Source organism: Streptomyces sp. NPDC058955 (assembly GCF_042741435.1).
Classification (GTDB): Bacteria; Actinomycetota; Actinomycetes; order Streptomycetales; family Streptomycetaceae; genus Streptomyces.
Map to the genome: position 1 here is coordinate 5914 of NZ_JBHYKM010000004.1, position 55683 is coordinate 61596.

A 55683-nucleotide genomic window follows, 5' to 3' on the forward strand; every position below is an offset into this window, starting at 1 on the left:
CCGACAGCGGCCCCCGGCCGGCGAGCACGCCGTCGAGGAACGGGCCGAGCGGCCCCTAAAAAACCTCGGGGGCGTCGCCCCCCCCCCCCCCATTTCGCGTAGCCGCCGCGGCGGCTACGGCGCGAGCAGCAGCACCTTGCCGACGTGCGCCCCGGACTCCAGGACGCGGTGGGCCTCGGCGGCCTCCGGCATCGGCAGCGTCCGGTCGACGACCGGGCGGATCGTGCCGCCCTCGACCAGCGGCCAGACGTGCTCGCGGACGGCCGCGACGATCGCCGCCTTCTCCTGGAGCGGGCGGGCGCGCAGGGTCGTCGCCATCACGGCGGCCCGCTTGGCGAGCAGCGCCCCGAGGTTCAGCTCGCCCTTGACGCCGCCCTGGAGGCCGATGACGACGAGCCGGCCGTTGACCGCGAGGGCCTGGACGTTCCGGTCCAGGTACTTGGCGCCCATGATGTCCAGGATCACGTCCGCGCCCGCGCCGTCCGTGGCCGCGCGGAGCTCCTCGACGAAGTCCTGGGTGCGGTAGTCGATCAGCACGTCCGCGCCGAGTTCGGCGCAGCGGGCCAGCTTCTCCGGGCTGCCGGCGGTGACCGCGACCTTCGCGCCGACCGCCTTGGCCAGCTGGATCGCCATCGTGCCGATGCCGCTGGCCCCGCCGTGCACGAGCAGCGTCTCGCCGGGCCGCAGGTGGGCGATCATGAAGATGTTGGACCAGACCGTGCAGGCCACCTCGGGGAGCGCGGCGGCCGTGGCCAGGTCGACGCCCTTCGGGACCGGCAGCAGCTGCCCGGCCGGGACGGCCACCCGCTGGGCGTAGCCGCCGCCGACGAGCAGCGCGCAGACCTCGTCGCCGGCCGACCAGCCGGAGACGCCGGGGCCGAGGGCGGTGATCCGCCCGGCGCACTCCAGGCCGGGAAGGGGCGAGGTGCCGGGCGGCGGGTCGTAGAAGCCCTGCCGCTGGAGGACGTCGGCGCGGTTGACGGCGCTCGCCACCACCTCGACGAGGACCTCGCCCTCGCCGGGCACGGGATCGGGCACCTCGGCCCAGACGAGGGCGTCGGGACCACCGGGTTCCGGAATCGTGATCGCATGCATGGCGGCGAGGCTACTCCGGGGCCGGTGGGGGTGCTCAGTCCTCCGGGGGTGTGGTGAGCGGGGTGACCGGGGCGGCCCGGACGATGGTGATGACCCGGTCGGTGAGCTGGAGCGGGCTGGCCTGCGGGTCGTCGTAGCCGAGCAGCCGGTGGCCGCGCAGCACGCTCACCACCAGGTCCTCGGTCTCGCGGACGCTCCGGCCCGCCTCGGCCTTGGTCACCGGGCGCTCGACGAGGTCGAGGCCGGAGCCCTGCTGGATGAGGTCCTCCATGACGGTGCCCGCGCTGGGGCTGAGCACGGAGAGGCCGAGCAGCCGGCCGGCGGCGGAGGCGCTGGTGATGACCGCGTCGGCGCCGGACTGGCGGAGCAGCGGCGCGTTCTCCTCCTCGCGGACGGCGGCGACGATCTTCGCGCCCCGGTTGAGCTGGCGGGCGGTCAGGGTCACCAGGACGGCGGTGTCGTCGCGCTGGGTGGCGATGACGACCTGGCGGGCCTTCTGCACCTCGGCCCGGAGCAGCACGTCGCTGCGGGTGCCGTCGCCGACGACGCCGACGAAGCCGTCGAGGTTGGCCGCCTCGATGACCTTGCCGGAGGGGTCGACGATGACGATCTGGTCCTTGCGGAGACCGGTGGCGCAGAGGGTCTGGATCGCGGATCGTCCCTTGGTGCCGAAGCCGACGATCACGGTGTGGTCGCGCAAGTGGGACCTCCACTTCTTGAGGCGGAACTCCTCCCGGGTCCGTTCCGTGAGGACCTCGAGAGTGGTGCCGACCAGGATGATCAGGAAGAGCACGCGCAGCGGCGTGATCACCAGGATGTTGACGAGCCGCGCGGAGTCGCTGAACGGGACGATGTCGCCGTATCCGGTGGTGGAGAGGGTGACGGTCGCGTAGTAGGCGGCGTCGAGGAAGTCGACGGACCCGTTGGCGTTGTCGTGGTAGCCGTCGCGGTCGGCGTAGACGATGAGGACGGTCAGGAAGAGGACGCCGAGGGCCATCAGGAGGCGCCGGCCGACCTGGCGGAGCGGGTCGACGGACCGGCGGGGCAGATGGATCCGCGCGCCGGTGACCTTCTCGTCGGCATGGCGGGCCATGACGTCACGGCTGGGAAGTTTCACGTGAAACATGCTCCTTGGGCGGACGGCGCCTCGGTCGGCCAGGGCAGGGCGAGCAGTTCGAGCCGGTGGCCGGGCTCGGCGCCGCCGGGCGGGACGACGGCCATGGCGTCGGCGGCGGCGATGCCGCGCAGCATGGCGGGCCCGTTGTAGCGCAGCGGTACGACGGTCCCGTCCCGGTGGAGGACGGGGACGAGCCGGGTGTCGTGCGGGTGGCCCTGGACGGCGTCGCGGACGGGGACGCGGGGCGCTTCGGTGGCCACTGCCTGCTCCTCCGTGCGTGCTGCCAGGAGGGGCGCGGCGAGCGTGAGGAGGCCGGAGACGGCGGCGAGCGGGTTGCCCGGCAGGCCGACGAGGTGGCGTCCGGCGTCCAGCCGGGCGAGCAGCATGGGGTGGCCGGGGCGGACCTTCACGCCGTCGACGAGGAGGGTGGCGCCGGCCTTGTCGAGGACCCCGTGGACGTGGTCCACGGGCCCGGCGGCGGTGCCGCCGGTGGTGACGACGAGGTCGGCGGCGGAGCCCGTGACGGCGTCGTACAGGGCCTCGGCGTCGTCGCCGATCCGGCGGGTGCCCAGGACCTCGGCGCCGAGCGCCGTCAGCCAGGGCCCGAGCATCGGGCCGAGGGCGTCCCGGATCAGGCCGTCGTGGGGGAGTCCGGACGTCAGCAGCTCGTCGCCGAGGACGAGGACCTCCACCCGGGGGCGGGGCAGCACGGCGGGCTCGTCGTATCCGGCGGCGGCCGCGAGGCCGAGCACGGCCGGTCCGACGACGGTGCCGGCGGGCAGCAGCTCGTCGCCGACGCGGCACTCCTGGCCCCGGGGGCGGATGTCCTGCCCGGTCACGACCTCGCGGAGGGGGTGCAGCAGAACCGTTCCGGCCGGGGTGTCGCGGGAGGCGGTGTCCTGGGTCCCGGTCTCCCCGGTCTCCGTGCGGGAGTGCTCGCTGCGGAGGACGGCGGTGGCGCCGGCGGGGACGCGGCCGCCGGTAGCGACGCGTACCGCCTCACCGGGGGCGAGGGCGGCGGCCCCGGCGTGGCCGGCGAGGACGGACTCCTCGCGCACGGTCCAGGGGCCCGGTCCGGCGACCGCCCAGCCGTCCATGGCGGAGCTGTCGAAGGAGGGCAGGTCGGTGAGGGCCCGCAGCGGTTCGGCGAGGGTCCGGCCGAGGGCCTGCCCGAGGGGTACGCGGACGGGCGGGCGGTCCGTGGCCGCCCGGGCCTCGGCTCCGGCGCGGGCGGCGCGGGCGCGCGCCTCGGGCCAGGGGGTGGCGCGGTGGTACCCCTGGGTCATCCGGCCTCGTCCTGTTCGGCCGCCCATCGCTGGGCGAGCGCGGCGGCCTTGCGGGCGGCCTCGGCGACCGCCTCGGCGGGGGCCGTCCCGTCCTCGGCGGCCTTCGCCGCGGCGTAGCCGACGAGGAAGGTCGTCAGCGGCGCGGCGGGGCGGGCGACGCCGTGGGCGGCGTCGCGGGCCAGGTCGAGCAGGACGCCGGTGTCGACGTCCAGGTCGAGGCCCAGTTCGGTCTTGACTGCGGTGATCCATTCGTCCAGCACGGCTCCATGGTCCCTGATGCGGGCCCGGGCCGTGGCGATGTCCTCCCAGGTGTCGCAGTCGAAGGAGGCCGCCGGTTCGTCGGGGCCGACCGGGACGCGGACGATCCGGAGCCCGCCGGTGAGGCCCCGGAGCGGGAGGTGGTCGAGGCCGCGGTGGGCGTGCCGCAGCGCGTCCAGCTCGCGGCGCAGGGGGCCGGTGCGGTAGACGGCGACGAGCGGCTGGTCGCGCCCGTCGGTGTCGGTGAGGAGCGCGGCCTCGGCGTCCGGCGCGGCGTCGAGCGCGGCGAGGAGCCGGCCGACGGTCGCCTCGCCGAGGAACGGCAGATCGGCGGAGAGGGCGAGCAGGACCTCGGGGGCGGGCTCCGTCGACCGGCCGTCGGCCAGGAGCTTTTCGGCCCCGGCGTCCAGGGCGGCCACGGGGCCGGTGCCGGTCCGCTGCTCGCGGGTCCAGCGGACGGGCCGGACCGTCGGGCGCGGGTCGCCGACGACCACGGTCCGGCGGGCCCCGGCGCAGGCGGCGAGCACCCGGTCGAGCAGGGCCCGGCCGCCGACCCGTACCCCGGGCTTGTCCACGCCGCCGAGGCGCCGCGCGGCGCCCCCGGCGAGCACGACGGCGTCGTATGCGGTGGTCACCCCAGCAGTATGGGCCGCCGAGGCCCGCCGCCGCCCGGCCGGTCTCCTGGTGAGACGGGCCGGGCGCCGGGCGGGCCCGCGGTCGTCGGCTCAGACGGTGCGCAGCAGCACCGCGGGCTGCTCGACGCAGTCCGCGACGTACCGCAGGAAGCCGCCGGCCGTGCCGCCGTCGCAGACCCGGTGGTCGAAGGTGAGCGAGAGCTGCACCACCTGACGGACGGCCAGTTCGCCCTGGTGGACCCAGGGCTTGGGGATGATCCGGCCGACGCCGAGCATCGCCGCCTCGGGGTGGTTGATGATCGGCGTGGAGCCGTCCACCCCGAACACCCCGTAGTTGTTGAGGGTGAAGGTGCCGCCGGTGAGGTCGGCCGGGGTGAGGGTGCCCTGCCGGGCCGACTCGGTGAGCCGGGCGAACTCCTCGGTCAGCGACTCGGCGGTCCGGTTCCCGGCGTCCCTGACCACGGGCACGACGAGCCCGCGCGGGGTCTGCGCGGCGAAGCCGAGGTGCACCCCGGGCAGCCGGACGATCTCGCGGGCGGCCGTGTCCACGGTGGAGTTCAGCTCGGGGAAGCGGGCCAGGGCGTGGGCGCAGATCCGGGCGAGGAGCGCGAGGAGCGAGATCTTCGGCCCGCCCGCCGCGTTCATCGCCGCCCGCGCGGCCATGAGTTCGGTGGCGTCGGCGTCCACCCAGCAGGTCGCGTCGGGGATCTCGGTGCGGCTGCGGGAGAGCTTGTCGGCGACGGCTCCGCGCACCCCGCGCAGCGGGATCCGCTCCCCGGCCGGGGCGGTGCCCGTGGCGGGGGCGGCGGCCGGAGCGAGCGCGGCGGCCGGGGCGGTCACGGCGGGCGTCTCGCGGGCGGTGAGGGCCCGCTCGACGTCGGCGCGCAGGATCAGCCCCTCGGGGCCCGAGCCGCGCACCTCCCGCAGGTCGAGGCCCCGGTCGCGGGCCAGCTTCCGCACGAGCGGGGAGATGACCGCGACGGGCCCCTCGGAGACCGCCGGCGCGGCGGGGGCGGCCGCGACGGTACCGGCCCCGGCGAGGGGGCCGGCCGTCGTGGGGGGACCGACCGTCGCGTTCGGCGTGGGGTGCGCGACGGCCGGGGTCTGGGGGCGGATCCGGCGGCGCCGGGCGGCGGGGCCCGCCGTGCCGTAGCCGACGAGGACGTTGCCCGAGTACTCCGAGGAGACGGCGGCCTCGGCCGGCTCCGCCTCGGGGGCGGGCACGGACGCGGCGGTCCCCGCGTCCGCGGAGGCGCCGACGGCGACCGTCAGGAGCGGTGCGCCGACGGGCAGTTCCGTGCCCTCCTCGCCGAAGCGGGCGGTGACCACGCCCCCGTACGGGCAGGGCACCTCGACCATCGCCTTGGCGGTCTCGACCTCGACGACCGGCTGGTCGATGGCGACGACGTCGCCGACGTCCACGAGCCAGCGGACGATCTCGGCCTCGGTGAGTCCCTCACCGAGGTCGGGGAGCTTGAACTCCAGGACCTGGGCCATCAGTTCCCCGCCTCCCACTGGAGCCGCGCGACCGCGTCCAGGACCCGGTCGACGCCCGGCAGGTGGTGCCGCTCCAGCATCGGCGGCGGGTAGGGGATGTCGAAGCCCGCGACCCGCAGCACCGGCGCCTCCAGGTGGTGGAAGCAGCGCTCGGTGATCCGGGCGGCGATCTCCGCGCCCGGGCCGGCGAAGCCGCCGGACTCGTGGACCACGACCGCGCGGCCGGTGCGGCGCACCGACGCGGCGACGGTCTCCTCGTCGAAGGGCACGAGCGAGCGAAGGTCCACGACCTCCAGGTCCCAGCCCTCCGCGGTGGCCGCCTCGGCCGCCTCCAGACAGACCGGCAGCGACGGGCCGTAGGTGATCAGGGTGGCGCTGGTGCCGGGACGGCGGACCACGGCCCTGCCGATGGGCTCCACGCGCGCGGGGGCCTCGGGCGACCAGTCGGACTTGGACCAGTAGAGCCGCTTGGGCTCCAGGAAGACGACCGGGTCGTCGGAGGCGATGGCCGCCCGCAGCAGCCCGTAGGCGTCCTCGACGGTCGCCGGGGTGACCACGTGCAGGCCGGGGGTGGCCATGTAATAGATCTCGGAGGAGTCGCTGTGGTGCTCGACGCCGCCGATCCCGCCGCCGTACGGCACGCGGATCACCATCGGCATCGGCATCGCGCCGCGCGTCCGGTTCCGCATCCGCGCCACGTGCGAGACGAGCTGCTCGAACGCCGGGTAGGCGAACGCGTCGAACTGCATCTCGACCACCGGCCGCAGCCCGTACATGGCCATGCCGACGGCGGTGCCGAGGATGCCCGCCTCGGCCAGCGGCGTGTCCGTGCAGCGGTCCTCGCCGAACTCCTTGGCCAGCCCGTCGGTGACCCGGAAGACCCCGCCGAGGGTGCCGACGTCCTCGCCCATCACGTGGACGGTCGGGTCCTCGGCCATCGCGTCGCGCATGGCGCGCTGGAGCGCCTGCGCCATCGTGGCCGGCTTGGTCCGGCCCGCCGCCTTGGCGGCCGCCGCGCCGGTCGTCGCCGTCGTCATCGGCTCTCGCCCTCCGCTTCGAGTTCGGCCCGCAGCTGCGCCGCCTGCTCGCGCAGCTGCGCGGTCTGCTCGGCGTAGACGTGGGTGAAGAGGTCCATCGGGTCGAGCACCGGGTCGGCGTTCATCCGCTCGCGCAGCTCCGCCGCCATGGTCTCCGCGGCCTCGGCCGCCGCCCGCCGGCCCTCCTCGTCGAGCAGGCCGCGCGCGGTCAGCTCCCGTTCGAGGAGGAGCACCGGGTCGTGCGCCCGCCAGGTCTCGACCTCGCCGTCCGCGCGGTAGCGGGTGGCGTCGTCGGCGTTGGTGTGGGCGTCGATCCGGTAGGTGATCGCCTCCACGAGGGTCGGTCCGCCGCCGCGCCGCGCGCGGGCCACGGCCTCGGTGAGGACCTGGTGCACCGCGACCGCGTCGTTGCCGTCCACCAGCCGGCCCGGCATGCCGTAGCCGACGGCCTTGTGGGCGAGCGACGGGGCGGCGGTCTGCTTGGCGAGCGGCACGGAGATCGCGAAGCCGTTGTTCTGCACGAGGAAGACCACCGGCGCCTGCCAGACGGCAGCGAAGTTCAGCGCCTCGTGGAAGTCGCCCTCGCTGGTGCCGCCGTCGCCGACCATGGCGAGCGCGACCACGTCGTCGCCCTTGAGCCGGGCCGCGTGGGCCAGGCCCACGGCGTGCGGCAGCTGGGTGGCGAGCGGGGTGCACAGCGGCGCGATGCGGTACTGGCGCGGGTCGTAGCCGGTGTGCCAGTCGCCGCGCAGCAGGGTCAGCGCCTGCACGGGGTCGAGGCCCCGGGCGACGGCCGCGAGGGTGTCCCGGTAGGACGGGAAGAGCCAGTCCCGCTCCTCCAGGGCGAGGGCGGCGGCGATCTCGCACGCCTCCTGGCCCGTGGTGGACGGGTAGACGGCGAGCCGGCCCTGCTTGGTCAGGGCGGTCGCCTGGGCGTTGTACCGGCGGCCGCGGACCAGCTCCGCGTAGAGCCGGCGCAGCAGCGCGGGGTCGGCGTCGGCCACCGCGTCCGTGCCGAGCACGCGCAGCGGCTCGGCGTCGGGCAGCAGCGGTGCGGGGTCGGTCCGCGGACGCCAGGCCGGCGGCGGGGTGGGCCGGTAGGCCGAGTCGGCGAGCGGCTCCTGGACTGTCGAACTGCGCTGTTGCAACGAGTCCACCTCCTCGTGGGAGCGGGCATAAGACCCGAAGGCGGGTGGCGCGAATGTGGCGCGCCTCACCTACCGATTGTTCGGTCGTGGAGGCATTTTGGCTACAGGCACCTCCAGCCTGTGGACAAACGGTTCTCCACAGCCTGGGATAGAGACAGGTCGTCCACCGGAGAGAGGCGGGGGGACATGGCGGATGAACAAATGGCCGTCGCCCGGGGCGGAGCCCCGGACGACGCGGCGGGCGACGCCGCGGGCGAGGTGCTGAGCGCTCCCCCGGACACGCCGGCGTACGCCGCCCCGGCACGCCCGCTGGACGCGATAGACCGGGACATCCTGCGACTGCTCCGGACGGACGGCCGCGCCTCGGTGCGCTCCGTCGCCGAGCGCGTGCACGTCTCCCGGGCCAACGCGTACGCCCGGATCAACCGGCTCATCGACGACGGCGTGATCCGCGGCTTCAGCGCCCGGATCAACCACGAGCGGGCCGGCCACGGCGCCTCCGCCTACATCACGCTCAAGATCGTCCAGAACTCCTGGCGCACGGTCCGCGAGCAGCTCGAAGCGCTCCCCGGCGCCGCGCACATCGCCCTGGTCAGCGGCGACTTCGACGTCCTGCTGCTGGTCCACACCCCGGACAACCGGACCCTGCGCGAACTGGTCCTCACCCGCCTCCAGGCGATCCCGGAGGTCCTCTCCACCCGCACCCTGCTCGTCTTCGACGAGATGGACCTGAACGCCGACCCGAGGCCCTGACGCCCCCGCGCACGCAAGGAGAGGGCCCCGGGACGTCCCGGGGCCCTCTCGTACGCCTTCCAGAGCCCTCAGCGGCCCTTCCAGAGCCCTCAGCGGGCCTTCCGCAGCCCGTCGAAGGCCAGGTGGGCGACGGTCTCGGCGAGCTGGTCGCGCTCCGCCTGGTCCGGATGCGGCCGGTACCACTCCACCAGCGAGTTGATCATGCCGAAGAGCAGCCGGGTCGCGAGCCGGATGTCCACGTCCGACCGCAGGTCGCCCTCGGCGGCGGCCGCCCCGAGCAGCTCGGCCACCCGGTGGTCGAACTCCCGGCGCCGCTCCATCGCCCACCGCTCGGTCGCGGTGTTGCCCCGCACCCGCAGCAGCAGCGTCACGTACGGCAGCTCCGCTATCAGCACCTCGACGGTCCGCCGGGTCACGTACTCGACCCGCTCCACCGCCCGGCCGCGCACCGCGCCCGGCTCGTCGAGGATCGCGAAGAGCCCGTCCAGCGCCCGGCTGACCGCCCGCCGCAGCAGCTCCTCCTTGCCCGCCACATGGTGATAGATCGAGGACTTGGAGATCCCGGCCGCCTTGGACAGGTGCTCCATGGACGTGCCGTCGTAACCGCGCTCGTTGAAGACCCGCACCGCGACGGAGAGCAGCGTCTCGGGGGTGTAGGTGTCGCGTCTGGCGGTGGTCATCGCAGCTCCTCCGCTTCCTCGGTGTAACCCCGGCGCACGAGACCGACGGCGGGGGCGTACCGGCCCGTCGGGTAGCGCTCGTGCAACTGCCTCAGCAGGGCGCAGACCCACCGGTGGTCCAGCTTCGCCGCCCACTCCAGCGGTCCGGCCGGGTAGTTCACGCCGAGCCGCATGGCCGTGTCGATGTCCTCCGCCGTGGCGACGCCCCGGTCGACGGCGTCGGCCGCGAGGTCGGCCAGCATGGCGACCGTCCGTCCCACGATCATGCCGGGCACGTCACCGATGACGGAGACCTGCTTGCCCAGCGCCTGGAAGAGCCCGACGGCCTCGGCGAGGGCGTCCGGGGCGATCCCCTCCCGGGCCGACAGGGCGATCCGGCTCGCCGCCGCGTAGTCCAGGGCGAGGTCGAAGTAGACGATCTCCTCCTGGTGGTACTCGAAGGAGGACTCGCCGTCCACCAGGGCGAGCTTCACGCCGCCCGGCAGCTCGACGAGGCCGTCGCCCCGCTTGCGCCGGACGGTGATCCCCGCCTCCTCGAACAGCCCCACCAGCGCCTCCGCCGGCCCGAGGTCGCCGCGGACGGTGATCCGCTCCGGCGCCTTCGCGGGCGCCTCGGTCCGCGGCGCGGGCCGCTCCGCGCCCTCCGCGTACGAGAACCAGCCGTGCCCCGACTTCCGGCCGAGCCGTCCCGACTCCACCAGCCGCCGCTGCGCCAGCGACGGCGTGAACTTCGGGTCCTGGAAGAAGGAGTCCCACACGGAGCGGGTCACGGCCTCGTTGACGTCCTGTCCGATCAGGTCGGTCAGCTCGAACGGGCCCATCCGGAAGCCGCCGCACTCGCGCAGCACGGCGTCGATGGTGGCCGGGTCGGCGCCGCCCTCCTCGTACACGCGGAAGGCCTCCGCGTAGAAGGGGCGGGCGATCCGGTTGACGATGAAGCCGGGGGTGTCGGCGCAGCGCACCGGCGTCTTGCCCCAGGCCAGGACCGTCTCGTACGCGCGCGTGGCGGCGGTCTCGTCGGTGGCGAAGCCGCGGACGACCTCGACGAGGGGGAGCAGCGGCGCCGGGTTGAAGAAGTGCAGGCCGACGAAGCGGCCGGGGAGCCGCAGGCGGCCGCCGATGGCGGTGACGGAGAGGGAGGAGGTGTTGGTGGCGAGGAGGGCGTCGTCGCCGACGGTCTTCTCCAGGTCGGCGAAGAGGCGCTGCTTGACCTCCAGGTCCTCGACGATCGCCTCGACGACGAGGGCCGCGTCGGCGAGCTCGGCCAGGTCCTCGGCGGCGTGCAGCCGGCCGGCGGCGGCCTCGCTCTCGGCGGCGGCCATCCGGCCCTTCTCGACGAGCCGGTCGAGGCGGGCGCCGATGGCGGCGACGGCCTCGGCGGCCCGGCCGGGGGCGCTGTCGTAGAGGCGTACGGGGTGGCCGGCGACCAGCGCCACCTGTGCGATCCCCTGGCCCATCGTGCCGGTGCCGACGACGGCGACCGTCCGGTCCCGCCCGATTGCCTCGTCCATGGTGGCGCTCCCCCTGACGGTCCCGTTGGCACGCACGTCCGCTTCGCTGCCCGCGCTCATAGGAGTGATCCTCCCCGATCGGTTTTCCACAGGATCGACGGACCCCCTTGCCCCGACCGATCGTTCGGTTACTCTAACTCCGTACGCGTCTCCCTGCCCAGCTCGACGAGGAGTTGGTCCATCCATGGCCACCGCCCAGCCGATCACCGACGTTCTGGCCGAGAAGCACCGGTCCACGCTCGATCAGGCCCTCGCCACCATCCGCAGCCGTGCCTACTGGTCGCCCTACCCGGAGCACCCGAAGGCGTACGGGGCGGACGGCTCGCTCGACGCCGCCGCCGGCCTCGCCGCCCACCAGGCGGTGCTGAACGGCCGCTTCGACCTCGACCAGCCGGGCACCGACGGCTGGACCGGCGGCGAGGTCTCGCCGTACGGCCCCGAGCTGGGCGTCGAGTACCCGCACGCGGACGTGGACGTGCTGCTGCCCGCGATGCGGGCCGGCCTGTCCGGCTGGCGCGACGCCGGTCCGGAGACGCGCGCCCTGGTCTGCCTGGAGATCCTGGCCAGGATCTCGGCCCGCACCCACGAGTTCGCCCACGCGGTCATGCACACCAGCGGCCAGGCGTTCATGATGGCGTTCCAGGCCGGCGGCCCGCACGCGCAGGACCGCGGCCTGGAGGCGGTGGCGTACGCGTACGAGGAGCAGACCCGCACCCCCGCCGGCCGGGCCGCCTGGTCCAAGCCGCAGGGCAAGCGGGACCCGCTGGAGCTGAGCAAGGAGTTCACCCCGGTCGGCCGCGGTGTCGCCCTGGTCATCGGCTGCAACACCTTCCCGACGTGGAACGGCTACCCGGGCCTGTTCGCCTCGCTCGCCACGGGCAACGCGGTCCTGGTGAAGCCCCACCCGCGCGCGGTCCTGCCGCTCGCGCTGACCGTGAAGGTCGCCCGGGAGGTCCTCGCCGAGTCCGGCTTCGACCCGAACCTGGTGGCGCTGGCCACCGAGCGCCCGGGCGAGGGCATCGCCAAGACCCTGGCGGTCCGCCCGGAGATCCGGATCATCGACTACACCGGCTCCACCGAGTTCGGCGACTGGCTGGAGGCCAACGCCCGGCAGGCCCAGGTCTACACGGAGAAGGCCGGCGTCAACACGGTGCTGATCGACTCCACCGACGACTACAAGGGGATGCTGTCCAACCTGGCGTTCTCGCTGTCCCTGTACAGCGGCCAGATGTGCACCACCCCGCAGAACCTGCTGATCCCCCGGGACGGCATCACCACCGACCAGGGCCCCAAGTCGTACGACGAGGTGGTGGCCGACCTGGCCGGCGCGGTCGGCGGCCTCCTCGGCGACGACGCCCGGGCGAACGCCCTGCTCGGCGCCCTGGTCAACCCGGACGTGAAGGCCCGCCTGGAGGCGGCCGCCGGTCTCGGGGAGGTGGCGCTCGCCTCCCGCGAGGTCGCCAACCCGGACTTCCCCGACGCGGTCGTCCGCACCCCGGTCATGGTGAAGCTGGACGGCTCGAAGCCGGACGCGGAGGCCGCGTACCTCTCGGAGTGCTTCGGCCCGGTCTCCTTCGCCGTCTCGGTGGACTCCACCGCCGACGGCCTGGAGCTGCTGCGGCGCACGATCCGCGACAAGGGCGCGATGACGGTCGGCGCCTACACGACCTCCGCCGACACCGAGCGGGCCGTGGAGGAGATCTGCCTGGAGGAGTCGGCGCAGCTCTCGCTCAACCTGACGGGCGGGGTGTACGTGAACCAGACGGCCGCGTTCTCCGACTTCCACGGCTCGGGCGGCAACCCGGCGGCGAACGCGGCGCTGTGCGACGGCGCCTTCGTCTCCAACCGCTTCCGCGTGGTCGAGGTGCGCCGCCAGGCGTGACCCGCGCTCAGCGGCCCGGCGTGCCGGTCTCCTGTGCGGGGGCCGGCACGTCGGCGTAGCGCTGGATCCAGGCGTGCATGGCGATCGCGGCGGCCGCCCCGGCGTTGATCGACCGGGTGGAGCCGAACTGGGCGATCGAGCAGACCGTCCGCACGTGGCGGCGGGCCTCCTCGGTCAGCCCGGGCCCCTCCTGCCCGAAGAGCAGCACACAGCGGCGGGGCAGCACGGTCCGCTCCAGCGGCACCGAGCCCGGCAGGTTGTCGATGCCGATGATCGGCAGGTCCTCGGCCGCCGCCCACGCGGTGAGCGCCTCGGTGTCGGGGTGGTGCCGCACGTGCTGGTAGCGGTCGGTGACCATGGCGCCGCGCCGGTTCCAGCGGCGCCGCCCCACGATGTGCACCTCCTTGGCCAGGAAGGCGTTGGCGGTCCGCACCACCGACCCGATGTTGAAGTCGTGGCCCCAGTTCTCCACGGCCACGTGGAAGTCGTGCCGGCGGGTGTCCAGGTCGGCGACGATCGCCTCCCGCGTCCAGTACCGGTAGGCGTCCACGACGTTGCGCCGGTCGCCCTCGGCCAGCAGCTCGCGGTCGTAGCGCGGGTCCTCGGGCCACGGCGCGGGGTGCGGGCCGACGCCGACCTCGGGGCCGTAGCCCTCGTCGTACTGCAGCGGCTCGGCGCCGGCCGGGACGGGGTTCTCTTCGGTGGTGCTCACCCGACGAGGGTACGGGGGGCGGCCTCGCCGCCCGCGTCCCCGCCGGACGGCCCCTCGGCGGGTGCCCCGGCGGGCCGCTGCGGGGGCAGCTCCGGCGCGGTGGCCTTCCGCCGCAGCAGCCGGTCCCGGCCGCGGGCCGCGCGCGCCCCGAGCCACACCAGGAAGACGGTGGGCAGGAAGACGGCGTCGGCGGCGATCATCGCCATCGAGAAGGCCGGCAGGCCGAGCAGCAGCGCGATCCCCGCGTGCTCCAGCATCATCGCGACGAGCAGGACGTTCTTCACCTTGCGCTTGAACAGCGTGAAGGGGAAGGCGACCTGCACGATCACGGTGCCGTAGCTGAGCAGCATGACCATGATCCCGCTGGAGGCGAGGAGCTCGGAGAGGGCCGGCCAGGGCGTGAAGTAGTCCAGGTGCAGCGGGTAGAAGAGCGCGGTGCCGTCCTGCCAGCGCGAGCCCTGGATCTTGTACCAGCCGGCGGTGGCGTAGATCAGGCAGACCTCGGCCATGAGGACCAGCAGCGTCGCGTTGTGGACGAGGTTCGCGAGGACGTCGAGGAGGACGCGCGGCTCGCCCGGCGCGTACTGCTCCACCAGCCACCACAGGCCCTGGCCGAGCCAGAGCACCCACAGCAGCACGTACATCCACCACTCGCCGGTGACCGGGCTGAACCAGGTCGCGGCGACCAGGAAGCCGCCGAGGACGACCCAGAGGGCCGGACCGGCGAGCTCCACCCGCCGGGGGGCCTCCTCGCCCCGGGCGGCCTTCCGGGCCGCCCGCCGGGCGTCCAGGGACCACACCTGGCCGCAGCGGATCAGCGTGAGGTAGAGCGAGACGAGGTGCACCACGTTGTCGCCGCCGTCGCCGAGGAAGACGGACCGGTTCTGCAGCGACAGCGCGCCGACCATGAAGACCACGGAGACGGCCCGGGTGTGCCAGCCGACGAGCAGCAGCGCGGCGGCCACCACCGCCAGCCCGTAGACCACCTCGAACCAGAGCCGCCCGTCGGACCACATCAGGACCGAGAAGGCCCGGTTGTCGGCGATCAGCCGGCGGGCGAGGTCGAACGACCAGGGGCCGTCGGGGCCGTACATCTCGTGCCGGTGCGGGAACTCCCGCAGCAGGAAGAAGAGCCAGGTCAGCGAGAAGCCGATGCGGACGATCGCGGTCTGGTACGGGCCCAGCGCGCGCGAGGTGACCGTCTGCACGGCCCGGGCCAGCCGGCGGTCGAAGGGCACGCGCGCCGGAGCCGCGGCCGGTGCGGGGCGGGGGGCGGTCATCGGCTCGTCTCCCTACGGCTGCGGTCGGCGTCGGTGATGTCCCACCAGGGCATGGTGCTGATGGAGGGGGTGGTGGAGCGCTTCTCGGTGCTCCAGTGCGGCGCCTGCACCGGGCGGACGACCCGGCGGAGTTGGATCCGCTCCACCGTCCCGCCGACGTCCGCGCGCGCCTGCGGACCCTCGATGCGCGGCAGCACGATGCGGCGCATGTACTGCTCCGACAGCCGGCCGCGCATCCCCTTCGGGCGGCCCTCGTCGTCGTGCGCGTTGCCGTACCAGTCGATCGCCCGGCGCAGCTGGTTCTGCTCGGTGTGGCTGGGGAAGACGTTGCCCCGGACGTCCTCGACGTCCTGCGCGGTGAGGTCGATCCAGCCGGTGGTCCGCCGGGTGCCCGACGCGTCGGCGACCTCGGCACGGACCTCGACGGAGACGTTCTGCTGGAGCGGATTGGGCGCGAAGAGCTTCCAGTTCTGCTCGAACTCGGGGTAGATCCAGTCGTCGACGGCCTGACCGTGCTGCTTGGTGACCGTGTTCGACGGGGCCACGTGCAGGAACACCATGGCCAGGTGCAGACAGGCGAGGACGGCCAGCGCGGCGAGCGCCACCGCGGCCACCACCTGGTACGGCATGGACAGCGCCAGGATCCCCGCGGCCGGCCGCCGCTCCTCGCTGCCGTCGATGTGCGCGCTCATCCCACCCCGTTCCCGGGCTTCCCGACCCGATCCCGTCCCACCCGGTGACCCGCTCGTCTGCGCCCCGAACGGAGCAGGCGGTTATCCACAGGGTTGACACCATACGGGCCGCCGACCCACCATTGAAGTCATTCAACCGAACGATCGGTCGGTAGGGGGTCCGATGACCGCAGGGACGGCAGGGACGGCAGTGACCGCGGAAGCGCCCGGCACGGATGCCGCGGACGCGGCGGCACAGGCCGCCCGCGAGGCGGTGTTCGACGCCGCGGTCGCCGCCGACGAGCGCATCGAGCCGCGCGACTGGATGCCGGAGGCGTACCGCGCCTCCCTCGTCCGCCAGATCGCGCAGCACGCCCACTCCGAGATCATCGGCATGCAGCCCGAGGCCAACTGGATCACCCGCGCGCCCTCGCTGCGCCGCAAGGCCATCCTCATGGCCAAGGTCCAGGACGAGGCCGGCCACGGCCTGTACCTCTACAGCGCCGCCGAGACCCTCGGCGTCAGCCGCGACGAGCTCCTCGACAAGCTCCACAGCGGCCGCCAGAAGTACTCGTCGATCTTCAACTACCCGACCCTCACCTGGGCCGACGTCGGCGCCATCGGCTGGCTCGTGGACGGCGCCGCCATCACCAACCAGGTCCCCCTCTGCCGCTGCTCCTACGGCCCGTACGCCCGGGCCATGGTCCGCGTCTGCAAGGAGGAGTCCTTCCACCAGCGCCAGGGGTACGAAGCCCTGCTCGCCCTCTCCCGCGGCACCGAGGCCCAGCACGCCATGGCCCAGGACGCGGTGGACCGCTGGTGGTGGCCGTCCCTCATGATGTTCGGCCCGCCCGACGACGTGTCGACCCACTCCACCCAGGCCATGGCCTGGAAGATCAAGCGCCACTCCAACGACGAACTGCGCCAGCGCTTCGTCGACATCGCCGCCCCGCAGGCGGAGGCCCTCGGCCTCACCCTCCCCGACCCCGACCTGAAGTGGAACGAGGAGCGCGGGCACTACGACTTCGGCCCCATCGACTGGGACGAGTTCTGGGACGTGCTCAAGGGCAACGGCCCCTGCAACGACCAGCGGATCACCAAGCGCCGCCAGGCCCACGAGGACGGCGCCTGGGTCAGAGAGGCCGCCGCGGCCTACGCGCGCAAGCACACCGGACAGCACGGGGAGGCACAGGCATGAGCAGCGACACTTGGCCCCTGTGGGAGGTGTTCGTGCGCTCCCGCCGAGGGCTCTCCCACACCCACGCCGGCAGCCTCCACGCCCCCGACGCGGAAATGGCCCTGCGCAACGCCCGGGACCTCTACACCCGCCGCATGGAGGGCGTCTCCCTCTGGGTCGTGCCCTCCGCCGCCATCACCGCCTCCTCCCCGGACGAGAAGGACCCCTTCTTCGAACCGGCCGCCGACAAGCCCTACCGGCACCCGACCTTCTACGAGATCCCGGAGGGGGTGAAGCACCTGTGACCACCACCGACACCACCGGCACCACCGGCACCCCGGGCACGCCCGCCGCACAGGCCGCCGACCCCGCCGTCACCGCCGCGGCCCTCGCCCTCGGCGACGACGCCCTCGTCCTCGCCCAGCGCCTGGGGGAGTGGGCGGGCAACGCCCCCGTCCTGGAGGAGGAGGTCGCCCTCGCCAACATCGCGCTCGACCTCCTCGGCCAGGCCCGCGTCCTGCTCTCCCTCGCCGGCGACGAGGACGAACTCGCCTTCCTCCGCGAGGAGCGCGCCTTCCGCAACGTCCAGCTGGTCGAACAGCCCAACGGCGACTTCGCCCACACCATCGCCCGCCAGCTGTACTTCTCCACCTACCAGCGCCTCCTCTACGCGGCCCTCGCCGACGGCGACACCCCGCTCGCCGGACTCGCCGCCAAGGCCGTCAAGGAAGTCGCCTACCACCAGGACCACGCCGAGCACTGGACCCTCCGCCTCGGCGACGGCACCGACGAGAGCCACCGCCGCATGCAGACGGCGTGCGACGCCCTCTGGCGGTACACCGGCGAGCTCTTCCAGCCCCTCGACGGCCTCGGCCTCGACACCACCGCCCTCGAAGCGACCTGGCTCGACTCCGTCACCGCCGTCCTCACCCGCGCCGGCCTCACCGTCCCCACCGGCCCCCGCACCGGCGCCTGGCGCGCCGGAGCCGGCCGCCAGGGCCTCCACACCGAACACTTCGGCCGGATGCTCGCCGAGATGCAGCACCTGCACCGCAGCCACCCGGGGGCGACATGGTGACCGCCACCGCCACCCCGCTCGAAGCGGAGCTGGCCCGGATCGCCGGCGCCGTCCCCGACCCCGAGCTGCCCGTCCTCACCCTCGCCGAACTCGGCGTGCTCCGCGGCGTCCACGTCACCGGCCCCGGCCGCGTCGAGGTCGCCCTCACCCCCACCTACACCGGCTGCCCCGCCGTCGAGACGATGTCCACCGACATCGAGCACGCCCTCCACGAGCACGGCATCCCCGACGTCACCGTCGTCACCGTCCTCGCCCCCGCCTGGTCCACCGACGACATCAGCGAGGAAGGCCGCCGCAAACTCACCGAGTTCGGCATCGCCCCGCCCCGCCCCCAGGGCCCGGCCGGCGGACCCGTCGCCCTCACCCTGGCCATCCGCTGCCCCCACTGCGGCTCCACCGACACCGAACTCCTCAGCCGCTTCTCCTCCACCGCCTGCAAGGCCCTGCGCCGCTGCGCCGCCTGCCGCGAACCCTTCGACCACTTCAAGGAGCTGTAGATGTTCCATCCGCTCCCGGTGAGCCGGGTCGAGCGGCTCACCGACGACTCCGTGGCCGTCACCTTCGCGGTCCCCGACGCCCTCCACGAGACCTTCCGGCACCGCCCCGGCCAGCACCTCGCCCTGCGCCGCACCGACGAGTCCGGCCAGGAGATCCGCCGCACCTACTCGATCTGCTCCCCCGCCGCCCCGGCCGGCGAGCGGCCCGAACTCCGCGTCGGCATCCGCCTCGTCGACGGCGGCGCCTTCTCCACCTGGGCCCTCAAGGAACTCACCCCCGGCCACACCGTCGACGTCATGGCCCCCACCGGCCGGTTCGTCCTCGACCCACGCCCCGGCCACTTCGCCGCCGTCGCCGGCGGCAGCGGCATCACCCCGGTGCTCTCCATGGCCGCCACCCTCCTCGACCGCGAACCAGAGGCCCGGTTCTGCCTGATCCGCAGCGACCGCACCGCCGCCTCCACCATGTTCCTCGACGAGGTCGCCGACCTGAAGGACCGTCACCCCGACCGGTTCCAGCTCGTCACCGTCCTCTCCCGCGAGGAGCAGCAGGCCGGACTCCCCTCCGGCCGCCTCGACGAGGACCGGCTCACCGCCCTCCTGCCCGCCCTCCTCCCGGTCGGCGCCATCGACGGCTGGTTCCTCTGCGGCCCCTACGGCCTCGTCCAGGGCGCCGAGCGGGCCCTGCGCGGACTCGGCGTCGACCGCACCCGCGTCCACCAGGAGATCTTCCACGTCGACGACGGCTCGGGCCCCGCGCCCGTCCCCACCGCCGACACCCCCGCCCACGCCACCCTCACGGCCACCCTGCACGGCCGCTCCGGCACCTGGCCCGTGGAGCGCGGCGAAAGCCTCCTCGACACGGTCCTGCGCGCCCGCTCCGACGCCCCCTACGCCTGCAAGGGCGGGGTCTGCGGCACCTGCCGCGCCTTCGTCGTCGGCGGCGAGGTCCGCATGGACCGCAACTTCGCCCTCGAACCGGAGGAGACCGACGCCGGCTACGTCCTGGCCTGCCAGTCCCACCCGGCCACCCCCGACGTGGAGCTGGACTTCGACCGCTGAGCCCATTCCCTTCCGCTAGAACCTGTTCTATCTTGACGGCCCGTCAGAAAAGTGCTGCCTGACGGGCCGCCGGAACAGCAACGGAAGGACAGGGTCATGGACTTCACGTTCACCGAGGAACAGCAGGCGGCCGCGGAGACGGCCCGTACCGTCTTCGCCGACGTCGCACCCGACGCCGTACCCAGCCCCGCCCTCACCCCCACCGCCGTCGCCGACGACCTCGACCGCCCCCTCTGGCAGCGCCTCGCCGCCACCGACCTCCTCGGGCTCCTCGTCGCCCCCGAACACGGCGGCACCGGCCTCGACCCCGTCGCCCTCTGCCTCGTCCTGCGCGAGTCCGCCCGCGTCCTGGCCCGCGTCCCCCTCCTGGAGACCACCGCCGTCACCCACGTCGTCCAGCGGCACGCCCCGGCCGACACCGCCGCCGCGCTCCTCCCCGAGGTCACCGCCGGACGACTCGTCCTCACCGCCGCCGCCCACGGCACCACCGGCCACGAACCCGCCGAGCGCGCCGTCACCGCACGCCACGACGGCACCCACTGGATCCTCGACGGCACCACCGACCACGTCCCGTGGGCCTACCACGCCGACCTGACCGCCGTCCCCGCCCACACCGCCGACGGCCGCACCGTCCTCGCGCTGATCCCCCGCGACCACCCGGGACTCACCCTCGACGCCCAGTACGGCACCCACGGCGAACGCCTCGCCCGGCTACGCCTCGACGGCGCCCGCCTCCCCGCCGACCGGGTCCTCGACTCCGCCGACGCCTGGCCCGCCCTCCGCGCCCTGCTCACCACCGGGACCTGCGCGCTCGCCCTCGGCCTCGGCGAGCAGGTCCTCACCATGACGAGCCAGTACACCGGCAAGCGGGAACAGTTCGGCCATCCCGTCGCCACGTTCCAGGCCGTCGCCGTCCAGACCGCCGACCGCTACATCGACCTCCGCGCGATGGAGGCCACCCTGTGGCAGGCAGCCTGGCGCGTCACCACCGGCGCCGACGCGGCACTGCCCGCCGAGGCGGACCTCGCCGTCGCCAAGATCTGGGCCGCGGAAGGCGTCCGCCGGGTCGTCCAGACCGCCCAGCACCTGCACGGCGGCTTCGGCGCCGACACCGACTACCCGCTGCACCGCTACCACGCCTGGGCGAAGTACCTCGAACTCTCCCTCGGCCCGGCCGCCGCCCACGAGGAGACCCTGGGCGACCTCATCGCCACCCACCCCCTCGACTGACCGCGCCACCACGCCGCCACCACGCCGCCGTCACACCGACGACCCACCGACGGCACGGCTCAGGCGACGAAACCGGGCCCGCTGTCCGACACCACGGGACGCCCGGCGCCCTCCCAGGCCACCATCCCGCCGTCCACGTTCACCGCGTCGTAACCCTGCTGCACCAGGTACTGCGTCACCTGCGCCGACCGGCCGCCCACCCGGCACATCACATAGGCGCGGCCGTGCTCGGCGAGCTGCTCACCGACCTCGGCGAACCGCGCCACGAAGTCGCTCATCGGCACGTGCAGCGCACCCTCGACCCGGCCGGCCGCCCACTCGTCGTCCTCCCGCACGTCCAGCACCAGGGCATCGGCGGGCACGGACGCGGCGGGCACCGACGGCAGCGGGGCGAAACTCATGGCACTGACCTTCTCTCGTGTACGGCGGAACCGCCTCGACCTCGGAAAACCTACTGCACCAGCGTGGCCAGCTCGGCCTCACGCTCGGACACCTGACCGCGCAGCTGCTCGGCGATCTCCTCGAGCAGCCGGTCCGGGTCCTCCGGCGCCAGCCGCAGCATCGACCCGATCGCGCTGTCCTCCAGCTCCCGCGCCAGCGCCGACAGCAGGTCCTTGCGCTGCGCCAGCCACTCCAGCCGCGCGTACAGCTCCTCGCTCTCGCTCAGCCGCTCCTCGGCCGGCACCGGACCGGCCTCCCACTCGTCGGCGAGCTCCCGCAGCAACCCCTCGTCGCCGCGCGCGTAGGCGGCGTTCACCCGGGTGATGAACTCCTCCCGACGCTTCCGCTCGTCGTCCTCACGGGCCAGATCGGGATGTGCCTTGCGGGCCAGCTCACGGTAGAGCCGGCGCACCTCCTCGCTGGGCCGCACCCGCTGCGGCGGCTGCACCGGCCGCTCGGTCAGCATCGCGGCCGCCTCGGGGGAGAGCCCGTCGGAGTCGATCCAGTCGTCGAAGAGCACCTCGACCCCCGGCAGCGGCAGCACCGCCGCCCGCGCCTCCCGCGCCAGCCGCAGATCCTCCGGGTCACCGGTCCGCGCCGCCCGCGCCTCCGCGATCGACGCGTCCAGCTCGTCGAGCCGCGCGTACATCGGGCCCAGCTTCTGGTGGTGCAGCCGCGAGAAGTTCTCCACCTCGACCCGGAAGGTCTCCACCGCGATCTCGAACTCGATCAACGCCTGCTCGGCCACCCGAACAGCCCGCTCCAACCGAGCCTCCGGCCGCTCCCCACCAGCCCCCGCCGCAGCGCCGGCCCCCGGCTCGGCGTTCGCCCCGGCGTTCGCGTCCGACTCGGGGTTCGCCCCGGCGTCCGTCTCGGGCTCGGGGTTCGCCTCCGGGTCCGGCGTCTGCTGCGGACCCGGGTTCGGCTCCGGCTCCTGGCCCTGACCCGGCTCCTGGCCCCGGCCCTGGTGCTCGCCCTGGTCCTCGCTCACGTTCACGCCCGCCCACGTCCTCGTTCCGGCCCGACCCCTCAAGCGTAGGTCCTCACAAGGGGGCCCCTCCCCCCTCCCTCCCCCTCCCTCCCCTCCCCCTCGTTCACTTCTCAGCTCTCAGCGGTCCGGCTCGGCCGCCCCGCTCACACGCCCAGCTCAGCCGCCATGCGCCCGGTGCGGATCGCCGTGAGCAGGTCGGCGTGGTCCTCGGTGGTGCGGTCGGCGTAGGTGACCGCGAAGGCGGCTACGGCCTCGTCGAACTCCTCGTTCTTGCCGCAGTAGCCGGCTATCAGGCGCGGGTCTGCGCTGTGGGCGTGGGCGCGGGCGAGGAGCGCGCCGGTCATGCGGCCGTAGTCGTCGACCTGGTCGGCGGTGAGCGCGGCGGGGTCGACGCTGCCCTTGCGGTTGCGGAACTGGCGCACCTGGAAGGGGCGCCCGTCGACCGTGGTCCAGCCGAGCAGGATGTCGCTGACGACCTGCATGCGCTTCTGTCCGAGGACGACGCGGCGGCCCTCGTGGCCGGGGTCGGGGACGGCGAACCCGGCGGCGGGCAGGTGGGGCAGGAGCACGGACGGCCGGGCCTCCTTCACCTGGAGGACGAGCGGTTCGCCGCGGTGGTCGAGGAGCAGGACGACGTAGGAGCGGGTGCCGACGCTGCCGGTGCCGACGACCCGGAAGGCGACGTCGTGGACGGCGTACCGGGCGAGGAGCGGGCGGCGGTCCTCGGAGACGGTCTCCAGGTAGTCGCCGAGGGCGGCGGTGACGGCGGCGGCCTCGGCGTCGGGCACGCGGCGCAGGACGGGGGGCGCGTCGACGAAGCGGCGTCCGCCGCCGTCGGTCTCGGCGACGGTCTCGGTGGAGCGGGCGGCGAACCGGGCGCTGGTGTTGTTGCGGGCCTTGGCGGAGACCCGTTCCAGGGTGCCGAGGAGGTCGCGGGCGTCGGTGTGGGAGACGAGCTCCTCGTCGGGTATCGCGTTCCAGGCGTCGTGGGCGGGGAGCCGGGCGAGGAGGCGCATGGTGCGCCGGTAGGCGCCGACGGTGTCGAAGGCGGCGGCCCGGCAGGTGTCCTCGTCCGCGCCGACCACCCGGCCGGCGAGGACGAGGGAGGTGGCGAGCCGCTTGAGGTCCCATTCCCAGGGGCCGACGACGGTCTCGTCGAAGTCGTTGAGGTCCATCACGAGCCGGCCGCGGGCGTCGCCGTAGAGGCCGAAGTTGGCGGCGTGGGCGTCGCCGCACAGCTGGGCGGCGACGCCGGTGACGGGGGTGCCGACGAGGTCGTGGGCCATGAGGCCGGCGGCACCGCGCAGGAACGCGAAGGGGTTGGCGGCCATGCGGCCGACGCGGATGGGGGTGAGTTCGGGGACGCGGCCGCGGCTGGACTCCTCGACGGCGCGGACGGCGTCGGGGCGCCCGGCGGGGAGGGTGAGCCGTGCGTGGGAGGAGCGGGGGACGGTGGTCCGCAGTTGCTTGCCGAGCGCCCTGGGGGAGTGCTCCGTGGTGCCGCCGCGCCGTGCGAATCCGGGCACGTGCGGGATGCGCTCCCCGCCTGTTTCTCCACGCTGTCCTGGCACGACGGCCTGGATCTCGTCCATGGGACGACCTCCCCCGATGACTGGTCCGAAAGGTTCCGATGACTTCCGGGCCTGACGGTACAGCCGCTCTTGATCGGCCGTCTCCCCCTGTGGACAACGGCCTGTGGAAAACCACCGGCCCCCTGGTCGGACGCCCCGGAGGACCGAGAGGACCCAGACGACCCAGACGACCCAGACGCGAGTCAGACGCGAGTCAGACGACTCAGACGGCCACGGCCTCCTCCATCTCCTCCTCGGCCTTCTCCGCCTCGGCCGCCTTCTCGGCCTCCTTCTCGACTTCCTTCCCGCCCTGGCTCGCCGCGGCGACGGCCACCACGTTCCGCCGCGCCTCGGTGCGACCGGCGAGGGTGACGAGGACGGCTCCGGCGAGGAACCAGAGGGCGAGGACGAGGACGTTGCCGCCGAGGGCGTGGCCGTCGAAGTAGACGTGGCCGCGGATGCCTTCGACGAGGCCGGCGCCGTTCCAGAAGGCGTGCAGGGAGCCGAAGAAGCCGGGCTGGAGCTCGGGCCGGTAGATGCCGCCGGAGCTCGTGAAGTTGAGCATGACGAAGAGGACCATCACGCCGAGCGTGGTCCAGCGGCGGAGGTAGGTGTGGAGGCCGATGCCGATGAGGAGGATGCCGGCGGCGTAGAGCCAGGAGAGGGCCCAGACGCCGGCGAGGCCGTGGTCGACGAGGTGGAAGACGGGGCCGGCGAAGAGCGTGCCGATGAGGCTGACGACGAGGGAGGTGCCTGCGGCGAGGAGGGCACGGATCCGCATGGGGAGGGCGGCTCCGGCGGCTCCGATGACGGCGACGGAGGCGTACGCGCCGATGCTCACGGCGACGAGGAGGAAGAAGACTCCCTGGCCGGTGGGGTCGCCGGAGGCGGTGGGGGCGAGGTCGGTGACCTTGAGGGGTGAGTCCTGCCCGGCGGCGACCTGGGTGAAGACCTTCTCGACGGCCATGGCGCTGGTGTCGGAGGAGGCGGAGGCGACGAGGAGTTCGGGGTGGTCGCCGGGGATGTAGGCGCCGTAGCTGTCCTGCCGGAGGAGGGCGGTGGCGGCGGTGGCCCGGTCGGGGACGGTACGGACGTCGAGGGCGCCGTCGCCCTTGTCCTGGAGGGTCTGGGCGAGGACCTGGGCGGAGGGGCCGGAGCCGACGATGTCGACGCGGAGGTCGTGGGGCTGGGGGGCGTGGAAGGCGCCGAGGTAGGCGAGGCCCATGCCGAGGCACATCAGGAGGGGGGTGAGGAGGTGCCCGAGGACGTGCCGCAGGGCGCCGGCGGTGGGGTGGGGTCCTGTGGACACCGTGACCTCCGAAGCTTTGGTTGGCTTTTACAACTAAAGAACCGTTGTACTATACAACTGAAATCCCGTACGGGGCGAGCGCGGCAAGGGAGCCCATATGTCCGACGTCGGCGACGAGGTGCCGCGCGAGGCGTCCGTGGACGTCATCCAGCGCGAGCTGACGGCGTTCGCGCGCCGGGCCCGCGCCGCCGCGGCCCGGGTCCACCCGGAGATCCCGCTCGTCTCGTACACGCTCCTCGCCCACATCGAGGACCGGCGCGGCTGTCGCGCCACGGACCTCGCGGCGCACTATCTGCTGGACAAGTCGACGGTCAGCCGCCAGCTGGCGGGCCTGGAGAAGATGGGCCTGGTGGAGCGCCGGCCCGCCCCGGACGACCACCGGGTGCAGGTGCTGCACCCGACGGAGGCCGGTCTCGCGGTGCTCGCCACCGCCCAGGCCAACCGTCACGCCGCCTATCAGGAGCGCCTGAAGGACTGGTCCGCCGAGGACCTGGCCCGGTTCGCCGGCTACCTCCTCCGCTACAACGCCGCAGGCACCGCCGGCCTCCCCGACGCCTCCTGAGCCCGACGCCTCCCGAGCCCGACGCCCCCTGAGCCTGCCCCTCCCGAGCCCGACGCTCCCGGGCCACACGCTCCCGGCCTCCCGAAGAGGCCGGCGACCGCCCCCGCCCCGCTACAGCCCCGCGTCGCGGGCGAGGAGCGCCGCCTGGACGCGGTTCTCGCACTGGAGCTTGGCGAGGATCCTGCTGACGTACGCCTTCACGGTGGCCTCGCTCATGTGCAGCCGACGGCCCGCGTCGGCGTTGGACAGGCCCTCGCCGAGGAGCGCGAGGACCTCCCGCTCCTTCTCGCCGAGCGCGGCGACCCGCCCGCGGGCTTCTTTGGCGCGGGCGGTCTCGCGGCCGGAGGCGAGCCGTTCGACGACGTGCCGGGTCGCCGCGGGCGAGAGATAGGCGTCGCCGGCGGCGGTGGCCCGTACGGCGCCGATCAGTTCGGCGGGGGCGGTGTCCTTCAGCAGGAAGCCCGCGCTGCCGTGCTCCAGCGCCCGCAGCACGTTCTCGCGCTCGCCGAAGGTGGTCAGGACGATCACCCGCGCCCCCGGGGCGGCCCTTCGCAGCTCGGGGAGGGCGGAGAGCCCGTCGAGGACCGGCATCTGGATGTCGAGCAGCACGACGTCGGCGGCGTGCGCGCGGGCCGCGTCGACGGCCTCGCGCCCGTTCGCGGCCTCGGCGACCACGTGGATGTCCGGATCGGAGTTGAGGATCATCCGGATCCCCGCCCTGATCAGCGGCTCGTCGTCGGCCACCACGACCTTGACGGCCCGCCCGGACCGTCCCGCCCGCCCTGACAGCACTGCGCCTCCCCCAACCCTCCGGTACGGGCCGGCCGTGACGCTACGGCCGCACCTCGTACGCCTTCTTCTCGATCAGCTTGCCGTCCTTGAAGCAGAACCGGAAAACGGGCTCCGTGTCGAAGTCGTCGCTCATCTCCGTGGAGAGGAAGGCGAGGCAGGCGGCGCCCTTGGGCTCGGGCGGCGCGCCCTCGCCCGCGGTGGCCATGGTCGCGAGGGAGTCGCCGTCGGGCAGCATGGGCCGGACGTCCTTCTCGGCCATGCCGACCTCGATGGACTCGTACTTCGCGGGCTCGACCATCGCGTCCTGGACCGATCCGACGAAGTAGTAGAGGCCGAAGCCGGCGGCGACGACGAGGACGACGAGCGCCGCGAAGGCGATGCCGCAGCCGAGTGCGATCGATCCCCCGGTGCTGCGGGTCTTCCCTCCGTGCAGTGCCATCGCCAACTCCCGTTCCGTGAAGCTCCAGTCGGGCTCTCCGACCGGTACGGGACGAGCTTCTCGGCCGAAGGGCTTCGTCGACTGCTGCCGGAAGTCGTCGGCCGCATCGACCAAAGGCGCCGATTCGCCGGTCGGAGCGGAGCCGTACGGCAGCATTCCGGCGACCCGGAAGCCTCCGCCGTCGGCGGGTCCGGCGTGGCACATGCCGCCGACGAGCCGGGCCCGTTCCTCGAGTCCGGCCAGCCCCTGGCCGCCGCTGACGACGCCCTCCGCGGGCCCGGCGGGCGGCTCCTCGTTGAAGATCTCGACGACGAAGGTGTCGGGCTCGTAGCGCAGTTCGACGCTGATGGCGGCGCCGGGGGCGTACTTGTAGGCGTTGGTGAGCGCTTCCTGCGCCATGCGGTACGCGGCGTGGTCGGCGGCCGGCTCCAGGGGCCGCTCGTCGCCGATCCGCCGCAGGGTCACGTGGGTCCCGGCGGCGCGCGCGGAGGCGACGAGCCCTTCGATGCCGGCGATCCCGCGGGCGGCCCGGCCGCTCTCGTCGCCGGTGCCGACGGGTCCGGTGTCGGGGTCGGCGGCCTCGGTGCCGTCGCGGAGTATGCCGACGACCTCCCGCAGTTCGTGCATGGCGGTCACGGACGCGTTCCGGAGCACGCCGACGACCTCGCGCTGCCGCTCGGTCAGCTCGCGGTCGACCTCCAGCGCGCCCGTGTGGACGGCGATCAGGGCGAGTTGGTGGCCGAGGCTGTCGTGCATGTCCTGGGCGATGCGCTGCCGCTCCCGCAGCCGGGCGTTCCGCCCGATCATCGCCCGCTCGCGCACCAGCCGCACGTTGCGCTCCTGGAGGGCGTGCAGGAGGGTGCGGCGCTGGGCCCAGTAGCGGTGGGCGAGGCCGGGGGCGAGGGTGGTGCCCAGGTAGTAGAGGGTCGCCATGAAGGCGACGGTGAGCATCCGCTGCTGGTCCCAGGCGACGAGCAGGGTGGCGGCGACGTTGAGGACGTAGGCGCCGATGAACGCGTTCAGGGCCCGGCCGACGCCGACGATGTGGCCGCCGGCGGACCAGCCGAGGACGAGCAGCAGCGGGCCGAGTCCGGCGACGACGGGGCTGAGCGCGGCGGTGACGACGAGCACGGTGGCGGGGAACCGGCGGCGCAGCAGCGACAACACGGCCGAGGCGGCGGCGACGGCGGCGAGCTGCCATCCCTCGCCGCCGAGCAGTTCCTCCGTGCCGGCGGCGAGCAGCGCCACGACGGCGGTGAGCGCCGACTCGCCGACCGTCCTGCGCCGCGACCATTCCCCCGCGGGCGCGAGCCATCTCCACGCGGCGGCCGCCTTCGCTCCGATCCCCCGCCCGACCGCCGTCGGTGCCGTTCCCCCACTCGTCGCTTCCACGCTCGCACCCTAGGCAGCGCCAGGCCCTCGGGGCGTCCCTCTTTCGTCGCGACCCGGAACGACGAAAGGCGATGGGCGATGGGTCGGGTGGGAAGCGGGGAGTGGGATGCGTCACGTGTCCGGACAACGCGGAAGCCCCCCGCGCGCGGGGCGGGCCCTCGGGGGCCGGGGGGGGGCGGGCGGGGCGTTCGAACCCCCCCCGCCGGCGCCCCCCGCCCCCCCGACGGGCGTGGGGCGTGGGGTGGGGGGGGACGCGGGGAGTGGGATGCCTCACGGGTCCGCACCCCCGGCCCCCCCCGTAGGTCTGGGACCTACGGGGCTTCCGTCTGGTGCGCGAGGGGGGAGTTGAACCCCCACGCCCTTGCGGGCACTGGAACCTGAATCCAGCGCGTCTGCCTATTCCGCCACCCGCGCATTGGGTGGTCTCCCGGTCTCTCACCTTTCGGTGGGAGCGCCTGGCGACATCTGAAGATTAGCACGTCGCGGACGGTGGATTCACATCCGTTGTTTCGGCCCCCCGCGCGCAGAACAGACGAGAGGGAGAGGCAGGGGGAGAGGGAGAGGGAGAGGGGACGTCGATGCGGACGGCAGGACGACCGACCGCTCGTCTCCCGTCCGAAGTCCTCCCCCGAAGTCCTCGACCGAAGTCCTCGATCGAATCCCTCCACGGCCGACCCCTTCCGCAGCCGCCCCCTAAGCCGACCCCGAGACCGATCCGGGACCGACCAGGGAGAACCCCCGGAGTCGCCGGCCGCACCGCAGGGGAGAAGTAAGGAGAAGAAGGAGAGAAGGGACACAGGGGAGAGAGGGGAGAGATGGGAGAGACAGGGGAGAAGCGGGAGGTTGCGGCGCCGGCGGCACCGCTCGACCCGCTGACTCGCGCACTCCGCCCCTCCTGTCGGACAGCCGCGTGCGGGACACTGTCCACAGGCCCCCTCTACGATCCCTGGGGGGAGGGCCTGTGAGAGGTGACACTCGTCCACAGGGCAGAGAAGGGGAACCAGCCGATTTCCCGACGCGTGGATACGATCAGTAAGCAGTACCAGGACGGCAACGACGGAGGAGGTGCCCCATGGGAGTCCTGAAGCGTTTCGAGCAGCGTCTCGAAGGTCTGGTCAACGGCACCTTCGCCAAGGTGTTCAAGTCCGAGGTCCAGCCGGTCGAGATCGCCGGCGCGCTCCAGCGCGAGTGCGACAACAACGCGCAGATCTGGAACCGCGAGCGGACCGTCGTCCCCAACGACTTCATCGTGGAGCTCAGCGCGCCCGACTACGAGCGTCTGAGCCCCTACTCGGGCCAGCTGGGCGACGAGCTCGCCGGCCTGGTCCGGGACTACGCCAAGCAGCAGCGGTACACCTTCATGGGCCCGATCAAGGTCCACCTGGAGAAGGCCGACGACCTCGACACCGGTCTGTACCGGGTGCGCAGCCGTACGCTCGCGTCGAGCACGTCCCAGCCGCAGCCGCCCGGCGGCCACCAGCCGCCCCACTCGCCTCAGGGGGCGGGCGGCGGCTACGGGTACCCGCAGGGGCCCCCGGCCGGGGCTCCGCCGATGCCGTCCTCGCCGCCGCCCGGCGGCGCGGGTCACCGCCCGGCCGGCGGCGGCCGTCCTCCGGCGGCGGGCGGCGCCCAGGTGCGCCGCTGGATCGAGATCAACGGCAACCGCCACCAGATCTCCCGCCCGACCCTGGTCCTCGGCCGCAGCACCGACGCCGACGTGAGGATCGACGATCCCGGCGTGTCCCGCCGGCACTGCGAGATCCGGACCGGAACGCCCTCGACGATCCAGGATCTCGGATCCACCAACGGCATCGTGGTGGACGGGCAGCACACCACCCGCGCTACGCTCCGCGACGGCTCGCGGATCGTCGTGGGCAGCACCACCATCGTTTACCGGCAAGCCGAAGGGTGAAGCGGGGGCAATGTCAGAGCTGACCCTGACGGTCATGCGGCTGGGTTTCCTGGCCGTTCTGTGGCTGTTCGTCATCGTGGCCGTCCAGGTCATCCGTAGCGACCTGTTCGGTACGCGGGTGACCCAGCGCGGTTCCCGCCGCCAGGAGGCGCGTCCCCAGCAGGGCGGGCGCCAGGCCGCCGCGCCGCCTCAGCAGCGCGCGCAGCAGCCGCCGGCCGGCGGTGGCCGGTCGCGCCGCGGCGCGCCGACGAAGCTGGTCGTCTCCGAGGGCACCCTCACCGGCACGACCGTGGCCCTCCAGGGGCAGACGATCACCCTGGGCCGGGCGCACGACTCGACGATCGTGCTGGACGACGACTACGCGTCCAGCCGGCACGCCCGGATCTACCCCGACCGGGACGGCCAGTGGATCGTCGAGGACCTCGGGTCCACGAACGGCACGTACCTGGACCGGACCCGCCTCACCACCGCAACGCCGATTCCGCTGGGGGCGCCGATCCGCATCGGCAAGACCGTCATCGAGCTGCGGAAGTAGTACGACAATGAGCGAGCTGACCGGAGCGACCGGAGGGTGGGCAGTGTGGGTCGAGACCGGCTGTACCCCGATGCAGCGGCGACAGGGCAGGTGGGCATGAGTCTCTCCCTGCGATTCGCCGCGGGCTCGCACAAGGGCATGATCCGCGAGGGCAACGAGGACTCCGGCTATGCCGGTCCCCGGCTGCTCGCGATCGCCGACGGCATGGGCGGCCAGGCCGCCGGCGAGGTCGCCTCCTCCGAGGTGATCTCGACGCTCGTCACGCTCGACGACGACATCCCCGGCTCCGACATCCTCACCTCGCTCGGTACGGCGGTGCAGCGCGCCAACGACCAGCTCCGGATGATGGTCGAGGAGGACCCGCAGCTGGAGGGCATGGGCACCACGCTCACCGCCCTGCTGTGGACCGGGCAGCGGCTCGGCCTCGTGCACGTCGGCGACTCGCGCGCGTACCTGCTGCGCGACGGCGTCCTCACCCAGATCACCCAGGACCACACCTGGGTCCAGCGGCTCGTCGACGAGGGCCGGATCACCGAGGAGGAGGCCACCACCCACCCCCAGCGCTCGCTCCTCATGCGCGCGCTCGGCAGCGGCGACCACGTCGAGCCCGACCTCTCCATCCGTGAGGTCCGCGCCGGCGACCGGTACCTGATCTGCTCCGACGGCCTGTCTGGCGTGGTGTCCCACCAGACGCTGGAGGACACCCTCGCCAGCTACCAGGGCCCGCAGGAGACCGTGCAGGAGCTGATCCAGCTCGCGCTGCGCGGCGGCGGCCCCGACAACATCACGGTGATCGTCGCCGACGTCCTCGACGTCGACGGCGGCGACACCCTCGCCGGCCACCTCAGCGACACCCCGGTCGTCGTCGGCGCGGTCGCCGAGAACCAGCAGCAGCTGAACGACGGCGGCGCCATGCAGACCCCGGCCGGCCGCGCCTCCGGGCTCGGCCGCCCCGCCCACCACCAGCCCCCCGCCGGCGGCTTCGGCCCGCCCGGCAGCGGCGACGACCACGGCTACGGCTCGATGCCGCCGCACGGCGCCTTCGACGCGTACACGGACGACGACTTCGTCAAGCCGCGGAAGCGGCGGCGGTGGATCGGCCGCACCGTGATCCTCGTCCTCGCGCTCGGCGTCCTCGCCGGCGGCGCGTACGGCGGCTGGCGCTGGACCCAGACCCAGTACTACGTGGGCTCCAACGCCGAGCACGTGGCGCTGTACCGGGGCATCAGCCAGGACCTCGCCTGGGTGAAGCTCTCGGAGGTCGAGAAGGACCACCCCGAGATCGAACTCAAGTACCTCCCCGCCTACCAGCGGAAGCAGGTCGAGGACACCATCGCGGGCGGCAGCCTCGCCAAGGCCCAGACGAAGATCTCCGAGCTGGCGGTCCAGGCATCGGCCTGCAAGAAGACCGAAGAGCGCCGCGTGGCCAAGGAGAAGGCCGACAAGGAGAAGGCCGCCGAGGCGGCCGAGAAGCCGGCCGACGGCGCCGACGCCAAGCCCGAATCCAAGCCCACCACAGCCGCTCCGACCCCGGGTCCCACCCTCACCTCGGAGGAGCAGAAGCTGGCCTCGAACTGCGGCAAGCAGTAAGCACCCGTAGGGGGCCTGTCACCACCATGAGCGTTGTCACCAACACGACCACCATCGGCGCGATCGAGGCGCCGAGCCGCCGCAACACGGAACTGGCGCTCCTCGGCTTCGCCGTCGCCATCCCGGTGTTCGCGTACCTCAACGTCGGGCTCGCGCTGGACGGCGAAGTCCCGGCCGGCATGCTCGGGTACGGGCTCGGCCTGGCGCTCCTCGCGACCGTCGCCCACCTCGTGGTGCGCAAGTGGGCCCCGTACGCGGACCCGCTGCTGCTGCCGCTGGCGACCCTGCTCAACGGCATGGGCCTGGTGCTGATCTGGCGTCTCGACCAGTCGCCGCGGCTGATCCAGCTGGCCAAGCTCCAGTACGGCGCCTTCAGCCCGTCCGCGCCGAACCAGATGATGTACTCCGCGATCGGCATCGCCATGTTCGTGGGCGTGCTGCTGATCCTGAAGGACCACCGGGTCCTGCAGCGCTACACGTACATCTCCATGGTGGTGGCCCTGATCCTCCTGCTGCTGCCGCTCGTTCCGGGGCTCGGTACCGACAGCTTCGGCGCCAAGATCTGGATCCGCATCGGCGGCTTCTCCATCCAGCCCGGTGAGTTCGCCAAGCTCGTCCTGGCCGTGTTCTTCTCCGGCTACCTGATGGTGAAGCGGGACGCGCTGGCCCTGGCCAGCCGCCGCTTCATGGGGCTCTACCTGCCCCGCGGCCGCGACCTCGGCCCGATCCTGACGATCTGGGCGGTCAGCCTCCTCATCCTGGTCTTCGAGAACGACCTCGGTACCTCGCTGCTGTTCTTCGGCATGTTCGTGATCATGCTGTACGTGGCCACCGAGCGGACCAGCTGGATCGTCATGGGTCTGCTGATGGCCGTCGCCGGCGCGGTGGCCGTCGGCTCCACGGCGAGCCACGTGCAGTCGCGTGTGGCGGCCTGGCTCGACCCCTTCGAGTGCCTCAAGACGGCCGAGCCCGGCTCGAACATGGCGTACGCCTGTGACCAGATGACCCAGGTCCTGATGTCGTTCGGTTCCGGCGGCATCCTCGGCACCGGCCTCGGCCAGGGCAACTCCGACCTCATCCAGTTCGCCGCCAACTCCGACTTCATCTTCGCCACCGTCGGCGAGGAGCTCGGCCTGGCCGGCGTCATGGTCTTCCTGCTGCTGTACGGCCTGATCATCGAGCGCGGCATCCGCACCGCCCTCGCCGCCCGCGACCCCTTCGGCAAGCTGCTGGCGATGGGCCTCTCCGGCGCGTTCGCGCTGCAGATCTTCGTCGTCGCCGGCGGTGTGATGGGCCTCATCCCGCTCACCGGCATGACGATGCCGTTCCTCGCGTACGGCGGTTCGTCCGTGATCGCCAACTGGGCCCTGATCGGCATCCTGATCCGGATCAGCGACACCGCGCGCCGCCCCGCGCCCGCCCCCGCCCCGAACCCCGACGCCGAGATGACCCAGGTGGTCCGTCCGTGAACAAGCCGCTGCGCCGGGTCGCGATCTTCTGCGGCCTGCTCGTCCTCGCCCTGCTCCTGCGCGACAACTGGCTCCAGTTCGTCCGCGCCGACGAGCTGAACGCGCACCCGAAGAACACGCGCGTCCGCATCGAGCGGTACGCCAACGAGCGCGGCAACATCATCGTCGACGGCAAGCCGATCACCGGCTCCGTCGACTCCGGCGGCAACTACTACAAGTACAAGCGGACCTATGTGAACGGCCCCATGTGGGCCCCGGTCACCGGGTACGCCTCGCAGGTGTACGACGCCAACTTCATCGAGAAGATCGAGGACGGCATCCTCACCGGCAACGACGACCGGCTGTTCTTCGACCGCACCCTGTCGATGTTCACCGGTGAGAAGAAGAGGGGCGGCGACGTCGTCACCACCCTCAACGGCGCCGCGCAGAAGGCCGCCTTCGAGGGCCTGGGGAAGAACACCGGCGCCGTCGTCGCGATCGAGCCGTCGACCGGCAAGATCCTGGCGCTCGCGTCGACTCCGTCGTACGACCCCTCCACGATCGCCGGCAGCGACGACGAGAAGGCGTGGGTGGCGCTGACCGAGTCCAAGGCCAAGCCGATGCAGAACCGCGCGCTGCGCGAGATCTACCCGCCCGGCTCGGTCTTCAAGGTCGTGACCGCGGCCGCCGCCCTGGAGGCCGGCAAGGTCACGGACATCGACGCGGCGACCGAGACGCCCGAGGGCTGGAAGATCCCGCTCTCCACCGTCCCGATGAAGAACCACTCGGGCGGCTGCGCCAACGCCAGCCTCAACGAGGCGCTGCGGATCTCCTGCAACTCGGTCTTCGCCAAGCTCGGTGACGACGTCGGCGTCGAGAAGATGAACGAGATGGCGGAGAAGTTCGGCTTCAACGCCGAGCAGTTCACCCCCGTCCGGTCCGCCGCCTCGGTCTACGACAAGAAGGCCGACCGCGGTGGCAACGCGCTCTCCTCGATCGGCCAGTTCAACACCGCGACCACCCCGCTCCAGATGGCGATGGTCACGGCGGCGATCGCGAACGACGGCAAGCTGATGAAGCCGTACATGATCGACCAGCTGCGGGCGCCGAACCTGGACGTCATCAAGCAGAACGAGCCGGAGGAGCTGAGCCAGCCGGTCTCCCCGGAGAACGCGCAGAAGCTCCAGGCGATGATGGAGAACGTCGTCGCCAAGGGCACCGGCGGCAAGGCCGACCTCAACATGGACGGCGTGCGGGTCGGCGGCAAGACCGGTACCGCGCAGCACGGCGAGAAGAACGCCAAGCGCCCGTACGCGTGGTTCATCTCGTACGCCAAGACCGACCAGGGTTCCCCCGTCGCGGTCGCCGTGATCGTCGAGGACGCCAAGGGCCTCGGCCGTGAGGACATCAGCGGTGGCGGTCTGGCCGCACCGATCGCGAAGGCGGTCATGAAGGCGGTTCTGAAGAGCCGCGGCTGATCTTGCGAAGGGCCGGTGCCCGCCAGGTACCGGTCAGGTATCAGCTGCCCTCCGCGGGCGGTACCGCTCTTCGGGGCCGGTAGCGTATGCGCGGACAGCACACACCGCCGGACCACCCAAGGGTGCGGTCGGGACAGACGGAGAGGGCTGGATTAGCTATGGAAGAGCCGCGTCGCCTCGGCGGCCGGTACGAGCTGGGCTCGGTGCTCGGCCGTGGTGGCATGGCCGAGGTGTACCTCGCCCAGGACACCCGGCTCGGCCGCACCGTCGCCGTGAAGACGCTGCGGGCCGACCTGGCCCGTGACCCGTCCTTCCAGGCCCGGTTCCGCCGTGAGGCACAGTCCGCCGCCTCCCTGAACCACCCGGCGATCGTCGCGGTCTACGACACCGGCGAGGACTACGTCGACGGGGTCTCCATCCCGTACATCGTGATGGAGTACGTCGACGGCTCGACCCTCCGCGAGCTGCTGCACTCCGGCCGCAAGCTGCTGCCGGAGCGGACGCTGGAGATGACCGTCGGCATCCTGCAGGCGCTGGAGTACTCGCACCGCGCCGGCATCGTGCACCGCGACATCAAGCCCGCGAACGTGATGCTGACCCGCACCGGCCAGGTCAAGGTCATGGACTTCGGCATCGCACGCGCCATGGGCGACGCGGGCATGACCATGACGCAGACCGCCGCGGTCATCGGCACCGCCCAGTACCTCTCCCCGGAGCAGGCCAAGGGCGAGCAGGTCGACGCCCGTTCCGACCTGTACTCCACGGGCTGCCTGCTCTACGAACTGCTCACCGTCCGGCCGCCGTTCATCGGCGACTCCCCCGTGGCCGTCGCCTACCAGCACGTCCGGGAAGAGCCGCAGCCGCCGAGCAACTTCGACGCCGAGATCACGCCCGAGATGGACGCCATCGTCCTGAAGGCGCTGGTCAAGGACCCCGACTACCGCTACCAGTCCGCCGACGAGATGCGCGCGGACATCGAGGCGTGCCTCGACGGGCAGCCGGTCGCGGCCGCCGCCGCGATGGGCATGGCGGCCCCGGCGTACAACGGCTACGGCTACCCGCCGGAGGACCAGCCGACCACGGCGCTGCGCCAGGCCGACCCGGTCGGCCAGACCTCGATGATGCCGCCGGTTCCGCCGGACGGCGGGGGCTACGGCGGGTACGACGGTTACGACGACCGCCCGGACCGCCGCCGCGGCGGCCAGAAGAAGTCGAACGCCTCGACGATCCTGCTGGCGCTCTGCGGTGTCCTTGTGCTGGTCGGCGCGATCTTCATCGCCCAGTACCTCATGAACACCAACGACACCCCGCAGCAGACGACGGTGCCGCAGCTCGTCGGCCAGAAGATGGACGAGGCGCAGAAGTCGGCGCTCAACGCCCAGGTGAAGGTGCAGGAGGCGGGCAGCGAGCGCTGCGAGCAGCCCACCGGCGCGATCTGCCGCCAGAACCCGGCCGCCGACGGCGCCAGCAAGATGGACGTCGACGCCACCATCCAGGTGTGGGTCTCCGAGGGCGCGCCGCTCGTGGAGGTCCCGGACGTCCAGGAGCAGTCGGTGGAGCGGGCCCGGGAGACCCTGGAGGGCAAGGGCTTCAAGGTCAAGGTCGAGGAGGAGGAGTCCGAGGAGGACCCCGGCACCGTCCTGCGGCAGAACCCGCAGAACGGCACCAAGGCCGAGAAGAACTCCGAGGTGACCCTCACGGTCGCCAAGCAGAAGCTGACGCAGCTGCCGGACGTCCGGAACCGTGACATCAGCCTGGCGCTGCAGCAGCTGAACGGCCTCGGCTTCACCAAGGTGAAGCAGGAGGAGGTCGACAACGACCAGCCGAAGGGCATGGTCCTGGAGCAGACCCCCGGCGGCCCCAGCAACCAGCCGCTGGACGTCGAGATCACCCTGAAGGTCTCGAAGGGCCCGGCGGTCCCCCAGATCACGATCCCCGCGGACATCGTCGGCAAGACGCTCAAGGAGGTCCGGGACAACCTCCAGGGCCAGGGCGTCACGGTCGTCGTGGTCGGTGTCGACAAGGACGACGCCCGGGTGTTCCAGTCGAACCCGCCCGCGGGCTCCACGGTGAAGCCGGGCGACACGGTCACCCTGGTCACCGTGGACGGCGGCGGCGGTGGCAACCCCGGCGGCGGCGACCAGCAGCCCGGCGACAACAACAACGGTGACGGCGGCGGCTGGTTCGACTAGCCCGCCGCCCCCCGGTCCGCGAGAAGGGGAGAGCCCCGGAGTCCTGGTGAAGGAGTCCGGGGCTCTCCCCTTTCCTGGTCGGTGTCCCTCAGCGGAGTTCGGCCGGCGGGGTGCGGTTCGCGTCGACCTTCTCGGTGCGGGCCAGTTCGCCCCAGACGATGAAGCGGTAGTCCGAGGTGTACATCGGGGTGCAGGTGGTGAGGGTGATGTACCGGCCGGGCTTCGTCTTACCGGACTCCTCGGGGACGGGCTGGAGGACGTCCACGTTGTACTTCGTGGTCTCCGGGAGCGTCTTGTAGACCTTGTAGACGTACCAGGTGTCCTTGGACTCGAAGACGATCGGATCGCCGTTCTTCAACTTGTGGATGTTGTGGAACTTGGCGCCGTGTCCGTCGCGGTGCGCGGCCAGGGTGAAGTTGCCCTCCTTGTCCTGCGGGAGGGCCGACTTGACCGGCTCGGTGTAGTAGCCGGCGACGCCGTTGTTGAGGACGGAGCTCTCGGTGCCGCGCTTCACCAGGATCTCGTCGCCGCCGAAGGCGGGGACGTGCAGGAAGCCGGCGCCGCCCTTGGTGTCGAGGGCGCCGGGGCCCTGGTCGGCCCATTCGCCGCGGACCTGGGCGCCTTCCTTGTCGGCGGCGCGGTCGGCGAGGACGTTCGTCCACCACAGCGAGTAGACGACGAAGAGTCCGAGCACGAGGCCGGCTGTGATGAGGAGTTCGCCGAAGACGCTGATGAGCCCGGCGATCCGGTTGCGCGCGCGTGACACTGGGTCGGCCCTCGTCCCTTCTGGAGGTGTTGGGCTCTCAGCCTACGAGCGCGGCCGGCTTTCCCTTGCTGCGCGGCCGCTCCTCGACCAGCTTTCCCCACACGATCATGCGGTAGGTGCTGGTGAACTCGGGCGTGCAGGTGGTCAGGGTGATGTAGCGGCCGGGCTCGGTGAAGCCGGAGCCCTTGGGGATCGGGTCGATGACGGCGATGTTCGACGGCGGGGTCTGCGGCAGGATGCTCGCCATCTCGTAGGTGTAGTAGGCGTCCTGCGTCTCGACCACGATCGGGTCGCCGGGCTTGAGGCGGTTGATGTAGCGGAACGGTTCGCCGTGGGTGTTGCGGTGGCCGGCGACCGCGAAGTTTCCCTGCTTGTCGGCGGGCATGGCGGTCTTCAGCTTGCCCTCGCCGTAGTGGCCGACCATGCCCTTGTCGAGGACCTTGGGCTTGCTGATGCCCTCGGCGACGGGGACGACGACGTCGAGCTTGGGGATGTACATGATGGCGAAGCCCTCGCCGGGGGCGAAGACGTCCGGCTTGCTCTCGCCCTTCGCCCAGGTGTCCTCGATCCGCTCCTTGGCCTGGTTCGTCTCCTGGCCGGCGAGGACGTTGGTCCACCACAGCTGGTAGGCGACGAAGAGGAGCATGACGACGCCGAGGGTGATGAACAGCTCGCCGACGACCACGCCGACGCTGTCCTTGGCCGCCTTGGCCTCCCGGGCGGCGCGGCGGGCCTCGACCCGGGAGAGGGGGCGCCCGGCGGCGGCCGTCCCGCCGTCGGGGGCGGGGGCCGGTGCGGTGCCCCTGCGGCCCTTCCCGCGGCCCTGCTTGGCGGCGGCCCGGCGCCGCTCGGCCCGTCCCGGCCCGGGAAGGGGCTCCACGGGCCGCGGGGCCTCCTCGGTGACCTGGGGGAGCTCCCGCGTCTCCCCGGCCCCGTACGGCTCGTGTAGGGGCTCGTACGAGGTCTCCCGCGGGGCCTGTGGGGCGTCCGGGGCCTGAGGGGCCTGAGGGGCCTGCGGGGCCTGCGGGGCCTCGTACGCCGGAGCGGGGGCGGGGGCGGGGGCGTCCGGAACCGGGGCCTGTGGCTCGTACGCGTACGGCGTCCGGTCCCCGTACGCGGTCTCGTACGAGGGCTCGGGCTGGTACGGATACGGGTACGGGCCCTGCTGCTCGTAAGGCGGCCGGGGCCCCTGCTCCTCGGGTATCGGCTCGGCTCCTGGCTGCCCGGAGGGCCGGAACCACGGCGAGCCCGTGGTCACGCGACGGCCTTGCCCACCACCGGCGCGAGCCCCTCCGACCGGCCGACCGCTCCCTCGTCTCCGCACTGCTCCAGCCAGTTGGCGAGCATCAGGTGGCCGTGCTCGGTGAGCACCGACTCGGGGTGGAACTGGACGCCTTCGACGGGCAGTTCGCGGTGGCGGAGGCCCATGATGATGCCGTCCTCGGTCCGCGCGGTCACCTCCAGCTCGGCCGGCAGGTCGGCCGGCTCGGCGGCGAGCGAGTGGTAGCGGGTCGCGGTGAACGGCGAGGGGAGGCCGGCGAAGACGCCCTTGCCCTCGTGGAGGACGGGCGAGGTCTTGCCGTGCAGCAGCTCGGGGGCGCGGTCGACGACGCCGCCGTAGGCGACGGCCATCGACTGCATGCCGAGGCAGACGCCGAAGACGGGGACGCCGGTGGCGGCGCAGTGCCGCACCATGTCGATGCAGACGCCGGCCTGCTCGGGGGCGCCGGGGCCGGGCGACAGCAGCACGCCGTCGAAGCCGTCCTGGGCGTGGCTCAGCTCCACCTCGTCGTTGCGGAGCACCTCGCACTCGGCGCCGAGCTGGTACAGGTACTGCACGAGGTTGAAGACGAAGCTGTCGTAGTTGTCGACGACGAGAATTCGCGCGCTCACTGGCCGTCCACCGTCACATCGTTGAACGGAAGCAGAGGCTCCGCCCAGGGGAACACGTACTGGAAGAGCACGTAGACGACCGCGAGGACCAGCACGACCGAGATCAGCGCCTTCACCCAGGCGTTGCCCGGCAGATGCCGCCAGATCCATCCGTACATGACGTCCGACGCCCCTTCCGTTCGTTACGGGCACCAGAGTACGGGGCGCGGGCGCCGTCGTGGGGAAGCTGTCCGAAGCCTGTGGACGACCCGTCTCAGGCGGTCGGCCTGGCGTAGTGGAGGTCGACCGCGCCGGTGTAGCCGGGCAGGGTGACGTCCTTGTGGTCGTCGACCTTCCAGCCGAGGCCGTACGCCTTCACGTAGAGCTGGTAGTTCTGCAGCGCCGGGGAGTCGGCGAGGGCCTTGTCGAGCTTCCCCCGGTCGCCGACCGCGGTGATCTTGTACGGGGGCGAGTAGACGCGACCCTGGAGGATGAGGGTGTTGCCGACGCAGCGGACCGCGCTGGTGGAGATGAGCCGCTGGTCCATGACGCGGATGCCCTGGGCGCCGCCCTCCCAGAGGGCGTTGACGACGGCCTGGAGGTCCTGCTGGTGGATGACCAGGTCGTTGGCCTGCGGCTCGGGGTAGCCGGGGGCGGCCTGGGCGCCGGGCGGGGCGTCGTTGAGGGTGACGGTGAGGCCGGGGCCGGAGATCTCGGTGGTGCCCGCGGAGGTCTCCAGGGCCTTCAGCCGGCGGTCCTCGGCGGCGGTCGAGCCGTCGTCGCGGGCGGCCAGGGAGTCGACCTCGCCGCGCAGGGCGGCGGTGGACTCGTCGAGGCCTGCGTTCTTGTGGCTGCGTTCCTCGATGAGGTCGGAGAGCCTCAGCAGGGAGCCGTCCGTGCGGATGTTGGTGCCCTTGGCGGTGTTGAAGCTGGTGACGAAGAGCAGTCCGGCGAGGGCGAAGACGGCAAGGGTCAGCAGCCGGACGGGGCGCCACCTGGTGGTGCGGCCCGGCCCGGCGAGGGGTTCGCGCGGAGTGCCGGCGGAATTGCTCAACGTACCCTGATCCCCTTCTGCGCCGCGGAACCACTACGCTAACGGACGCCCGGGGGGCGCAGTCGACCTGCTACGTCACATCCCGGCGACAGCCACAGTTCCCTGCGCGGTCACGCAGCGCATCGACAGGAGAGTCCCTCGTGCCGAAGTCACGGATCCGCAAGAAGGCCGACTACACGCCGCCGGCGGCGAAGCAGGCCGCCAACATCAAGCTGACGAACCGCAGCTGGGTCGCTCCGGTGATGCTGGCGCTGTTCGCCATCGGCCTGGTGTGGATCGTGGTCTTCTACGTCACCGACGGTTCGCTTCCGATCGAGTCGATCCGGAACTGGAACATCGTGGTCGGCTTCGGTTTCATCGCCGCCGGGTTCGGTGTCTCCACGCAGTGGAAGTGAGCCCCTTAGCGGCGCGTAGCGGGTCCGCCCGTCCGCCGTCAAGCTCACCCCTGAGTTTATCCACAGCGTTGTGCACAGCACTGGATAACTTACGAAGATCTGTGGATAACTCGCACCGGGTTGACGCCGGTATGACCGCGAGGATCGCCTCAGAACAGACTGAAGCCCCCTGCCTCCCGGGAGAAATCCCAGGTCAGAGGCAGGGGGCTCCGTCACACCCAGGGGCATGGGGAGAACCCACCGCACACTGTGGATAACTCTGGGGAAAGCTCTTCTCCCCAGCTCGTCCACAGCCACCCGCGCTCAGGTGAGCGCCGCGGTCCTGGCCATCACGGCGGCCACGTCGATCAGCAGCAGCAGTCCACAGGCGCCGTACTGCACCGCCCTCCGGTGGGCCCGCGGCGCGTGCAGGAACGCGTACGCCACCAGCGCTCCCCCCACCAGTCCACCGATGTGCGCCTCCCAGGAGATCCCCGGACGGGTGAATGTCATCACCAGGGAGAAGGCGATGAAGAGGACCACCGGCCGCATGTCGTGGCGCAGCCGCCGGTCCAGCATCGCCCACGCGCCGATCAGCCCGTAGACGATCCCCGAGGCCCCCAGCGAGGGCTGGTTCGGTGCGGCGACCGCGTAGGCGAGGACCGAGCCGGACAGGCCGGAGAGCAGGCACAGCAGCGCGTACCGGGACCGGCCCAGCTCGGGCTCGACGATCCCGCCGATCACCCACAGGCCCAGCAGGTTGAAGAGGATGTGCCAGGGCTCCCGGTGCAGGACCGTGGCGGTGAGGAGGCGGTACCACTCGCCGTCCGCGACGCCCACGACCTCGCCGAGCAGCGGGTTGTACGCGTACCCGATCAGCACCAGCTCGTCCACGAACCGGTCGCCGAGGACCAGCACCGGGACGTAGACGGCCACGATGATCCCGATGAGGACCTTGGTGACCAGCCGGTCGTCGGTCCTGACCCGGCCGCCGGCCAGCGTCCTCGGCTGGTTCGCGTCGGCCGCGTGCCCGGTGCCGGAGCCGCTGCGGACGCAGTCGGGGCACTGGAAGCCGACCGAGGCCGAGATCATGCACTGCGGGCAGATGGGCTTCTCGCAGCGGGTGCAGCGGATGCCCGTCTCGGTGCCCGGGTGGCGGTAGCAGGGCTGGAGTCCGGCCTGCGCGTCCATGGGCGGGGTCCCGTCCTTCCCGGTCAGCGCTGCTCGATCACCACGGACTCGACCACCACGTCCTGCAGCGGCCGCTGGGTCTGCGCGTCGGTGGGGACCGCCGCGACGGCGTCCACGACCGCCCGGCTCTTCGGGTCCACGACCTCGCCGAAGATGGTGTGCTTGCGGTTCAGCCAGGTCGCCGGGCCCACCGTGATGAAGAACTGCGAGCCGTTGGTCCCCGGCCCCGCGTTGGCCATCGCCAGCAGGTACGGCCGGTCGAACCACAGCTCGGGGTGGAACTCGTCCGCGAACTCGTATCCGGGGCCACCGGTGCCGGTGCCCAGCGGATCGCCGCCCTGGATCATGAAGTCGCCGATGACGCGGTGGAAGACCGTGCCGTCGTAGAGCGGGTCCGAGGAGACCCGGCCGGTGCCCGGGTGGGTCCACTCGCGCTCGCCCGAGGCGAGCTCGACGAAGTTGCGCACCGTCTTCGGCGCGTGGAACGGCAGCAGGCGCACCTCGATGTCGCCCGCGCTGGTCTTGAGGATCGCGTACGGCATCGCCACGGTCCGCCCCTCCCTGATCGTGCGTCACGCCGCGGAACGGATCGCCTCACGCTCCGGCGGCTCTGGCGAGTCGATCCTCGCATGCCCCGGCCGGCCCGCCCGCATGCCTCGCATGCCCCGGATGCCCGCCCCGCATGCCGGACCTCGCTCCGGCAGGCATGATGCCGAAAAGGATGGAAAGGTGAAAAACCGACATCGCTCGCCACCGAGGAGGAGGAACCCGTGACTCGCATGGACAGCGTGCGCGCCGCTACGGATTCGGCGAAGGAAAGCGTCCTGCACGCCGCGGACGTGGTGGCGCCGTACGCTGGCACGGCCAAGGACCAGGCCGCGCACTATGCGCACGAGGCGCGGGTGCGGATCGCACCCAAGGTGTCGAGCGCCGCTCGTCAGGCGCGCGCGCAGGCCCGTGTGCAGTACGCGGCGCATGTGGCGCCGCACGTGCCGCCGCGGGTCGACGAAGCCGCGCAGCGCGCTGCGGCCCGGACCCGCTCGGTCGCCCATCAGGTGACCGACTACACCGTTCCGCGTGTCGAGCACGCGGTCGCCGCGACCGGTCCCGTCCTGGAGGAGGCCGGGTCGCGTTCCACTGCCGCCTGGGCCGCGCTGCGCGGTCAGGTGACGCCGGACGACGTCCGGAAGATCGTGAGGAAGCATGAGCGCCGGGCCAGGGCCGGGCGTCTGGTCAAGGGGCTCGCCGTGATCGGCGTGCTGGTCGGCGGCGTGATCGTCGCCTGGAAGTGGTGGGACAGGCAGGCCAACCCCGACTGGCTGGTCGAGCCGCCGGCTCCCACGGAGGTGGACGAGGGCTCGGGCATGCCGTCCGCGTCGGAGGTCTACACGGGCGCGGAGGCCGAGGCCGGTACGAGCGTGGTCACGGAGTCCGGGAGCGACGTGGAGGTCGAGACCGGGACCGTGTCCGGGATCGAGGCGGAGACGGAGACCGAGTCCACGGAGCCCGACGAGCGCCGCTGACCTGGAGCCGTTCCGTCCGTTCCGGGCGGGCTGGGGTGCCGGGAGGGAGCTGTGCTCTCCCGGCACCCTAGGCGGCCGTCGCGAGCGCCAGGTCGGCCAGCGCGGCCGGGTCGCCCGCGAGCGGCGTGGCGGGGCGCAGCTGCCGGACGGAGGGCGAGGAGCCGTGCGCCTCGGCGCCGATCCGCTGCTTGATGGTGGGCGGCAGCGAGCCCTGCCGGACGGGCGCCCACGGTTCGGCCTGCCGCTGTGTCACGACGGTCGCGGTGCGCTCGGCGGCGGTGGCCGGGGCGGCGGCGGGGGCGGCCGGCTCCTCGGGCTGGGTCACCGGGGCCTGGCCCTGGGCGGCGGCGGGGGCCGCCAGGCCGACGGAGGCGAGCAGGGCGAAGAGGACGGAGATGAAGGCGGTCCAGAACTGCTTGACCTTGGCGGTGGCCATGGCCCCTCACTTTCGTGTGTGCGGTGTTCTCCGGGGTCGTACGGAGACGAGGGCGATATGCGCGCTTCCCGGATGGTTCATTTCGGGTTGCGCGCTTTTCATACCTTCCTCATGATCTGTACCGGGCCCCGGATTCGGCGGAGCGACGCCGCACCCGCGCAGTTCTTCCGATGAACACCACCCGTCCGGCCCACACAGCCCCTTTCCCACCCCTCTCTGGTGATCCACGTCACATCCACGTCACAGGCGACGACCCTGCGGTGTCTTGAGGTCGAACCCCTGAAGACGGGGCAGACGGAGGAGACACCATGGGCGGGAACACCGAAGTGGTCGTGATCGGCGGCGGGTACGCCGGTGTCATGGCGGCCAACCGACTCACCCGGCGCGACGACGTGACCGTGACGGTGATCAACCCCCGTCCGTCGTTCGTCCCCCGGCTCCGCCTCCACCAGCTGGTCGGCGGCAGCCACCCCGCGGTCGTCCGGTACGAGGAGGTGCTGGCCGAGCGCGTCCGGCTGGTGGTCGACGCGGTGGCCCGGATCGACGCCCACGCGCGCGTGGTGACCCTGGAGTCCGGCGCCACGGTCGGCTACGACCACCTGATCTACGCGGTCGGCAGCACGGTCGCCCGGCCCGCGGTCCCCGGCGTCGCCGAACACGCCCACCACGTCGCCGAACTGGAGGCGGCCGAGCGGCTGCGGACCGCCGCCGCGGCGCTGCCCGCCGGCGTCCCGGTCACCGTCGTCGGCGCCGGCCCGACCGGCATCGAGACCGCCGCCGAACTCGCCGAGGGCGGCCGCCCGGTGACGCTGGTCTGCGGCGGGACCCTCGGCCCCTATCTGCACCCCCGGGCGCGGCGCTCGGCCGCCCGGCGGTTCGCCGCCCTCGGGGTCACCGTGCTCGACGGCCCCGGCACCAAGGTCACCGGGATGACCGCGGACAGCGTCCACCTCGCCGACGGCCGCACGGTGACCGGCGGACTCGCCGTCTGGACCGCCGGCTTCGGCGTCCCCGACCTGGCCGCGCGCAGCGGGCTGACCACCGACGCCACCGGGCGGCTGCTCACCGACGAGACCCTCACCAGCGTCGACGACGAGCGGATCGTCGCGGCCGGGGACTGCTCGGCCCCCTCGGACCTGCCGTTCCGGATGAGCGCCTACGTCGCCGGCTGCCTCGGCGCGCACGCCGCCGACACCGTGCTGGCCCGGATCGCCGGCACCCGGCCCGAGCCCGTGGACATGGCGTTCAACGCGATGTGCCTCAGCTTCGGGCGTCGCACCGCGATCTTCCAGATCGCACACAAGGACGACCGGGCGATGGCACTCTACGTCGGCGGGCGTGCGGGGGCGAAGCTCAAGGAGATCGCCTGCACGCTCAGCGTCAAGCACCTGACGGAGGAGGCCCACAAGCCCGGTGCGCACTCCTGGCCCAAGGACGGCAAGCACCGGCCGCAGCGGCTGCGGGAGCGCGCGGTCCGCGCCGCGGACGCCCCGGAGCACGTGGCCTGACCGGCGGGACCGCACCGCACACCGACGACGGGGAGAAGACCGCAGCATGACCAGCGCGCACAGCACGGACCCGGCGACCGAGACCTTCGTCGCCCACCGGAACCTGCTCTTCACGGTGGCCTACGAGATGCTCGGCTCGGCCGCCGACGCCGAGGACGTCCTCCAGGAGACCTGGCTCCGCTGGACCGGCGTCGACCTGGAGCAGGTCCGCGACCAGCGGGCGTACCTCGTCCGCATCACCACCCGGCAGGCGCTCAACCGGCTCCGCACGGTGCAGCGCCGCCGGGAGGCGTACGTCGGCCAGTGGCTGCCCGAACCGCTGCTCACGGCGCCGGACGTGGCCGAGGACGTCGAGCTCACCGAGTCCGTGTCGATGGCGATGATGCTGGTCCTGGAGACCCTCACCCCGACCGAGCGGGCCGTCTTCGTCCTGCGCGAGGTCTTCGACGTGGGGTACGACGAGATCGCGGCGGCCGTCGACAAGACCCCGGCCGCCGTCCGCCAGATCGCGCACCGCGCCCGCAAGCACGTCGACGCCCGCCGCCCCCGCACCACGGTCTCCGCTCGGGAGGCGCGGGCGGTCGTGGACTCCTTCCGGCGGGCCCTCGAAACCCGCGACCCGCAGGACTTCCTGGACCTGCTCGCCCCCGACGTCGTCCTCGTCAGCGACGGCGGCGGGATCAAGAGGGCCGCGCTCCGCCCGGTCGTCGGCGCCGACAAGGTCACCCGCTTCTACCTCGGCGGCTCCCTCAAGGCCGACGTCACGGTCACCACCAAGCCCACCGTCGTCAACGGCGCCCCGGCGCTCGCCGTGCTCGTCGACGGCGAGCTGGACGGCGTGATGGCGCTGCGCGTCGAGGGCGGCCGGATCAGCGGCCTCTACTACGTGCGCAACCCCGAGAAGCTCACCCACGTCATGGCCGAGACCTCCCTCACCCTCCGCTGACGCCCACCCCCACGCGGGAAAGGACCCCGAGATGCCCGGACGGACCCTGGCGGCGGCGCGAGCCGGCACCGCCCACAGCAGCGCCCTCAGAGCGGCGGTCGCCCTCCAGACCCTGGCCCTGTTCTTCCAGGCGGGCACGGCGGGAGCCCTGCTCGTCTCCCCGACGGGCGGCCTCCTCCACCACGTCGGCTCCCCGGTGATGTACGCCGCCTCGATGCTGTACGTGATCGCCGCGGTGGTGGCCTGGCGCCCGGGCGGCGGCAGCCCCCGCCCGATCCTGTACGCCTCCGTGCTGCTGGTCCTCGCCTCGGTCCAGGTCGCCCTGGGCATCGCCCGCCTGCCGGCCTTCCACGTGCCGCTGGGCGTCGTGATGGTGGTCCTCAGCAGCCTGGACCTCGCCCGCGCCCTCACCACCGGACCCGCGCCCGCCCGCCGACCGGCCCCCTGACCGGCCCCCTGACAGCGAGAAGCCCCTCCGCTCTGCGTTTCCGCAGGTCGGAGGGGCTTCCTCGTCCGGTGGAGCCTAGGGGAGTCGAACCCCTGACATCTGCCATGCAAAGACAGCGCTCTACCAACTGAGCTAAGGCCCCGGAACGAGGACAGCGTACCGGTTCTCCCCCTGTCCCGGGCAAAAGGTGGGGTCTCCCGATGAACGACCACGCTCCGTAAGATGCTGACCGAGGTTCGCAGTGGCGAACCGCAGGGATGGGGAGAACTGATGGACGCAGCGCAGCAGGAAGCCACGGCAAGAGCCAGAGAGCTTCAGCGCAGTTGGTACGGGGAGCCGCTGGGGGCGCTCTTCCGTCGGCTGATCGACGATCTCGGGCTCAACCAGGCCAGGCTGGCCGGGGTGCTCGGGCTCTCCGCGCCCATGCTGTCCCAGCTCATGAGCGGCCAGCGTGCCAAGATCGGCAACCCGGCCGTGGTCCAGCGCGTCCAGGCGCTCCAAGAGCTCGCCGTGCAGGTCGCCGACGGCAGCGTCAGCGCCGCCGAGGCCACCGACCGCATGGACGAGATCAAGAAGTCCCAGGGCGGCTCCGTCCTCACGGGCACCAGCGGGCAGACCGCCAACGGATCCGGCGCCCCGACCGTGCGCCGCGTGGTCCGCGAGATCCAGTCGCTGTTGCGCTCCGTGGCCGCCGCGGGCGACATCATCGACGCCGCCGACTCCCTCGCCCCGCACCACCCGGAACTGGCAGAGTTCCTCCGGGTGTACGGCGCCGGGCGCACCGCCGACGCGGTCGCCCACTACGAGTCGCACCAGAACTGACACGGCACGCACGACTGACGACGGACGACGGACGGGGAGCGGGCGCAGCGCGATGGGTGAGGTCTTCGCCGGCAGGTACGAGCTGATCGATCCGATCGGGCGGGGCGGGGCCGGCGCGGTCTGGCGCGCCTGGGACCACCGGCGCCGCCGCTACGTGGCGGCCAAGGTGCTCCAGCAGAGCGACGCGCACACGCTGCTCCGCTTCGTCCGCGAGCAGGCGCTGCGGATCGACCATCCGCACGTGCTGGCCCCGGCCAGCTGGGCCGCCGACGACGACCAGGTCCTCTTCACGATGGACCTGGTCGCCGGCGGCTCGCTCGCCCATGTCATCGGCGACTACGGGCCGCTGCCGCCCCGCTATGTCTGCACCCTCCTCGACCAGCTGCTGTCCGGCCTGGCGACGGTGCACGCGGAGGGGGTCGTCCACCGGGACATCAAGCCGGCCAACATCCTGATGGAGGCGACCGGTACGGGCCGTCCGCATCTGCGGCTCTCGGACTTCGGCATCTCGATGCGCAAGGGCGAACCCCGGCTCACCGAGACCAACTTCGTGGTGGGCACGCCCGGTTACTTCGCGCCCGAGCAACTGCTCGGCGTCGAGCCCGACTTCACGGCGGACCTGTACGCGGTCGGCCTGGTCGCGCTCTATCTGCTGCACGGCACCCGCCCGGACTCGCAGGCCCTCATGGAGCACTTCCTGACGCACGGCACCCCGCCGGCGCCCGCGACCGTCCCCGAGCCGCTGTGGCAGGTCCTGGCCGGGCTGCTGCAGCCCGATCCGCAGGCCCGCTTCCGGACGGCCACGGGCGCGCGGAAGGCGCTGAACGCGGCCGCGGAGATGCTGCCCGAGCCGGAGGGCGGCGAGGAGCCGGTCGAGATCTTCGACCAGCTCGGCCCGCTGCCCGCCGGTTTCGGCCCCGAGGGGCCGGTCGCCCGCCCGGTCCAGGACACCCCGCCGGCGCCCCCGGTCCAGGACGCCCCTCCGGCGCCCCCGGTCCCGGCCGCCGCGCCGCCCGCGCCGGCCCCGCTGACGTACGGACAGCCCTACCAGGAGCAGTACCAGCCGGTGCCCGGGCCCTCCGAGACGGGCAGCTTCCACCTGCCCCCGCCGGTCACGCGGCCCGCGCCGCTCCCCGCGACGCATCCCTACACCGCCGCGCCCGTCCAGGCGCCCACGCAACCGCAGGCGCTCCCCGGACGACGTCCGGGACCGCCCCCGAAGGTGGCGGTCCCGGTGCTGCTGCTCGCGCTGGTGTCGCTGGCGGTCGGCTTCTGGGCGCTGACGCGGATCTGACCCGGGTACAGGTCAGCGGGCCGCCCGGCGGGCCAGCAGGGTCCAGGCGCCGAGGCCGACGAGCAGGACGGTGCCGAGCCCGAGGCCACCCGCGGCGAGGGCCACCATCAGGGTGTTCCCGTCGGCCGCCGCGGCGCCGCTCGCGCCGCTCGCCGCCGCGTCCCGGTCCTCGCCGGTCACCTGGAAGATGCCCGGGTCCGCGTCGTAGTCGGGCGCGGGCGTCTTCTCGCCCCTGACGTTGACCCGCAGGATCAGCGGCAGGGCCGTGTCGGCGTACTCCTCGGCGATCTCGGGGCTGAGCGTGGCGGTGAGGTAGTACCAGCCGGCGAACTGCACGGCGGTCGTGGCGCTCTCGTACGAGGAGCGGTTGGCGTGGGCGACCGGCCGCTGCGGGGCGAGGGCCGCGGTGGCCGGCTTGCCGCTGTAGCTGACGGTCTGGAGGTCGACGAAGCCGCGCGCCGGGTTGTCGAGGCCGAGGGCGAGCGCGTTGCTCACCAGCTCGTCGCCCGCGTTGCTGCTGCCGAGCTCGGCGGTGGCGAAGAGCTGCTGGCCCCAGTCGACCGGCACCCGCCAGAAGAGCGTCTGGCCGGGCCGGATGTCCGCCCGCCACTCGCCCTCCTTCAGCGAGACGGCGGTGTGGAACCCGGCCCCGCCCTCCCGGACCTGCGGCCCGCCGGCGGGCGGCGCGGGCGTCCCGGAGGGCCAGGACTCGGGCAGCTTGTCCGGGCCGTTCTTCTTCAACAACGGCTCGGTGACGTGCTGGAGCTCCAGCTCCCAGTCGTCCGGGGTGGAGGTGGCGTCCGACTCGCGCTCGACGAGCACGTAGTACGTGCCGGCGTCCTGGCACTGGGAGAGGTCCGGGTGGACCATCCGGCGGGCGTAGCCGGTCAGCGGCCGGACGTGGTCGCCGGTGGCGAAGTTGACCTCCTGGTAGCCGCATCGGTTGCCGGAGCCGTCCTGGATCTCGATCCGGAAGCCGTCGCCGTACTCGGCCTTGCCGCCCGGCTTGGGGACGGCGACGGCGGAGACGTACGAGTTCTTCGTGGTGTCCAGGTTGAGCCGGTAGTAGACCGCGCCGTCCTTCTTGAGGGTGTCCCGGTAGGTCTTGCCGGGCTCCAGGGCGACGGCGTCGGCGCTGGAGGCGGCGCCCTGGATCCGCTGCCCCGAGGGGTCGAAGGCGTACGCGGGCAGGGGGGCGTCCTCGGCGGCCGCCGCGGGCAGCGCGGTGAGCGTGCCCACCGCGGCGGCGGCCGTGAGGAGCGCCGCGGCCTTCCGCGTCCTGGCCGCGCTCCTCCCCCGGCGTCCGGTCCCGTCCCCGGCCGTGGCCCCCGCCTGCGTGCTCACGCGCTTCTCCTCGTCGTGTCCGTCACCGCGCCCTGCCCCGGGCCCGCCGGACGCCGAGGAGGACCCCCGTGAGCAGGAGGAGCGCCCCGCCGCCGGCCGCCAGGGCCGTCGTGCCGGACCATCCTGCCCCGCTCGTGCCTCCGGTGTCCGCACCGGGGGCGGATTCACCCGGGTCCGCGGGGGCCTTGGGGTCCGCCACGCGCGCGTGGTGCTCGGGTCCGGCCTTCTCCTCGCCCAGGACCGTGACCCGCAGGACGAAGCCGATCTCGGGGTCGCCGGGGATCCGGGCGGCGTCGGCGCCGAGGGTGACGGCGATGTAGTGGCTGCCGGGGAGGTGGACGGCGGTCACGTTCGGGTCCGGCTCGTAGCGGTTGGTCCAGGCGACCGGGACGGTGCCCATGCGCAGTTCGGCCGGCTTGCCCGTGTACAGGGTCCGCGAGTCGAAGACGCCGGTGCCGGTGCCGACCGGCTGCCGGGCGGGGGTGTACACCTCGGTGCCGCCGTAGGAGTGGACCGGTCCCACGAGGCCGGTGACGGCCGGCACGTTGCCGAACTCGACGTCGTAGCGCAGCTGCTGGCCCCAGCCGACGGGCACCTTGTACCAGCGGGTCTGGGCGGGCAGCAGGCGGTCGCGCCAGGCGCCGGTGGAGAGTTCCGTGGCGTCGTTGAAGCCGGTGCCGCCGCGGACCTCCCGCGGCTCTCCGGCGGGCACGGCGGCCTTGGGTCCGCCGGCGCCGTACTCGGGTTCCGACTGGGCCGGTACGGTCCCGGCCGGCAGCGGCTCCTCGACGCCGAGGAGCAGTTCCAGCGGCCAGCGGGCGGCGTCCGAGCCGGGCTTGCTGGTGCGCTCGACGGTCAGCCAGAAGCGGCCGGGCCGGTCGCAGGCCGAGTACCGGGTCTGGGTGGGGATGCGGGCGACGGACGAGGTGAGCGGGACCGCGCCCTCGTCCTGGTGGAAGATCTCGCTGCGGGTCTGGCAGCTGCCCTCGTCGCCGATGGAGGAGAGCCAGACGAGGCTGGTGGTGAGCTTGTCGACGGTGTCGACGGCGGCGCCCGGCTGCGGGACGGCGGTGGCCGCGAAGTGGGCGGTGGAGTCGGCGTCGAGGGTGGTGGCGTAGTAGCGCTTCTCGCCGGGGCCGATGGTGTCGAGGTACTGCCCGGGGGCGAGGTCCGGCGCCCCGGAGCGGCCGGGGGTGCCGCGTACGGGCGTGCCGCTGAGCCGGTAGGCGTCGGCGGAGAGCCGGGCCGCGCGCTGGAGCTGGCGGGCGAGCGCGTCGGCGTCGGGGGCGTCGTAGTAGCGGCCGTTGCCGGCCTCGGCGACGCATTCGAGCTCCTCGCGGGCCTTGCCAGCGACCTGGAAGCCGACGGTGTCGATGCGCAGGCCGACGCCCTGGCGGGCGAGGTCGGCGGCGACCTCGCAGGGCTCGGGGGTGCCGCAGGTGTCCTCGCCGTCGGAGACCAGCAGGATCGTCCGGGTGGCGAGGGCGCCGCCGGCGGGCTTCGGCAGGTCCTCGGCGGCCTTGCGGAGGGAGAGCCCGATGGGGGTGTCGCCCTTGGGCGTGAGCGCGGCGACGGCGGCCTTGAGCCCGGCCCGGTCGAGCGGGGCGACGGGCCGGGCGAGGCGGGTGTCGTCGCAGCCGCTCGCCTTGTCGGCGCCGTAGACGCGCAGTCCGGTGGGGTGGCCGTCGGGGAGGCCGTCCACGACGGTGCCGATGGCGTCGCGGGCCGCCGCCATCCTCGTACGGCCGCCGGTGCCCGTACCGCCCACCGGGTCGGCCATGGAGCCGGAGGAGTCGAGGACCATCACCAGGGCGCCGCCGGGGGCGGTGCCGGGGCCCTCCGCGGCCGCCGCCTGCGGTGCCGGGCCGAGCAGCAGCGCGAGTACGCCGGCCAGCGCGCCTCCCGCCGCGGCCCTTCGTCGTCCTGTGGTCACGGTGTCCCCCCGGTCGTCCTTGTTCGCGAGCACTCAACTTTGCCACTGCAAGCTAGTGATTTGCTCAGGCGAATTCAAGGACTTTGTGTCACGACCCGAGAACAGCGGGTGGGAGCGGGACCCGGGAAAACGGAGATCCCGGCCGCGCGAGGCGCGACCGGGATCCCTCGGTTTCAGTGGGGTGGGTCTCAGACACCGGAACCGGACGGGACCGAGTCGGTCGCCTCCGTCCACAGGTCCTGCTCGGCGCGATCCGCCTGGATCTGGCGGTACACGAGGAGCCCGCCGATGGCGGCCAGTGCGACCAGGAGCAGCTTCTTCACCGCGCGACCTCGTCTTTCGTTGACGTAGGAGACTTCCTGACGCCCACTCTACACATCGACCGATACCGATCGGTGACCTGTGCGAGCGCCAAACCTCACACAACGAGATCGACCCGGACGGTGGAACCGTCCGGGTCGATCACTTCTGTGGGGCTAACAGGATTTGAACCTGTGGCCTCATCCTTATCAGGGATGCGCTCTAACCAACTGAGCTATAGCCCCGCCGCGCTTTTCGGTTTGTTTCCCGTCGCGCTGACTCCTGAACATTAGCGCACGTGGGGGCCAGTCCCAAAATCGCCCGGAGCCGGAGGCTCCCGAAGGGCGCGCGGACCGGCCCCTCGCGGGCTACTCGTCCTCGGCCAGCGTCAGCTCGACGCCGCCGACGAAGCCGGCGGACAGGTTGTAGATGAACGCGCCGAGGGTCGCCAGCGCGGTCATCAGGACCACGTCGATCACCGCGATCACCGAGGTGAACATCAGGACCCGCGGCAGCGACAGGAACGACTGCAGGTCGAAGCCGTTGGACTCGTTGGAGCCCGTCGCCTCGCTGATCGTCCCGCCGACCGTCGAGAAGACGCCCATGGCGTCCATGACCATCCACAGCACCGCCGCGGCGACGACCGTGCAGATGCCCAGCGCGATGGAGAGCAGGAAGCTCACCTTCATCACCGACCACGGGTCGGCCTTCGCCACCCGCAGCCGCGCCTTGCGGGTGCGCGGGGTCGTCCGCGCGCCCGTCCGGGGCCGCCGCACCGCGCCGGACTGACCGCCCTGGGTGTGGCCGCCGCCCTGCGGGCCGTCATAGGCCCGCGGCGGGTGGTAGGCGCCTCCCGCGGGCGCCGCCGGGCGCTCGCCGGGCAGGGCGCCGTTGTAGCCCTGATAGGGGGGCTGCTGCCCCCGAGTGTCCGTCACCGCAACCCCCTGGGAGTCCGTGGCCGAGCCACGGGCGCCGTTCGCTCCAGCACCTGCAGAAGCTCCGGCAGCCGCCGATCCGGCGCCCGTGGCTCCACTCACGCTCTACTCCTCGTGATCCCCGGCCGCAGGCTCCGTGCCCTCGACCGATGCCTCGGCCTCGGCTGCCTCGATGGCACCCTCGGCGTCGTCGACCTCTTCGTCCTCGCTGCCGGCCTCGGCGTTCCGTGCGATGCCGACGACGGCATCGCGCTTGCCCAGGTTGATCAGCTGGACGCCCATGGTGTCACGGCCGGTCTCCCTGACTTCGTTGACTCGCGTACGAATCACACCGCCGGACAGCGTGATGGCGAGGATCTCGTCGGTCTCCTCGACCACCAGCGCGCCCACGAGCGAGCCGCGGTCCTCCACGATCTTGGCGGCCTTGATGCCGAGGCCGCCGCGGCCCTGGACGCGGTACTCGTCGACGGGGGTGCGCTTCGCGTACCCGCCGTCGGTCGCGGTGAAGACGAACGTACCGGGCCGGACGACATTCATCGAGAGCAGTTCGTCGTCCTCGCGGAAACTCATGCCCTTCACACCCGAAGTGGCGCGTCCCATCGGACGCAGCGCGTCGTCCGTGGCCGTGAAGCGGATCGACTGCGCCTTCTTCGAGATGAGCAGCAGGTCGTCCTCGGCGGAGGCCAGCTCGGCGCCGATCAGCTCGTCGTCGCTGCCGTCCTCCCGCTCCCGCAGGTTGATGGCGATGACACCGCCGGAGCGCGGCGAGTCGTAGTCCTTCAGCGCGGTCTTCTTCACCAGCCCGGAGCGGGTGGCGAGGACCAGGTACGGCGCGGCCTCGTAGTCGCGGATCGCCAGGATCTGGGCGATCTGCTCGTCCGGCTGGAAGGCCAGCAGGTTGGCCACGTGCTGGCCGCGGGCGTCCCGGCCGGCGTCCGGCAGCTCGTACGCCTTGGCGCGGTAGACCCGGCCCTTGTTGGTGAAGAAGAGCAGCCAGTGGTGGGTGGTGGAGACGAAGAAGTGGTCGACGATGTCGTCCTGCTTCAGCTTCGTCCCGCGCACGCCCTTGCCGCCGCGCTTCTGCGAGCGGTAGTCCTCGGTCTTCGTCCGCTTCACATAGCCGCCACGCGTGATGGTGACGACGATGTCCTCCTCGGCGATCAGGTCCTCGATGGACATGTCACCGTCGAAGGGCACCAGCTTGGAGCGGCGGTCGTCGCCGAACTTGTCGACGATCGCGGCCAGTTCCTCGCTGACGATGGCCCGCTGCTTCTCGGGCGAGGCGAGGATCGCGTTGTACTCGTTGATCTTCGCCTGGAGCTCGTCGTGCTCGGCGAGGATCTTCTGGCGCTCCAGGGCGGCGAGCCGGCGGAGCTGCATCTCCAGGATCGCGTTGGCCTGGATCTCGTCGATCTGGAGGAGGCCCATCAGGCCCTCGCGGGCGACCTCGACCGTCTCGCTGCGGCGGATGAGGGCGATGACCTCGTCGATCGCGTCGAGCGCCTTGAGGAGGCCGCGCAGGATGTGGGCGCGCTCCTCGGCCTTGCGCAGCCGGAACTTGGTCCGGCGGACGATGACCTCGATCTGGTGCGTCACCCAGTGGCGGATGAACGCGTCCAGGGAGAGGGTGCGCGGCACGCCGTCGACGAGCGCCAGCATGTTGGCGCCGAAGTTCGTCT

Annotated in this window: 53 protein-coding genes and 3 tRNA genes (1 of these 56 only partly in view); 22 read left to right on the forward strand and 34 right to left on the reverse strand. The window is 72.7% G+C overall.

Going from position 1 to position 55683, the window contains the following annotated elements; translation table 11 throughout:
• Positions 1-114: 114 nt before the first annotated feature.
• From ACFW1I_RS02850 to pdhA, 7 genes are all read right to left on the reverse strand, one after another.
• Positions 115-1095, reverse strand: coding sequence for an NAD(P)H-quinone oxidoreductase (locus tag ACFW1I_RS02850; RefSeq protein ID WP_384665448.1), 981 nt, complete (start codon positions 1093-1095; stop codon positions 115-117).
• 34 nt (positions 1096-1129) lie between these two features.
• Complete coding sequence (locus tag ACFW1I_RS02855; RefSeq protein WP_384665450.1) at positions 1130-2221, reverse strand: potassium channel family protein; 1092 nt, start codon at positions 2219-2221, stop codon at positions 1130-1132.
• Positions 2209-3525, reverse strand: coding sequence for a molybdopterin molybdotransferase MoeA (locus ACFW1I_RS02860; protein WP_384665452.1), 1317 nt, complete (start codon positions 3523-3525; stop codon positions 2209-2211). Before ACFW1I_RS02860 ends, ACFW1I_RS02855 begins: the two co-directional genes overlap by 13 nt.
• A complete protein-coding gene (locus ACFW1I_RS02865; RefSeq protein WP_384665453.1) occupies positions 3495-4391 on the reverse strand; it encodes a DUF6457 domain-containing protein in 897 nt (298 codons plus the stop codon). Before ACFW1I_RS02865 ends, ACFW1I_RS02860 begins: the two co-directional genes overlap by 31 nt.
• A gap of 90 nt (positions 4392-4481) precedes the next feature.
• The gene (locus ACFW1I_RS02870; RefSeq protein WP_384665455.1) at positions 4482-5888 is read right to left on the reverse strand and encodes a dihydrolipoamide acetyltransferase family protein; all 1407 of its coding nucleotides are present in this window, start codon (positions 5886-5888) and stop codon (positions 4482-4484) included.
• A complete protein-coding gene (locus ACFW1I_RS02875; RefSeq protein ID WP_384665457.1) occupies positions 5888-6925 on the reverse strand; it encodes an alpha-ketoacid dehydrogenase subunit beta in 1038 nt (345 codons plus the stop codon). The genes ACFW1I_RS02870 and ACFW1I_RS02875 overlap by 1 nt, the downstream gene beginning before the upstream one ends.
• Positions 6922-8073 carry a pyruvate dehydrogenase (acetyl-transferring) E1 component subunit alpha gene (gene pdhA / locus ACFW1I_RS02880; protein WP_384665459.1) on the reverse strand — a complete coding sequence of 384 codons (1152 nt, stop codon included), beginning with the start codon at positions 8071-8073 and terminating at the stop codon, positions 6922-6924. The genes ACFW1I_RS02875 and pdhA overlap by 4 nt, the downstream gene beginning before the upstream one ends.
• 186 nt (positions 8074-8259) lie before the next feature.
• Between pdhA and ACFW1I_RS02885 the strand changes: the two genes are divergently transcribed.
• Positions 8260-8826 (forward strand): Lrp/AsnC family transcriptional regulator, encoded by a 567-nt coding sequence (locus ACFW1I_RS02885; RefSeq protein ID WP_384665461.1) that lies wholly within the window; start codon positions 8260-8262, stop codon positions 8824-8826.
• Positions 8827-8915: 89 nt separating this feature from the next.
• Here ACFW1I_RS02885 and ACFW1I_RS02890 read toward each other — a convergent pair whose 3' ends face one another.
• Both ACFW1I_RS02890 and ACFW1I_RS02895 read right to left on the reverse strand, forming a co-directional pair.
• Complete coding sequence (locus tag ACFW1I_RS02890) at positions 8916-9506, reverse strand: TetR/AcrR family transcriptional regulator (RefSeq protein WP_031003006.1); 591 nt, start codon at positions 9504-9506, stop codon at positions 8916-8918.
• Positions 9503-11017 (reverse strand): 3-hydroxyacyl-CoA dehydrogenase, encoded by a 1515-nt coding sequence (locus ACFW1I_RS02895; RefSeq protein ID WP_384665463.1) that lies wholly within the window; start codon positions 11015-11017, stop codon positions 9503-9505. The genes ACFW1I_RS02890 and ACFW1I_RS02895 overlap by 4 nt, the downstream gene beginning before the upstream one ends.
• A 184-nt stretch (positions 11018-11201) precedes the next feature.
• Here ACFW1I_RS02895 and paaN point away from each other — a divergent pair, with 184 nt between their 5' ends.
• Positions 11202-12899: a phenylacetic acid degradation protein PaaN gene (gene paaN / locus ACFW1I_RS02900; RefSeq protein WP_384665464.1), complete on the forward strand. Its 1698-nt coding sequence runs from the start codon at positions 11202-11204 to the stop codon at positions 12897-12899.
• Positions 12900-12906: 7 nt separating this feature from the next.
• Here paaN and ACFW1I_RS02905 read toward each other — a convergent pair whose 3' ends face one another.
• The 3 genes from ACFW1I_RS02905 to ACFW1I_RS02915 are packed head-to-tail and all read right to left on the reverse strand — an operon-like array spanning position 12907 to position 15583.
• Positions 12907-13611, reverse strand: a complete 705-nt coding sequence (locus tag ACFW1I_RS02905; protein WP_384665466.1) for a TrmH family RNA methyltransferase — start codon at positions 13609-13611, stop codon at positions 12907-12909.
• A complete protein-coding gene (locus tag ACFW1I_RS02910; RefSeq protein WP_384665468.1) occupies positions 13608-14891 on the reverse strand; it encodes an HTTM domain-containing protein in 1284 nt (427 codons plus the stop codon). The genes ACFW1I_RS02905 and ACFW1I_RS02910 overlap by 4 nt, the downstream gene beginning before the upstream one ends.
• The gene (locus ACFW1I_RS02915) at positions 14888-15583 is read right to left on the reverse strand and encodes a DUF5819 family protein (RefSeq protein WP_384665470.1); all 696 of its coding nucleotides are present in this window, start codon (positions 15581-15583) and stop codon (positions 14888-14890) included. The genes ACFW1I_RS02910 and ACFW1I_RS02915 overlap by 4 nt, the downstream gene beginning before the upstream one ends.
• A gap of 163 nt (positions 15584-15746) precedes the next feature.
• On the opposite strand from ACFW1I_RS02915, the gene paaA reads away from it, so the two are divergent.
• The 6 genes from paaA to ACFW1I_RS02945 all read left to right on the forward strand — a co-directional run bounded on the left by paaA (position 15747) and on the right by ACFW1I_RS02945 (position 20606).
• Positions 15747-16760, forward strand: a complete 1014-nt coding sequence (gene paaA / locus ACFW1I_RS02920) for a 1,2-phenylacetyl-CoA epoxidase subunit PaaA (protein ID WP_319011494.1) — start codon at positions 15747-15749, stop codon at positions 16758-16760.
• Positions 16757-17044, forward strand: coding sequence for a 1,2-phenylacetyl-CoA epoxidase subunit PaaB (gene paaB, locus ACFW1I_RS02925; protein ID WP_030493720.1), 288 nt, complete (start codon positions 16757-16759; stop codon positions 17042-17044). The genes paaA and paaB overlap by 4 nt, the downstream gene beginning before the upstream one ends.
• Positions 17041-17817, forward strand: coding sequence for a 1,2-phenylacetyl-CoA epoxidase subunit PaaC (gene paaC, locus ACFW1I_RS02930; protein WP_384665471.1), 777 nt, complete (start codon positions 17041-17043; stop codon positions 17815-17817). Before paaB ends, paaC begins: the two co-directional genes overlap by 4 nt.
• Positions 17811-18314 (forward strand): 1,2-phenylacetyl-CoA epoxidase subunit PaaD, encoded by a 504-nt coding sequence (paaD, locus tag ACFW1I_RS02935; RefSeq protein WP_384665473.1) that lies wholly within the window; start codon positions 17811-17813, stop codon positions 18312-18314. Before paaC ends, paaD begins: the two co-directional genes overlap by 7 nt.
• Positions 18315-19376 (forward strand): 2Fe-2S iron-sulfur cluster-binding protein, encoded by a 1062-nt coding sequence (locus ACFW1I_RS02940; protein WP_384665475.1) that lies wholly within the window; start codon positions 18315-18317, stop codon positions 19374-19376.
• Between the two features lie 96 nt (positions 19377-19472).
• Positions 19473-20606, forward strand: a complete 1134-nt coding sequence (locus tag ACFW1I_RS02945; protein ID WP_384665477.1) for an acyl-CoA dehydrogenase family protein — start codon at positions 19473-19475, stop codon at positions 20604-20606.
• 59 nt (positions 20607-20665) lie between these two features.
• On the opposite strand, the gene ACFW1I_RS02950 is transcribed toward ACFW1I_RS02945, so the two are convergent.
• From ACFW1I_RS02950 to ACFW1I_RS02965, 4 genes are all read right to left on the reverse strand, one after another.
• Positions 20666-21007, reverse strand: a complete 342-nt coding sequence (locus ACFW1I_RS02950) for a rhodanese-like domain-containing protein (RefSeq protein ID WP_031003026.1) — start codon at positions 21005-21007, stop codon at positions 20666-20668.
• A gap of 50 nt (positions 21008-21057) precedes the next feature.
• On the reverse strand, positions 21058-22044 hold the full coding sequence (locus ACFW1I_RS02955; RefSeq protein WP_384665479.1) for a hypothetical protein: 987 nt from the start codon (positions 22042-22044) through the stop codon (positions 21058-21060).
• A 137-nt stretch (positions 22045-22181) separates the two neighbouring features.
• Positions 22182-23630 carry a DUF2252 domain-containing protein gene (locus ACFW1I_RS02960; RefSeq protein ID WP_384665481.1) on the reverse strand — a complete coding sequence of 483 codons (1449 nt, stop codon included), beginning with the start codon at positions 23628-23630 and terminating at the stop codon, positions 22182-22184.
• 202 nt (positions 23631-23832) lie between these two features.
• Positions 23833-24918 carry a hypothetical protein gene (locus tag ACFW1I_RS02965; RefSeq protein WP_384665482.1) on the reverse strand — a complete coding sequence of 362 codons (1086 nt, stop codon included), beginning with the start codon at positions 24916-24918 and terminating at the stop codon, positions 23833-23835.
• Positions 24919-25015: 97 nt separating this feature from the next.
• Here ACFW1I_RS02965 and ACFW1I_RS02970 point away from each other — a divergent pair, with 97 nt between their 5' ends.
• Positions 25016-25480 (forward strand): MarR family winged helix-turn-helix transcriptional regulator, encoded by a 465-nt coding sequence (locus ACFW1I_RS02970; protein WP_384665483.1) that lies wholly within the window; start codon positions 25016-25018, stop codon positions 25478-25480.
• Positions 25481-25591: 111 nt separating this feature from the next.
• Here the strand turns inward: ACFW1I_RS02970 and ACFW1I_RS02975 are convergent, their stop codons facing one another.
• The 3 genes from ACFW1I_RS02975 to ACFW1I_RS02985 all read right to left on the reverse strand — a co-directional run bounded on the left by ACFW1I_RS02975 (position 25592) and on the right by ACFW1I_RS02985 (position 28517).
• The gene (locus tag ACFW1I_RS02975; protein WP_384665485.1) at positions 25592-26272 is read right to left on the reverse strand and encodes a response regulator; all 681 of its coding nucleotides are present in this window, start codon (positions 26270-26272) and stop codon (positions 25592-25594) included.
• Positions 26273-26312: 40 nt separating this feature from the next.
• Complete coding sequence (locus tag ACFW1I_RS02980; protein ID WP_384665486.1) at positions 26313-28103, reverse strand: sensor histidine kinase; 1791 nt, start codon at positions 28101-28103, stop codon at positions 26313-26315.
• A gap of 327 nt (positions 28104-28430) precedes the next feature.
• A tRNA-Leu gene (locus ACFW1I_RS02985) sits at positions 28431-28517 on the reverse strand.
• A gap of 658 nt (positions 28518-29175) precedes the next feature.
• On the opposite strand from ACFW1I_RS02985, the gene ACFW1I_RS02990 reads away from it, so the two are divergent.
• The 6 genes from ACFW1I_RS02990 to pknB all read left to right on the forward strand — a co-directional run bounded on the left by ACFW1I_RS02990 (position 29176) and on the right by pknB (position 37258).
• Positions 29176-30015 carry an FhaA domain-containing protein gene (locus ACFW1I_RS02990; RefSeq protein WP_384665488.1) on the forward strand — a complete coding sequence of 280 codons (840 nt, stop codon included), beginning with the start codon at positions 29176-29178 and terminating at the stop codon, positions 30013-30015.
• A gap of 10 nt (positions 30016-30025) precedes the next feature.
• Positions 30026-30550 (forward strand): FHA domain-containing protein, encoded by a 525-nt coding sequence (locus ACFW1I_RS02995; RefSeq protein ID WP_384665490.1) that lies wholly within the window; start codon positions 30026-30028, stop codon positions 30548-30550.
• 96 nt (positions 30551-30646) lie between these two features.
• Positions 30647-32140: a Stp1/IreP family PP2C-type Ser/Thr phosphatase gene (locus ACFW1I_RS03000; protein WP_384665492.1), complete on the forward strand. Its 1494-nt coding sequence runs from the start codon at positions 30647-30649 to the stop codon at positions 32138-32140.
• A gap of 26 nt (positions 32141-32166) precedes the next feature.
• On the forward strand, positions 32167-33609 hold the full coding sequence (locus tag ACFW1I_RS03005; protein ID WP_384665494.1) for an FtsW/RodA/SpoVE family cell cycle protein: 1443 nt from the start codon (positions 32167-32169) through the stop codon (positions 33607-33609).
• The gene (locus ACFW1I_RS03010; protein WP_384665496.1) at positions 33606-35066 is read left to right on the forward strand and encodes a peptidoglycan D,D-transpeptidase FtsI family protein; all 1461 of its coding nucleotides are present in this window, start codon (positions 33606-33608) and stop codon (positions 35064-35066) included. The genes ACFW1I_RS03005 and ACFW1I_RS03010 overlap by 4 nt, the downstream gene beginning before the upstream one ends.
• A 158-nt stretch (positions 35067-35224) precedes the next feature.
• Complete coding sequence (gene pknB / locus ACFW1I_RS03015; protein WP_384665498.1) at positions 35225-37258, forward strand: Stk1 family PASTA domain-containing Ser/Thr kinase; 2034 nt, start codon at positions 35225-35227, stop codon at positions 37256-37258.
• Positions 37259-37346: 88 nt separating this feature from the next.
• On the opposite strand, the gene ACFW1I_RS03020 is transcribed toward pknB, so the two are convergent.
• The 5 genes from ACFW1I_RS03020 to ACFW1I_RS03040 form a co-directional block, all read right to left on the reverse strand.
• Positions 37347-38024 (reverse strand): class E sortase, encoded by a 678-nt coding sequence (locus ACFW1I_RS03020; protein ID WP_384665499.1) that lies wholly within the window; start codon positions 38022-38024, stop codon positions 37347-37349.
• Between the two features lie 37 nt (positions 38025-38061).
• Positions 38062-39282 (reverse strand): class E sortase, encoded by a 1221-nt coding sequence (locus tag ACFW1I_RS03025; protein ID WP_384665500.1) that lies wholly within the window; start codon positions 39280-39282, stop codon positions 38062-38064.
• Entirely contained in the window at positions 39279-39917 is a 639-nt protein-coding gene (locus ACFW1I_RS03030) for an aminodeoxychorismate/anthranilate synthase component II (protein ID WP_384665502.1), read from the reverse strand. Before ACFW1I_RS03030 ends, ACFW1I_RS03025 begins: the two co-directional genes overlap by 4 nt.
• Complete coding sequence (locus ACFW1I_RS03035; protein WP_030493741.1) at positions 39914-40075, reverse strand: hypothetical protein; 162 nt, start codon at positions 40073-40075, stop codon at positions 39914-39916. Before ACFW1I_RS03035 ends, ACFW1I_RS03030 begins: the two co-directional genes overlap by 4 nt.
• A gap of 95 nt (positions 40076-40170) precedes the next feature.
• Positions 40171-40950, reverse strand: coding sequence for a DUF881 domain-containing protein (locus ACFW1I_RS03040; RefSeq protein WP_384665503.1), 780 nt, complete (start codon positions 40948-40950; stop codon positions 40171-40173).
• 140 nt (positions 40951-41090) lie between these two features.
• On the opposite strand from ACFW1I_RS03040, the gene crgA reads away from it, so the two are divergent.
• Positions 41091-41345, forward strand: coding sequence for a cell division protein CrgA (gene crgA / locus ACFW1I_RS03045; RefSeq protein WP_384665505.1), 255 nt, complete (start codon positions 41091-41093; stop codon positions 41343-41345).
• A 303-nt stretch (positions 41346-41648) separates the two neighbouring features.
• On the opposite strand, the gene ACFW1I_RS03050 is transcribed toward crgA, so the two are convergent.
• Both ACFW1I_RS03050 and ACFW1I_RS03055 read right to left on the reverse strand, forming a co-directional pair.
• The gene (locus ACFW1I_RS03050) at positions 41649-42515 is read right to left on the reverse strand and encodes a rhomboid family intramembrane serine protease (protein WP_384665507.1); all 867 of its coding nucleotides are present in this window, start codon (positions 42513-42515) and stop codon (positions 41649-41651) included.
• Positions 42516-42538: 23 nt separating this feature from the next.
• Positions 42539-43057, reverse strand: coding sequence for a peptidylprolyl isomerase (locus ACFW1I_RS03055; RefSeq protein ID WP_384665671.1), 519 nt, complete (start codon positions 43055-43057; stop codon positions 42539-42541).
• A 228-nt stretch (positions 43058-43285) separates the two neighbouring features.
• On the opposite strand from ACFW1I_RS03055, the gene ACFW1I_RS03060 reads away from it, so the two are divergent.
• Positions 43286-44038, forward strand: a complete 753-nt coding sequence (locus ACFW1I_RS03060; protein WP_384665508.1) for a DUF5324 family protein — start codon at positions 43286-43288, stop codon at positions 44036-44038.
• Between the two features lie 67 nt (positions 44039-44105).
• Here ACFW1I_RS03060 and ACFW1I_RS03065 read toward each other — a convergent pair whose 3' ends face one another.
• On the reverse strand, positions 44106-44474 hold the full coding sequence (locus ACFW1I_RS03065; protein WP_384665510.1) for a DUF6344 domain-containing protein: 369 nt from the start codon (positions 44472-44474) through the stop codon (positions 44106-44108).
• 308 nt (positions 44475-44782) lie between these two features.
• On the opposite strand from ACFW1I_RS03065, the gene ACFW1I_RS03070 reads away from it, so the two are divergent.
• Genes ACFW1I_RS03070 through ACFW1I_RS03080 form a run of 3 tightly spaced genes read left to right on the forward strand, consistent with a single transcriptional unit; the run spans position 44783 to position 47376 of the window.
• A complete protein-coding gene (locus tag ACFW1I_RS03070) occupies positions 44783-45982 on the forward strand; it encodes an NAD(P)/FAD-dependent oxidoreductase (protein WP_384665512.1) in 1200 nt (399 codons plus the stop codon).
• A gap of 46 nt (positions 45983-46028) precedes the next feature.
• On the forward strand, positions 46029-46928 hold the full coding sequence (locus ACFW1I_RS03075; protein WP_384665513.1) for an RNA polymerase sigma-70 factor: 900 nt from the start codon (positions 46029-46031) through the stop codon (positions 46926-46928).
• 31 nt (positions 46929-46959) lie between these two features.
• Positions 46960-47376 carry a hypothetical protein gene (locus ACFW1I_RS03080; protein WP_384665515.1) on the forward strand — a complete coding sequence of 139 codons (417 nt, stop codon included), beginning with the start codon at positions 46960-46962 and terminating at the stop codon, positions 47374-47376.
• A gap of 69 nt (positions 47377-47445) precedes the next feature.
• Here the strand turns inward: ACFW1I_RS03080 and ACFW1I_RS03085 are convergent.
• A tRNA-Ala gene (locus ACFW1I_RS03085) sits at positions 47446-47518 on the reverse strand.
• A 128-nt stretch (positions 47519-47646) separates the two neighbouring features.
• On the opposite strand from ACFW1I_RS03085, the gene ACFW1I_RS03090 reads away from it, so the two are divergent.
• Together ACFW1I_RS03090 and ACFW1I_RS03095 are read left to right on the forward strand one after the other, a co-directional pair.
• Positions 47647-48198, forward strand: coding sequence for a DNA-binding protein (locus ACFW1I_RS03090; protein WP_030493753.1), 552 nt, complete (start codon positions 47647-47649; stop codon positions 48196-48198).
• 52 nt (positions 48199-48250) lie between these two features.
• A complete protein-coding gene (locus ACFW1I_RS03095) occupies positions 48251-49492 on the forward strand; it encodes a serine/threonine-protein kinase (protein WP_384665517.1) in 1242 nt (413 codons plus the stop codon).
• Between the two features lie 12 nt (positions 49493-49504).
• Here the strand turns inward: ACFW1I_RS03095 and ACFW1I_RS03100 are convergent, their stop codons facing one another.
• The 6 genes from ACFW1I_RS03100 to gyrA all read right to left on the reverse strand — a co-directional run.
• Positions 49505-50836 (reverse strand): hypothetical protein, encoded by a 1332-nt coding sequence (locus tag ACFW1I_RS03100; protein WP_384665519.1) that lies wholly within the window; start codon positions 50834-50836, stop codon positions 49505-49507.
• A gap of 22 nt (positions 50837-50858) precedes the next feature.
• A complete protein-coding gene (locus ACFW1I_RS03105) occupies positions 50859-52769 on the reverse strand; it encodes a VWA domain-containing protein (RefSeq protein WP_384665521.1) in 1911 nt (636 codons plus the stop codon).
• A 188-nt stretch (positions 52770-52957) separates the two neighbouring features.
• Positions 52958-53092 carry a DLW-39 family protein gene (locus ACFW1I_RS03110; protein WP_208809277.1) on the reverse strand — a complete coding sequence of 45 codons (135 nt, stop codon included), beginning with the start codon at positions 53090-53092 and terminating at the stop codon, positions 52958-52960.
• Positions 53093-53240: 148 nt separating this feature from the next.
• Positions 53241-53314, reverse strand: a tRNA-Ile gene (locus ACFW1I_RS03115).
• A gap of 123 nt (positions 53315-53437) precedes the next feature.
• Entirely contained in the window at positions 53438-54004 is a 567-nt protein-coding gene (locus ACFW1I_RS03120; protein WP_384665522.1) for a DUF3566 domain-containing protein, read from the reverse strand.
• Between the two features lie 105 nt (positions 54005-54109).
• A protein-coding gene (gyrA, locus tag ACFW1I_RS03125; protein WP_384665524.1) for a DNA gyrase subunit A crosses the window boundary here: on the reverse strand, positions 54110-55683 show its 3' portion. The gene runs 1021 nt beyond the window's last position; the window shows 1574 of its 2595 coding nt (coding positions 1022-2595); its start codon lies beyond the right edge, outside the window — the gene reads right to left on this strand; the stop codon is at positions 54110-54112.

Bases quoted from the DNA above. Each gene is read 5' to 3' on its own strand.
- ACFW1I_RS02870 (WP_384665455.1), bottom strand. From the start codon at position 5,888: ATGGCCCAGGTCCTGGAGTTCAAGCTCCCCGACCTCGGTGAGGGACTC.
- ACFW1I_RS03000 (WP_384665492.1), top strand. From the start codon at position 30,647: ATGAGTCTCTCCCTGCGATTCGCCGCGGGCTCGCACAAGGGCATGATC.
- paaN (WP_384665464.1), top strand. From the start codon at position 11,202: ATGGCCACCGCCCAGCCGATCACCGACGTTCTGGCCGAGAAGCACCGG.
- paaD (WP_384665473.1), top strand. From the start codon at position 17,811: ATGGTGACCGCCACCGCCACCCCGCTCGAAGCGGAGCTGGCCCGGATC.
- paaB (WP_030493720.1), top strand. From the start codon at position 16,757: ATGAGCAGCGACACTTGGCCCCTGTGGGAGGTGTTCGTGCGCTCCCGC.
- ACFW1I_RS02895 (WP_384665463.1), bottom strand. From the start codon at position 11,017: ATGGACGAGGCAATCGGGCGGGACCGGACGGTCGCCGTCGTCGGCACC.
- ACFW1I_RS02855 (WP_384665450.1), bottom strand. From the start codon at position 2,221: ATGTTTCACGTGAAACTTCCCAGCCGTGACGTCATGGCCCGCCATGCC.
- ACFW1I_RS03090 (WP_030493753.1), top strand. From the start codon at position 47,647: ATGGACGCAGCGCAGCAGGAAGCCACGGCAAGAGCCAGAGAGCTTCAG.
- ACFW1I_RS02915 (WP_384665470.1), bottom strand. From the start codon at position 15,583: ATGAGCGCGCACATCGACGGCAGCGAGGAGCGGCGGCCGGCCGCGGGG.
- ACFW1I_RS02960 (WP_384665481.1), bottom strand. From the start codon at position 23,630: ATGGACGAGATCCAGGCCGTCGTGCCAGGACAGCGTGGAGAAACAGGC.
- paaA (WP_319011494.1), top strand. From the start codon at position 15,747: ATGACCGCAGGGACGGCAGGGACGGCAGTGACCGCGGAAGCGCCCGGC.
- ACFW1I_RS02990 (WP_384665488.1), top strand. From the start codon at position 29,176: ATGGGAGTCCTGAAGCGTTTCGAGCAGCGTCTCGAAGGTCTGGTCAAC.
- ACFW1I_RS03035 (WP_030493741.1), bottom strand. From the start codon at position 40,075: ATGTACGGATGGATCTGGCGGCATCTGCCGGGCAACGCCTGGGTGAAG.
- ACFW1I_RS03005 (WP_384665494.1), top strand. From the start codon at position 32,167: ATGAGCGTTGTCACCAACACGACCACCATCGGCGCGATCGAGGCGCCG.
- ACFW1I_RS03075 (WP_384665513.1), top strand. From the start codon at position 46,029: ATGACCAGCGCGCACAGCACGGACCCGGCGACCGAGACCTTCGTCGCC.
- ACFW1I_RS03050 (WP_384665507.1), bottom strand. From the start codon at position 42,515: ATGGACGCGCAGGCCGGACTCCAGCCCTGCTACCGCCACCCGGGCACC.
- ACFW1I_RS02940 (WP_384665475.1), top strand. From the start codon at position 18,315: ATGTTCCATCCGCTCCCGGTGAGCCGGGTCGAGCGGCTCACCGACGAC.
- pknB (WP_384665498.1), top strand. From the start codon at position 35,225: ATGGAAGAGCCGCGTCGCCTCGGCGGCCGGTACGAGCTGGGCTCGGTG.
- ACFW1I_RS03065 (WP_384665510.1), bottom strand. From the start codon at position 44,474: ATGGCCACCGCCAAGGTCAAGCAGTTCTGGACCGCCTTCATCTCCGTC.
- ACFW1I_RS02890 (WP_031003006.1), bottom strand. From the start codon at position 9,506: ATGACCACCGCCAGACGCGACACCTACACCCCCGAGACGCTGCTCTCC.
- ACFW1I_RS03055 (WP_384665671.1), bottom strand. From the start codon at position 43,057: ATGCCGTACGCGATCCTCAAGACCAGCGCGGGCGACATCGAGGTGCGC.
- ACFW1I_RS02850 (WP_384665448.1), bottom strand. From the start codon at position 1,095: ATGCATGCGATCACGATTCCGGAACCCGGTGGTCCCGACGCCCTCGTC.
- ACFW1I_RS02910 (WP_384665468.1), bottom strand. From the start codon at position 14,891: ATGACCGCCCCCCGCCCCGCACCGGCCGCGGCTCCGGCGCGCGTGCCC.
- ACFW1I_RS02875 (WP_384665457.1), bottom strand. From the start codon at position 6,925: ATGACGACGGCGACGACCGGCGCGGCGGCCGCCAAGGCGGCGGGCCGG.
- ACFW1I_RS02860 (WP_384665452.1), bottom strand. From the start codon at position 3,525: ATGGGCGGCCGAACAGGACGAGGCCGGATGACCCAGGGGTACCACCGC.
- ACFW1I_RS02885 (WP_384665461.1), top strand. From the start codon at position 8,260: ATGGCGGATGAACAAATGGCCGTCGCCCGGGGCGGAGCCCCGGACGAC.
- ACFW1I_RS03070 (WP_384665512.1), top strand. From the start codon at position 44,783: ATGGGCGGGAACACCGAAGTGGTCGTGATCGGCGGCGGGTACGCCGGT.
- ACFW1I_RS02945 (WP_384665477.1), top strand. From the start codon at position 19,473: ATGGACTTCACGTTCACCGAGGAACAGCAGGCGGCCGCGGAGACGGCC.
- ACFW1I_RS02970 (WP_384665483.1), top strand. From the start codon at position 25,016: ATGTCCGACGTCGGCGACGAGGTGCCGCGCGAGGCGTCCGTGGACGTC.
- ACFW1I_RS03095 (WP_384665517.1), top strand. From the start codon at position 48,251: ATGGGTGAGGTCTTCGCCGGCAGGTACGAGCTGATCGATCCGATCGGG.
- ACFW1I_RS02995 (WP_384665490.1), top strand. From the start codon at position 30,026: ATGTCAGAGCTGACCCTGACGGTCATGCGGCTGGGTTTCCTGGCCGTT.
- ACFW1I_RS02950 (WP_031003026.1), bottom strand. From the start codon at position 21,007: ATGAGTTTCGCCCCGCTGCCGTCGGTGCCCGCCGCGTCCGTGCCCGCC.
- ACFW1I_RS03080 (WP_384665515.1), top strand. From the start codon at position 46,960: ATGCCCGGACGGACCCTGGCGGCGGCGCGAGCCGGCACCGCCCACAGC.